Here is a 56516-nt window from a genome sequence, read left to right as displayed (position 1 = left end):
TACCAGTAGTCAGAACCGTACGGAACAGATGGGATTCTTTAGTGGGACTACTTCTGGAACGAAAAATGCTGCCCCCTGCGCATCGACGCGGATATTGACCGGGACTGTCCCAGAACCAAGGAACTGGGACGACCACTTTGGGCTCAGCCAATCGTCAGTTAAGGGGCCCACGATGTTCCATCCCCACGGCACGAGGCCCGGGATGGTGTTCAGAACTATGAATGCTGGCCCGGTTGTGTTCGGGCGTTGTCACGATGTGGCACACTTCATCGTCGCCGCAATTGGTCGGGTCGAGGTGCTGGCTTGCCAGAACGGTCTGCTCGAGATCAGCGGCCAGCATCTCGAGTTCAACCTGTCGGGCTCGAACATCGGCGAGCTTCTCCTCGACGAGACCCGCGACGTGTGCGCAAGGGATCTGACCGGTCTCGCGAAGTTGAATCGTGCCCAGAATCTCCTGCAGGGTCAGGCCCGCGGCCTGGGCGGCGCGGATGAACCGCAGTCGAGTGACGGCCTGATCGTCATAGCGACGGTAGCCGCCGCCCGTTCGTTCCGGGTTCGACAGCAGGCCCTGGCGTTCATAGAAGCGAATCGCCTGACGGCCAATGCCGGTGACAACGCTGAGTTCTCCGATAAGCACCCTCCCATCCTATGACTTGACCTTGTATCCGGCTATAAGGTTTATGGTCAGGCTATGGAGATCGTGCTGCAGTACTTCGAGGGATGCCCCAATTGGAAGATCGCCCATGAGCGGCTTGTCAGGCTGTGCGCTGAGAGGCCCGACATCAGTCTGAGCACACAGCTGGTAGAGAGTGACGCTCAGGCTCAGCGGCTGGGTTTTCACGGTTCCCCCAGCGTCCTGATCGATGGTTTCGACAGGTTCTCGGAGGCCTCTTCGGCGGTGGGCTTGTCGTGTCGCAGGTATATGACTCCTGAGGGAATCGCCGGCGCCCCCACCATGGAGCAGCTGCGCTCCGCAGCAGCAGCCGCTGAGTCCACGCCGAGATAAATCCTGAGTGTCGAGGATCCATTCACCCCGCTGCGTGACGGTCGCGGCGCTTCAGAGAAGGTGTAGATATGACGAAGAAGTACGAGGAGCATGAGAAGTACGACCTGATAGTCATTGGGGCCGGCATGGCTGGGATCGCGGCAGCGACCAAGTGCGCATCCCAGGGTTGGCGTGTGGCCATCGTGGACTCGCTTCCCTATGGTGGCACCTGCGCCTTGCGGGGGTGTGACCCGAAGAAAATTCTGCGCCGGGGAGCTGAGATCCTGGATGCGGCACATCTCATGGGGGATAAGGGCATCGATGAAGGTGGCTTGTCGGTGAACTGGGCGCAGCTGATGAAGCACAAGCACGGCTTCACCGATGGGGTGCCCACCAGTATGGAAGACGATCTCAAAGCGCACGGGGTGCAGACACTCCACGGCACCGCGGTGTTCACCGGCCCGACAGAGGTTGAGGTCTCCGGTGTGGGCTATCACGCACCAAAGATCCTGATCGCGACCGGCGCCACACCTGCCCCGCTTGATTTCCCTGGCCACGAGCACCTGATCGACAGCACCGCGTTCTTGAACCTCGAGAGCCTTCCTCCGCGGGTCCTCTTTGTCGGGGGCGGGTTCGTGTCCTTCGAGTTCGCTCACATCGCGGCACGAGCCGGGTCCCGCCCGATCATCATCGACCGTGGTCCGCGGCCGCTGAAGAGTTTCGACCCCGATCTGGTGGACCTGCTGATCCGACGCGGCACCCAGGCTGGCGTGGATGTCCAATCGGGCACCAGCATCACCGGCGTGGAGAAAGTGCCCGCCGGGTATCAGGTGCATCTTGAACAGCAGGGCGTCGCAGCGATGATCGAAGTGGACCTTGTCGTTCATGGAGCAGGACGTCTCCCCGATCTGTCCCGGCTTGATCTTGAGGCCGGCGGCGTGGCGTATGGCCCACGAGGCATCGACGTGACAGCTGATCTGCAGTCGGTTACGAACTCAGCCGTGTATGCCGCCGGTGATGCTGCTGACACCCAGGGGATGCCGCTTACCCCGGTAGCTGTGGTGGAGGCGAAAGTCGCAGCATCAAACATCTTGAAGTCAGGGAATGCTGTACCTGACTACGCGGCGACTCCGACGGCGGTCTTCACGATCCCGGAGCTTGTCAGGGTAGGGGCGTTGGAGAATGAAGCCCGGTCGCGCGGTATGGATATCGACGTCAGGTATACCGACACTAGTCGGTGGTTTTCCCAGTATCGGGTCGGCGAAACAGCCGGGGCAGCCAAGATTCTCGTCGACCGATCGACTGATCTCATCGTGGGGGCGCATCTGTTCGGACATGGTTATGCAGAGTTGGTGAACACGATCAGCCTGGCCATGAAGTACGGGCTGACGGCGCGGGAGCTAAGATCCTCGCCGGCGGTATATCCTTCCATCGCGTCTGACCTGGGATCGATGCTCTGACCAAAGATCAAGACAAACCCCACGATGCGGGCCGGCACGGTGGGAGCCCCTGGAGGTTGAACACAGCGAGGCCCGAGGGAGGCCCCCACAACGCTCAGGTCACCTGCGCGAGGCCCGGCTACGGCTTGAAAGAACCTCAGGGCTCAGCAGCCCCAAGCCCAGCAGCAGTGAGAGAGCAGGCCGAACATGTACCGACAGTTTTCAGATGGCCATCGGATAGGTTGCCAGGCGCATGAGAGCTCTGGGGATCATTGGACCGTGAGCAGGTCCCGCTCCAATGGCCAGCATCGTGGTCGATGGCCAGACTGCCGGCGACGGGCTCGCGGTAAGGATTGAGTCGAGGTCCATGGAGCTGAGGATGTGGGGTCTAGCCGGAGGGACCGAAACTCGTCTTGACCTTCTAGCTGACTTGAAGGTTTACCGTGGGGATGCAGGCCCCCCTGCCGCTGAACCCAGCTGCCGGAATGGTCCTGTCACAGCTGCCGATGGAGAGGACCAACAGATGACTTGGGCTGAGCGTCTTCAAAGCGTGTTCGTCGCCGTGGCGGCACTGGCTGGATTAGGCGTCGGTCTCGCCAGCCCATTAGGCGCCAACGGCGAGCATCTCGTGATCCCAGCCCTACTGGTGATGCTCATCGCTGTCTTTATGCAGCTCGATGCCTCGCACCTCAAAGACGTGGGCAAGGCTAAGGGACTTGTCGGGGTCAGTCTGGTGCTGAACTACGCCTTCACCCCGCTTCTCGCCTGGGCCTTGGGTCTTGGACTACTCGGTGCGCAGCCTGACCTGCGAATCGGACTGTTGCTGTTACTGGTCACCCCGTGCACCGATTGGTACCTGATCTTCACCGCAATGGCTCGTGGGCACGCGGGGATCGCTGCCGCCCTGTTGCCGATCAACCTGGTGCTCCAGCTGTTGCTGTTGCCGGTCTACGTGATGCTGCTCGGCGGTGAAGCTGCGATGGTCGATACAGCCACCCTGTTGGAGGCCGTGCTGTTGATGCTTCTGACCCCGCTGGTGGTCGCGTTCACGCTGCGCTGGGTCAGCACCCGGCTCAAGGGCGAGCATTGGAGGGAGGAGCACGTCAACCGGTGGGCGAATCGTGTGGTGATGCCGCTGCTGTGTGTGGCGGTCTTCGCGATGTTCGCCTGGCAGGCGCCGGTGGTTGCTGAGAGCGGCGCCGAGATGCTGCTGTTGCTGCCTCCGCTGCTGGCGTTCTTCATCATCCTTCCGCTGGTCGCCACCGGGGTTTCTCGGCTGTTGCGCCTGACGGGACCCCAACGAGTGGCTCTGACGATGGTGACCACAGCCAGGAACTCGCCCATTGCGCTGGGCATCGCAGTCGCCGCGTTCCCCGACCGGCCACTGATCGGCGTGGCCCTGGTGGTAGGGCCTTTGATCGAGCTCCCGATCTTGGCGGCACTGAGTCAGATCATTCGCCACCGGGACAAGCCAGACCCGGCCGAACAGGTTCCCGCGACGAGCAGCGACCGATGACACTCCGCCTCCGTGGAAGGGTGTAGATATGCGTATCTCTGAGGTCACCGCGCATAGTGGGGTTCCAGCGACGGCCCTGCGGTACTACGAACAGCTCGGCTTGATCAGTTCGACCCGGTCCATCAATGGATACCGCGAATACGGCCCCGAGGCGCTGGAGCGTCTGCGCTTCATCAGGGTGGCCAAGAAGATGGATATGGACCTTGAGCAGATCAAGTGGCTTCTCGAGGTCACCGAAACGGGCACCTGCACCAATACTCGAGATGCCCTGCACCCAGTGCTCACTGAGCGGCTGCGGGAGGTGGAAGACAGTATCCGCAACTTGGAAGAGCTTCGTGCCGTGCTGGTGAGTTCGATCGACCACGTGGCGACCTGCCCAGACAGTTCAGCACCCTGTCAGTCTGAGTGCGCCTTCACGTCCCTCACATAACCCCAGTGCTGTCGATCGAGACAAGCGACAGATAGCGGTGCGAGAAGACCGCCATTTACCGCGGCGATCCACAGACGATGCGCCGGTGGCGCGATGTCTTGTAGCGAAAACGACCGTTATCTTGAGTTGAGCAACTGTGGCACGTCTTGACCTGTGGTTTTCTGTTGTGGACAGTGTCCACAAGGCTGTGGTCACTAGGGATGGAGAGCGCCGTGTAGTTATCGTCCATCATGTGTGGTTCCTTCCAAGGTAGGGAACTCGCCGTCTAGTTGAGGCCGCGGGTGAGGATGAAGTCGTTGAGGCGCTGGGTCACTGCTGTCTGGGTTGCCGTCGCCGATGTTAGAGCGATTGTGCGGGTGTGGTCTTCGCCAATGAGGGGGACCTCGGAGATTCCGTCAACACGCCGATCACTGTGTGGCAGGAGGGCGACGCCGAGTCCACGACTGATCAGTTCGCGAATGGTGGCGAACTCGGTGATCTCGATCCCAATGTTCGGTTCGTAACCGGCGCGATGGCACCAGCGTTCGGTGAGTTGGCGCAGGTTGTAGCTGGTGGGATTGGCGATAAAGCGTGCGCCCTCAAGGTCCTCCAGCTCGATGCATGCCCGGCTGGCAAGGGGATGGTCTTCGGGTAGTACGGCGTTGATCTGCTGAGTCGCGAGAATGGTGTGTTCGAGCTCTGCTGGTGGCGGGATCGTGATCGCCAGGTCGAGCCCTCCAGTCCGGAGGTCCTCGATTAGGGCAGAGCCATGTGCTTGCTTGAGCTGAAGGCGGATGCCGGGATGCTTCAGGTTGAACTCGGCCAGCATGTCGGGCACGGCACCTGACCCCATTGTCAGGGGGAACCCGAAACGGACCGTGCCGTGGTCCGGATCGGCAGTCTCGGTGACCTGCGCAATAGACATCTCGATGTCGTGGAGCGGGGCTCGGACTAGCTGCGCAAGGCTCACAGCAGACGGAGTAAGACGCACCGTCCTGCCGTCACGAATCAGCAGTGGCAGTCGCAGCGCCTCTTCGAGTGCGTGGATGCGTCGGCTCATCGATGACTGCGGGATCCCGAGCGCCGAAGCAGCTGAAGTCATGTGACCGCCTTGAGCCGCGACCTCCGTGAGTGCGCGAAGCTGTGGAGCCAGACTTTTCACCCATTCATCCATATACGGATTATATTGCCTCGAAAGTTCATTGGACGGAACGTTCTGTTCTGCGCGACGGTGGGATCACCAGATAGCGGCTTCAGGAAAGGGCAACACCATGACCCAGCGGTGGCGAAGAGCGGGAAATGTCGAGGAGGCCGACATCGTTCTCATCGGCGGCGGGATCATGTCGGCGACGTTGGGAGCGATGATCACCCTTCTTCAGCCTGATTGGCGCATCGTCTTGGTGGAGAAATCGAACTCACTGGCGAGCGAGAGCAGCGACCCGTGGAACAACGCCGGCACCGGTCACTCTGGGTTTAGCGAGCTGAACTACATGCCTGACCCAACTGATGGCAGCAAACCCGCCGAGATCGCCCGACAATTCCTCATCACCAGACAGTGGTGGGCCTACTTGGCGGAGTCTGGCCTGCTCGATCCACGCGAGTACCTCCACACCAGCCCGCATATGGACGTGGTGTTCGACCGGCGAGGCGTGGACTATCTGCGGCAGCGCTATCAGACTCTCATCACTGATCCGTTCTTCGCCGGACTCGAATACTCCGAAGATCCGGCCAGGATAGCCACCTGGGCACCTCTGATCATGGAGGGCAGGAGCGAGGATGGGCCGATCGCCGCGACCCGCCACCGCCACGGCACTGACGTTGATTTCGGCGCGCTGACCCGTGCGCTCACCAGCATCATCACCGACCGAGGCGGGACGGTTCTGCTCGGTCACGAGGTGAGTTCCCTTCGTCAGCAACCGGATGGCCGCTGGCTCGTATTGGGCCGGAATGGTTCCCGTGGTGGGCGGTTCGCGATCCGGGGACGGCACGTCTTCGTCGGTGCCGGTGGATTCGCCCTGCACCTGCTCCAGCGCGCACGTCTGCCCCAGGTCCGCGGATATGCCGTCCTGCCTGTCGGTGCCGCGTTCTACCGGTGTTCAGACCCGGAGGTCGCGGCCCGTCACGACGCGAAGGTCTACGGCCAAGCAGCAATAGGTGCCCCACCGATGTCAGTCCCGCATCTCGACAAGCGAATCGTTGACGGCCAGGAACACCTTTTATTCGGCCCATACGCGACATTCAGCACCAAACTCCTCAAACATGGCAAGCTCACTGACTTCTTCACGACTCTCCGATGGCACAATCTCCACGTCATCGCCGCCGCAGGTCTGCAGAACCTGCCACTGGTGCGCTACCTGATCACAGAGCTTGCCGCCGGCCCGAGAAAGAAATTCGCCCAGCTGCAACGGTTCTACCCGTCAGCTGCGTTCGAACAGTGGGAGCTCATCCTCGCCGGCCAACGCGCGCAACTGGTCACACCCGACAAGAACAACATGGGCGTCCTCCGCCAAGGCACCGAAGTGGTCACCAGCGCGGACCATTCCATCTCAGGGCTGCTTGGTGCCTCACCAGGGGCCTCAACCGCCGTTCCGATCATGCTCAATCTCCTCAGAGAGTGCTTTCCCGATCGATGGCAGAGCAGCTGGAAAAACACTATCGCCACCGCGGTCCCAGGATTCGAGAGGACCACCTGGGAGGCCGACGACGTGAGCGACAGCCTCGAACGGACTGCCAGTGCTCTCGATCTCACAAACACACCCGACAGGCACCCATGAGCCTTGACACCCCGCGAATGAGGACTGGTCACCCCCACTACCGCTCGGTAATAGATGGCCTAGCCGCCCCGCAGCATGTTGCCGGTGTGCCAGAGGCCGTAGCTGGTGTCGGCACAATACGCTGCCGGGAGGGCTGATGATCGTCCAACGCGTCGTTTCTCCGGTCAATGAGGTGGAGTCGTGGACGGTGTTGGATGCTGATGGTGCCCCGGTTGCTCCGATCGAGCGGTATCTGGCCTATTTGACCCGAATTGAGCGCTCACCGAACACGGTCAAGGCCTATGCCCATGACTTGAAGGACTGGTTCGAGTTCCTCAGTGCTGAGGGTCTGGATTGGCGTGAGGTGCGGTTGGAGAACGTGGGTGAGTTCGTCGCTTGGTTGCGCCGTCCGTTACACCTACGCGACGGTAAGATTCCGGTCCTGCCGTCGGTGGAGCATCACTGCACCGAGTCCACAGTCAACCGCAAACTCTCTGCATTGAGTGCGTTCTACCAGCACGCTGTCCGCCATGGCATCGACCTGGGAGAACTGCTCAGGACATGGCAGCTAGCCGGAGGCCGCAGCTCGGGATGGAAACCGTTTTTGCACCACATCAGCAAGAAGACACCGCAGTCTCGACGTGCCATCTCGCTGAACGCGATGCGTAAGCTTCCACGGGTAGTGACCGTCGCTGAAGTACAGGCAATTCTCGATGCCTGTGACCATTTGCGGGATCGGTTCCTCTTCGCGGTGTTGTTCGATACCGGGATACGCATCGGTGAGGCGCTGGGCCTCCGGCATGAGGATATCGCCGCCGCTGGATCGCAGATCACCGTCCAACCTCGGACCAACGACAATGGTGCCCGCTCCAAGTCACGTGCTTCACGGACCATTCCGGTCAGCGCGGAACTTGTACGGCTCTATGCTGACTACCTTCACTTGGAGTACGGCGACCTGGACTCTGACTACGTTTTCGTTACCCTGTGGGGCCGACCTTATGGTCGCCCATTGACCTATGCGGCTGTCTACGACCTGGTGAAACGTCTACGTCGGCGGACAGGGGTGGACTTCGACCCGCACTGGTACCGCCATACCGCGGCCACCCGGATGCTGCGCGATGGAGTGCCGATTGAAGTGGTCTCAAAACTCCTGGGCCACGCCGACATCACGACCACCACCGCCGTATACGGGCACCTGAGTGTCCAAGATGCCCGTAAGTCACTGGAGGAAGCAGGATGGTTCACCGACCGGGAGGTCCAACTGTGAGCACGGTTAGTCCGTTGATGCCAGAGCAGTCAAACAATTCAGGGAACCAGTACCGATTGCCGGCACGCATAGCCAGGGTGTGGGAAACTGAGTACGGCAAAGACATCTGGCAGCTCCGCGCGCTCGGTATCAAGGACCGGCAGCTGGCGAACATAAATTTTGAAAGCATCCCGCAGTACTGGCTGAAGGCTCTTGCGAAACGCTGGGGAAGATGGCGGTTCTCCACCGGCCTCGGAGCTGGAAGTGTCGCCATTGGTACTCGGGCAGTCACCGTTTTCGGACAGTTCCTCGCCGACGCCGCGCCAGCTGTTCAGAGGTTGGCGGACCTGGACCGGCAGCTGCTGGAGCGTTATCTCGCTGACCTTCATGCCCGGTTCTCAGGCACCGTGACTCACCGCATGCTCGTGGGGCAATTGAATCTGTTCTTCACCATCATCAGGCAACACGGATGGGACGACTCGCTGCCCTCGACGGTGACATTCTTCAGCGAAGACATCCCCAAAGAGAACCCACGATTGCCTCGCGCCCTCAGCGAGACTGTGATGGCCCAACTGGAGCACCCCGACAACCTGGCCCAGTGGAACGACCCCACCTATGAGCTGATCACCCTGATCCTGATGCGCTGCGGACTGCGCATCACAGACACTGTGCAGTTATCAACTGATTGTGTCGTTTATGACAGGGACGGTGCCCCCTATCTGCGCTATCTCAACCACAAAATGAAACGCGAAGCCTTGGTTCCCATTGACGAGGACCTCGCCGAGGCCATCACCACGCAGGGCCACCGGGTGCGCCAGCGGTGGCCCAACAGTAAACCGGTGCTGTTGCCGCGCGCCACCAATAATGACAACGGCGAGCTGCCGGTCCGTGATGGAACCTACCGCACAGTGCTGCGCCGATGGCTACAACGCTGCGATATCCGTGACGAATATGGTGACCCTGTGCACCTGGTTCCCCACAGCTTTCGGCACACCCTGGGCACCAGATTGATCAACCGAGACGTCCCCCAAGAAGTGGTCCGACGGATCCTCGACCACGACTCCCATGCGATGACCGCCCACTACGCCCGGCTCAGCGACACCACGATCAGGCGGCACTGGGAAGCCGCACAGAAGGTCAATTTCAAAGGCGAAACTGTAACCCTCGACCCGGACGGACCTTTAGCTGAGGCAGCCTGGGCCAAACAGCGCGTCGGACGAGCCACTCAGGCCCTGCCCAACGGCTACTGCGGGCTGCCGGTCCAGCAATCCTGCCCGCACGCGAACGCCTGCCTGAGCTGCCCGATGTTCATCACCACCGCCGAGTTTCTGCCCGAACACCGTCAACATCGTAAACAGACCGTGGAGATCATCACCGCCGCCGAAGCCCGTGGCCAGCAACGACTGATCGAGATGAACCAGCAGGTTCTGGGAAACCTCGACCGGATCATTACCACCCTCGAAAACGATCAAGACGGTGAGGGCTTTGATGCATGCTGATAACAGCCACCATCTGGTCGCCGCCGCGAAACGACGCCACGATGAGACCCGCGCCAGAGCCATCCAGGCACTTCGAGACCTCGACCGCGATGGAAGTCCGGTCACCTTCCTGATTGTTGCGCGGAAGGCAGCGGTCTCGCGATCCTGGCTCTACACCCAGGACGACATATGTGCCGAAATTCGTCGACTACGCGACCTCCAACGAGGTGCAGTCCCGCCGTTGCCCACATCCCAACTTTCCACCGACGCATCTTTACTGCGACGGCTCGAAGTAGCCAATGCACGCGTCCGAGACCTCACCGCCGAGAATCAGCGACTCCGTAAACAACTAGAACACGCCCTTGGGCAACTACGGGCACGAAACCTTGACACCGTGACGGAGCCGAACTGCTTGATGGACGACTCAAGATAACCATGTCCAGGACGGAACTGCGCGAACCAACGGCCCTCGTGCTGGGCATCAAAGACACCCTCATTTGAACTCAAGATAACGGTCGTTACTGCTACAGCCGCAGCCTGACCGCGTTGTCGGTGAGATAAGCAGGCCGGAGGAAGCCCCCACCTGCTGAGGGTGACGATCATGGATCGAACCGCGATCAGAGATGGATACAGCCGCAACTGTGCCGAGTTAGAGGCTGCCTGCCCTGCACCGCGCGAGCGGCTCCGAGGCGCGACGGGGCAGCAACGGCACCCGATGGACGTGTACGCCTACCCGATCCGGCATTTCGACTTTCATGCATCCCAGCTCAGCCTGCCCGGAACCCGGACGGCTTCTGCTTGAGACGAGCAGGATCGCCCTGGGTGCGGCCGACCACAATATGGTCACTCGTGGCGAAGAGCGTCATGCATCGCGCGCAGTGCCATGGTCGCCCGCGACGGCCAGATCCTGACAGCAGCAATCCGGATACTGCTCACAGGCGCGCACGATCACGCCCCGCCTGACCGCGCATCCGCAGTCCGCGCACATCATCTCCATGCGCTGATGGTACTCACCGTGCTCGTGCAGAGATGGCCGCAGCAGTCGTGGCGGACTCAAGATCGCCGGCGATGGCGCCGACCGTGGCTTTCGCGGTGGATCCGACACCGACGAGGGTGGCCGATCCCGGACCGGTCCAGTCTCCGTAGCCTGCGAAATAGAGCCCCGGGATCCGGGGTGACGCCGTTCCGTCGAGCCTGATCGTCCCGTCTGACTCCCGGAGGTCGTGTGCCCGCAGATGGCGCAGCGCCGGTCTGAAGCCGGTGGCCCAGATCACCGCGTCGACTCGGCGTGTGCTGCCGTCGTTCCAGATCACGCCGTCGCGGGTGAAGCGTTCGAACATCGGGTGAGGGATCAGCAGCCCTGCATCCCGTGCCTTCTTCACGGGTGGGACGGCAACGATGTCGCCCAAGTTCGCGACGCCGCCGGAGTCCGGTTCCCCGGCGGCCAGTGCGCGCACCCGCTGGCTGGCCACCCGGAAGAGCTCGCGCCCGTCGACGTCGTCGGGCAGATAGCGCGGCGCACCGCGCAGGCACCAGGTCACCGTCGCGGCGCGGGCGAGATCGGCTGCGATCTGTGCGGCTGAGTTCGCTCCGCCGACGACGAGGACGGATTGGCCCTTGAACTTGCCTGGTCCGCGGTAGTCGGCACTGTGCATCTGACTCCCGCGGAAGCTCCTCTGCCCCGGCACGGTTGGCCAGAAGGGCTGCGACCATGTGCCCGTCGTGTTGACGACGGCACGCGCCCGCCACTGCCCGGCATCGGTGAGCAGCTGGAATCCCTCGCTGGTTGGGATGACCTGGGCGACTCGCACCGGCCGCACGACTGGGAGTGAATACCGCTCCTCGTAGTCGGCCAGATACCGGATCACGTGATCGGCGTCGGGGTTACCGCCGGAGGTTCTCGGCATCAGCCGGCCGGGCAGGGATGAGTATTCTGCCGGCGAGAACAGCCGCAGCGAGGGCCACACGTGCCTCCAGGCCCCACCAGGGGCGTCCTGGTCATCGAGAATCACGAAGGACAATCCGGCACGGCGCAGGTAGTAGCCGACCGCCAGGCCGGCCTGTCCGCCACCGATCACGGCAACATCGGCTCGATCTCTCACCTCCACCGCGCGACTGACTGCCCCGAGTGCGGTCATCAGTCCAGGGCGAGGAACTGGCGCAGCTCGGCGAACGCTTCGCGCACCACGGTGTAGTGCGCCCACTTGCCGCGCTGCTCACGCGTCAGGAGGCCCGCCTCGACAAGCTTCTTGAGGTGGTGGCTGATCGTCGGCTGGCTGATGTCGAGCGTCTCGGTCAGGTCGCAGGCGCACACCGCGTCGCATCCCTGCGCGGCTACATGCGACAGCACCCGCAGCCGGGTCGGGTCGGACAGCGCTTTGAGCTTTCTGGCCATCTGTTCGGCCTGGTCCGCGCCCAGCGGTGCGACCGCCAGCGGACAGCAGTCGTTGGCATGGGGGGTGAGCAGTTTCACGGTTTCGAATGCGGTTGCCATCACCCCATCATACATTGACGCCCATCGATGCATGCGCTTAGTGTGTTCCATAGACATCCATCGATACAAGGAGCTTAGTGCCGATGAACACCACTGCAACGACGGCTGCGCAGAACGCGGTGCCGGTGACGAAGGAGATGTCCTTCCTGGACCGCTGGCTGGCGGTCTGGATCCTGGCGGCAATGGCCGTGGGTCTGCTGCTGGGGCGTTTCGTGCCCGGGCTCGACACGGCCTTGGACTCTGTGAAGGTCGGCGGGATCTCCGTGCCGATCGCGATCGGTCTGCTGGTCATGATGTATCCGGTGCTGGCGAAGGTTCGCTACGACGAGATGCACCGGGTGACCGGTGATCGTAAGCTGCTGGCTCTGTCGCTGTTCCTCAACTGGGTCATAGGTCCGGCCTTCATGTTCACGCTGGCCTGGGTGTTCCTGCCCGATCTGCCGGAGTTCCGGACCGGGCTGATCATCGTGGGCCTGGCCCGCTGCATCGCGATGGTGTTCATCTGGAACGATCTCGCCTGCGGAGACCGTGAAGCCGCCGCCGTGCTGGTGGCGATCAACTCCGTCTTCCAGGTCGTGGCCTTCGGTGCGCTGGGCTGGTTCTATCTGCAGGTGCTGCCCTCGTGGTTGGGACTGGAGACGACTTCGGCGCAGTTCTCCGTGTGGGCGATCGTGGCATCGGTGCTCGTCTTCCTCGGCATTCCGCTGCTGGCGGGCTTCCTCACCCGCGTGCTTGGTGAGAGAGCCAAGGGCCGGCAGTGGTACGAGGAGACGTTCCTGCCGAGGATCGGTCCCTGGGCGCTCTACGGACTGCTGTTCACCATCGTGCTGCTGTTCGCCATGCAGGGTGAGGCGATCACCTCGCAGCCCTTGGATGTGGCCCGGATGGCGGTGCCGCTGCTGCTGTACTTCGTGCTCATGTTCATCATCAGCCTGCTCGCCTCCAGAGCCGTCGGACTGAACTACGCGAAGTCGACCAGCGTGGCCTTCACCGCGTCGGGCAACAACTTCGAGCTCGCGATTGCGGTGTCGATCGGCGCATTCGGGATCACCTCGGGGCAGGCGCTGGCCGGTGTCGTCGGCCCGCTCATCGAAGTCCCCGTCCTCGTCGGTCTCGTCTACGTCGCTCTCTGGGCCGGTCCCAAGCTGTTCCCCAACGACCCGACTGTCCCCGCACGCAGAACCTCTGGAGTCCGAGCATGACCAGCACCTCTGAACCGAAAAGGCCCAGCGTCCTCTTCGTCTGCGTCAAGAACGGCGGCAAGTCCCAGATGGCCGCCGCGCTGATGCGCTACCATGCCGGCGACGCGGTTGAGGTGCACTCGGCCGGCACCAAGCCCGGTACCTCCCTCAACGCCCTGTCCGCCGACGTGGTCGCCGAGGTGGGCGCAGACATGTCCGGAGAATCGCCCAAGCCGATCGACCCGGACCTGCTGCGCCGGGTCGACCGGGTCATCGTCCTCGGCGAGGAAGCACACGTCGAACCCGTCGACGGTATGACCGCCACGATCGAGACCTGGAACACCGATGAGCCCTCGGAGCGCGGCATCGAGGGCATCGAACGGATGCGCCTGGTCCGCGACGACATCGACACCCGCGTCCAGGCTCTGCACTCCGCACTTCTCAACGACTGAATACCCACTCCCGGATTGGATGGTCCTATGACCGCTGCCCCCAACACCACCACGACCAAGCCCAGCGTGCTGTTCGTGTGCGTCCACAACGCCGGCCGCTCCCAGATGGCCGCCGGCTACCTCACCGAACTGTCGGGCGGCCGGATCGAGGTCCGCTCGGCAGGCTCGGAACCCGCCGACCAGATCAACCCGGTCGCCGTCGAGGCGATGGCAGAAGACGGCATCGACATCACCTCTGCCTCCCCGAAGATCCTCACCACCGACGCCGTCAAGGCCTCCGACGTCGTCATCACCATGGGCTGCGGGGACGCGTGCCCGATCTTCCCGGGCAAGCGCTACGAGGACTGGGACCTCGCAGACCCCGCAGGCCAGGGCATCGAGGCGGTCCGCCCGATCCGCGATGACATCAAGGCCCGCATCGAGCAGCTCGTCTCCGAGCTGCTGCCAGCATCGACCGGCGCGAAGTGAGGCGCTGACACCATGACGACCACCAGCACCCAAACGGATGAGCTGATCATCATCGGGTCCGGCCCCGCAGGTTATACCGCCGCGATCTACGCGGCACGCGCCGGGCTGTCCCCGCGCGTGATCGCCGGATCCGTCACCCACGGCGGCGCCTTGATGAACACCACCGACGTCGAGAACTTCCCCGGATTCCCCGGCGGCATCCAGGGCCCGGAACTCATGATGGGACTCAGCGAGCAGGCCGCAAACTTCGGGGCCCGCATCGAGTACGACGACGCTTCCGCCGTCGACCTGACCGGGCCCCTGAAAGAGGTCACGACCCTGTCCGGTGCCACCTACCGAGCACCGGCCGTCATCGTCGCCACGGGTTCGGCGTACAAGGAGCTGGGACTGGCCGATGAGAAGCGGCTCACCGGGCACGGCGTGTCCTGGTGCGCCACCTGCGACGGGTTCTTCTTCCGCGACCAGCACATCATCGTCGTCGGCGGTGGGGACTCGGCCATGGAGGAGGCACTGTTCCTGACCCGGTTCGCCGCGACCGTGACCGTGGTGGTCCGGCGCGACACCCTGCGCGCATCGAAGATTATGGCCCAGCGGGCACAACAGAACGAGAAGATCCGCTTCCTGTACAACAGCCAGATCACCGCCATCCACGGAGACGAAAAGGTCACCGGCGTGAGCGTGACCGACTCACTCACCGGCAACACCAGCCAGCTGGATGCCACCGGGATCTTCGTCGCCATCGGGCACCTGCCCCGCACCGAACTCGTCAAGGGCCAGCTGGAACTCGACCCGGACGGCTACATCGTCGTCGACGCCCCGACCACCGCCACCAACCTGCCCGGCGTCTTCGCCTGCGGCGACGCGGTCGACCACCGCTACCGGCAGGCCATCACCGCCGCCGGCACCGGGTGCGCCGCCGCCCTAGACGCCGAACGCTTCCTCGCCGCCACCGAACCGGCAACCGCCCCCGTCCTTCAGGAGACCAGCCATGGCTGACACCACCAACCACACCGAGAGTCTGCCGGTCGTCGTCATCGGCGCCGGCCCCGTCGGGCTGGCCACCGCCGCCCACCTGCGCGAACGCGGCCTGACCCCGCTGGTGCTGGAGGCCGGCAGCACCAGCGGCGCCGCGATCCGCGACTGGGGCCACACCCGCCTGTTCTCACCGTGGCGCTACAACATCGACGAAGCCGCCCGCCGCCTCCTCGAGGCAGATGGCTGGCAGGCCCCGAACCCGGAAGTCCTGCCCACCGGTCACGAGCTGATCACCGACTACCTGACCCCGCTGGCAGCGGCACTGGGCGACGTCGTCCGCACCGACGCCCGCGTCATCGCGGTCTCCCGGGAAGGGATCGACAAGACCCGCAGCACCGGCAGGGAGACCACCCCGTTCCTCGTCCGCATCGCCTCCTCCGACGGATCGTCCGAGGACGTGTTGGCGCGCAGCGTCATCGACGCCTCGGGCACCTGGCACCAGCCCAACCCACTCGGCCGGTCCGGCCTGCCCGCCCCCGGAGAAGCCGAGGCGACAGCCCGCGGCCTCATCACCCAGCCCCTGCCCGCCGTCACCGGTGTCGACCGTGACCGGTTCGCCGGGCGCCACGTCCTCGTCGTCGGCGCCGGCCACTCCGCGGCCAACACGCTGCTCGACCTCGCCGAGCTCGCCGACGACAACCCCGCGACCCGGATCAGCTGGGCCGTCCGGTCAGCGGACGCCTCCCGCGCCTACGGCGGCGAAGACCGCGACGAACTCGCCGCCCGCGGCGCCCTGGGCACCCGCCTCCGGGACCTGGTCGAATCCGGCCGAATCGATGTCCACACCTCGTTCGTGATCACCGGCTTCGAAACTCACGGCGAGCAGCTGCACGTCCAGGCCGCAGGACCCAGCGGCGCCGAGAAGCTCACCGTGGACGTCCTCGTCCCGGCCACCGGCTTCCGCCCCGACCTGTCGATGCTGACCGAGCTGCGCCTCGACCTCGACCCGACCGTCGATGCACCCCAGAAGCTCGGCCCGCTCATCGACCCGGAGTTCCACTCCTGCGGCAGCGTCGAACCACACGGCGAACGCGTGCTGGCCCACCCCGAGCCCGGGTTCTACATCGTCGGCATGAAGAGCTACGGCCGCGCACCGACGTTCCTCATGGCCACCGGCTACGAACAGGTCCGCTCCATCGCCGCAGCACTGGCAGGTGACCGGGTCGCCGCCGACACCGTCCACCTCGAACTGCCCGAGACCGGCGTCTGCACCACAGACCTCGGCGGATACTGCGACGTGCCAGCCGGGCCACTCCCGGTGACCATCGGCGGCGCACCCACCTCCTCCTGCTGCTCCTGAAAGGACCAGGCCATGGCCGCCGACACCCCGCCGCTCGACACCCAAGTCCTCCAACACACAGCCGATGACCTCGCCCGCAAGTACGAGGGAATCTTCTCCCCGGAGACCATCGAGCGCTACGTCTTCGAGTCCTACACCACCCTGTCGCGGACCGCGAGAATCCGCGACCACCTGGCGATCCTCGCCGAACGGTTCGCCGCCGACCGCCTCCGCGCTCTCGCCCTGGCACAGGGCACAATCGAGACAACCGTCCCGCAGGTGCTGTTCGTCTGCGTGCACAACGTCGGACGCTCCCAGATCGCCAGCGCCCTGCTGGCCCACTACGCCGGCGACCGGGTCGAGGTCCGCTCGGCCGGCTCGCTGCCCGGATCCGAGGTCCACCCCCTGGTGATCGACGCGCTGGCCGAACGCCACATCGACCTGTCCGGAGCCTTCCCCAAACCACTGACCGACGACGTCGTCCGCGCAGCCGACTACGTCATCACCATGGGCTGCGGCGACGCCTGCCCCATCTACCCCGGCAAACGCTACCTGGACTGGGAACTGGCCGACCCCGCCGAGGAGACACCGGAACGAATCCGCGAAATCGTCGACCAGATCGACGACCGCGTCCGCGCCCTGTGGACCGAGATCCAGAACTGACGACGGCCCACCGGGCAAGAACAGAAGCACCCGGAGCCGCCAAGCGAAACTGCGATTCCCCGCCATCTCCCGCTAACAGTCACACTGTCGACACGCCCACTACGGTGTGAGTCGCAGCAATAAGTGGCCGCCTTTCCTAAACGGAAATTGGCGGCCCTGGTATCCGAAAGGGGTTGGGCAACTGGCACAGGACTCGGCCCACCTGGCTGCCGTTTCGTGAAGGGGGCCCCTGAACATGACATTCAGGTTGGTCAGGTTGGGCGCGTGTCCACCACGTCAGGTTTTGTGTCTTCGCGGGAGCGTCCGACACTGCCGATGGCTTCGAAGAGTAGCCGTGGTCTGCCGCCGAGGGAGTTGATGAAGATGGTGGTCACGGACAGGGCCATGGCGATCATTGCCCAGACTGGGTAGACCAACCCGGTGGTGGCCACGAGGATCCCGGTGCCGTTGAAGAGAAACGCCAGGGCGACGTTCTGCTTGGTGCGGCGGTAGCTGGAGAGGCTGGTTTGGCGTGCGGTGAGGATCGCGCGGAGGTCGTCGCGGACGATGACGACATCGGCGGATTCCACTGCGATGTCGGTGCCGCTGCCCATGGCGATGCCCACGTCGGATTGCATCAGGGCAGGGGCGTCGTTGATGCCGTCACCGACCATCGCGACCCGGGCCCCCTCGGTCTGGAGCTCGCGTACGAGGTCGGCTTTGTCCTCAGGCAGCAGCCCGGCTCGGATGTCTTCGATGCCGACCTGCGCGGCGACGTGCTTCGCCGCTGGGAGGTTGTCGCCAGTTGCTAACACGGGGGTGATGCCCGCTGCCTGTAGCTGCTGCACGGCCTCGACCGTCTCGGGGCGGATCTCATCGCCCAGGGCGATGATTCCCAGTAAGTCGCGGTCGGCGGCGACGGCCACCACCGTGCGTCCGATGGCCTCTAAGCGTTGGATGGCGGGGCCGAGGGGGGTCAGGTCGATGCCGCGATCGACCAGAAAGCCTGGCCGGCCGACCAACACGGCGCGACCGTCGACGGTGGCGGTGACGCCGAAGCCGGTGACCGAGTGGAAGTCCTGGACCGCTGGCAGGGTCAGACCTCGGATAGTGGCAGCAGTGACGATAGCTCGGGCTAGTGGGTGTTCGGAGGGCTCTTCGGCCGCGGCGGCGGTGGTGAGCAGGTCTGCCTCGTCGGTGTGGGATTGGATCTCGCGGACAGCAGGTTTGCCTTCAGTGAGGGTGCCGGTCTTATCCAGCACGATGGTGCGGATCTGGCCGAAGGTTTGGAATGCTTCTCCGGTGCGCATGATGATTCCCTGGTCGGCGGCCTCCCCGGCCGCCCGGACGATGGCCAGCGGGGCGGCGATCCCCATCGCGCAGGGATAACCCATGATGAGCACACCGATGCCGGCGAACACTGCCCGTCGCACATCCGGTTCCTCCGCCCATGCCCAGGAACCTAGCAGCCAACCGAGCAGCGCGAGAGTAGCTAGGATCAGCACGGTGGGAGTGTAGATGCGCAGCACCCGGTCGACCAGGTGCAGGATCCCGGGCTTCAGCGCTCTCGAGTCTTCAACGTGCCGGGCCACTTGAGCCAGGAAGCTCTCGGACCCGATCCGGGTCGCCTCCACCAACAGAGTGCCGGCCCCATTGATGGACCCACCGATCACCTCTCCACCAGCTGAGCGTTCGGCCGGGACGGGTTCACCAGTGACCAGGGACAAATCCAGGGTCGAGTAACCCTCGATGACCCGGCCATCGACCGGGACCCGGTCTCCGGGGCGGATGCGCACCAGGTCCCCGGCTGTGATCTGGGTGACAGGCACCTCTTTCTCAGTGCCGTCCTGGACCAGACTGGCGGTATCGGGTTGTAACTCCAGCAGCTTGCGCACCGCTTGGCTGGAGCGGGTCTTGACCAGCAGGGAGAGCCATTCAGAGAAGATGTGATAGTTCGCCACCAACACGGTCACAGCAAAGAACGCCGCAGTGGGGTAATCAGGGAAGACTTCTGTCAACCCGATCACACCGCCGACGATGCCACCAAGCGCACCGATCTCCAGCAGTACGTGTTGGTTGAGGATCCCCCGCCTGGCGGCCTGGTAGGCCATGCGCAGGATATGGGGGGCGATGGCCAACACCACCGTCAGCGCTAGGGCGCCGGTGAGCCACGCCGCCGCTGTCTCGCTAACCCACCCTGACTGGCGGCCCGTATACGCCAATGCGGCCGGAGCGATCATCGTCACCGCACCCAAGGTGGCGAGGGCTCGGCCGGCGGGCCGCATGATTGCGTAGGAGACCGGCACCATTAGGATCACGACCGAGGCTGGCACCAGCACCGACCAGAGACCAGAGACCTCCAGGATCAGGGCGATGGTGGCCAGACTCGCCGCGATCGCGGCCAGCAGACGCTTGCCCTCGTGAACGAGGTCGGCTTCCTCCTCCTCGAAGGGCCGCAACTTGCGCGGGTCATAGAGGTCATAGCCGATATCGCGCAGCGTCTTCAGGATCTTCTCAGGACCGGTGAGTTTCGGATCGTAGTCAACCAGGGCCTGTTCATGGGTCAGACTGACCGCCACCGTGTCCACCCCGGACTGACGACACAGCGCCTTCTCGATCGTTCCGGTGCACAACGAACAATGCAGACCCGCGATCCGAGCTCGAATGCGGGCGTGTCCCGCCAGGTGACTGGGCTCCTCCGCCCACAGCTGCTCTGCCTGTTCCGTTTTCGTCACAGTGCTCGTTCCCGTCTCCTCGGTAGTCTCACGCGCCAGCTCAGCTGACGGCCGGATAGCCAGCGGTGGCAAGGCGCTCACCGATCTCTTCGATACTGGTCTGGGACTGGTGGTAACTCACCGTCACCTGATTGGTGTCAGAATCCGCAGTGACGTCTCGCACCCCGTTCACACGGGTCAACGCATTGCGGATCGCTTTCTCGCAGCCACCACAGTGGATCTCTTCAACACGGAATGTATAAGTGCTCACGACACACCTCCTTGTAGGTGCCATCAACCATAAACCTTCCACTCCACTAGAAGGTCAAATTGGATGATGAGACGGTTCGTAGGCCCGGGAGCTTGACGTTCCAGCCGGGGGAAGGTCCACGATAAGAAGACTGCTAACTATTGGGAAGGAAAATCGTCATGACAATGATCGAAGACCACACCAAACAGCTCATCGATATCCTCAGCGACTGCTTGGCCAAGTGCACCGCGTGCGCCAAGGAGTGTGTCGAGCAGGGGGATAAGGATCTGGCTCGGTGCATCACACTGTGTGTCGACTGCGCCGATCTATGCCGGGCCTGTATCCCGTTGATCGCCCGTGGCAGCGACTTCAGCGCCGAACTCTGTCGGGTATGCGCAGACGCATGCGAGCGTTGCGCGCAGGAATGTGAGCGGACCGGCATGACCGAGTGTGCCGAGGCCTGCCGCAAGGCCGCCGATGCATGCCGGCAGATGGTCTCGGCTTAGTCCGTACCACTAGGGGCGATACTGGCTTTCTGCCGCGCGTGCTCGATCAACTGGCAGGTGCAGTTATCAGCGGCGGCAGGGAGTGGGTCCGCCTCTGAAACAATCTCGGTCAGCTGCTCCCGCAGAAACTCAAGCTCACGCATCCGCCGATCAATCCCTTCCAGTTGGGTATCCAGCACGCTGCGCACATACGCGCATGGGGCCTCACCCCGCTCCCGGAACAGAAGCATCTCCTTAACCTCATGCAAGGTAATTCCCAAGCGCTGGGAGGTGCGGATGAAAGTCAACCGATCGACATAAGACTCATCAAAGTCCCGATAACCCGACGGGGTGCGCACCGGATCCGGCAAAAGCCCAATGGACTCGTAATAACGGATCGTCTTGGTGGTGACGCCGGACAGCCGGGCGAGTTCGCCAATCTTCATAAGTCCTCCTGCAAAGAATGTTACAGCCCGCGGGAAGGTTAATCTCGCCTCTCCTCAGGCGCTGATTGGGGGCTGGTCGAACTACCTATGTCGCTGGGTCCAGTGGCAGACGGTGTCACCGGTTCATGGTGAAACGCCTCGTCGGAGGGGCCGGAGAAGGCGCGTGCTCGTTGGTGTGATGCCCACGCATCGACGTCGCACACGCCACCCCAGCGACCGCCCCTTCAGCGATGGCCACCGAGACCAGCTGCATTCCGGGAGTAATGTCCCCGGCGGCGTAGACGCCATCGACGCTGGTCAGCTGGTATCCGTCCACGGCGATCTGCCCGTGATCATCGAGTTCACACTCCAGCTGGAGGGCGAGGTCATTGGTGGGGTGATGGGAGTAGGAGAAGAACACTTTCTGTGCCTCCACGACAGTCCCGTCTTTCAAGCGCAACCCCTCCAGGGCTCCCGGAAGCCCGATCAGCGCCTGGGCCACCCCCTCCACGACGCTGATGCCGTGCTCGGCCAATGTGGCCCTCTGGGCTTCGTCGAAGGCCCTATCGGTGGGGTTGGTGACGATGCGCACGGTCTCGGCCCAATCCAGCAGCTCGGCAGCGTAGGCGGGCACGTGTTCGCCAGCACCTAGGACGACAACGGTGCCCCCGCGTGCCTTGTACCCGTCGCAGGCTGGACAGTGATGCACATCGACGCCGCAGTGCGCATCGACGCCCGCGATTGGCGGCCACTGGTCGCGGACCCCGGTGGCTAGCACCACCCGATCGGCGATAACCTTGGCGCCGTCGATCGTGGCCTGGAACCGGCCCTGGCCGGTAGGCTCCAGGGCGCTTACCGTTGCCTCGTAGACGCTCACCTGGTGGTATTGGGCCAGGTCGGCGCGGGCCTGGTTCAGCAACTCCCTGGGGCTGATCGGGTCCCGGCCCAGCAACCCGTGAACCTGATCTGCGAACCGGTTGCGGTGCTGGCCGGCGTCGGCCACCAAGGTGCGGCGCTGGTAACGACCCAACCAGGTAGCAGCCGAGAGGCCAGCGGCGCCCCCGCCAATGACCAGAGCATCGACGTAAGCGGGAAGGGATGTGCTTGTACTCATCGGTCCTCGACGGTTCGGGGCGGGCAACTCGTCAATTCTCCACGTTCCAGCTGAGGGAAGGTCAACCCGCTTGTGGCTCTCGCACAATCTGTGGGTCTCGTTTTCCCAGAGCGCCTCGGTGGGAGTTTCGTGCCGAGCCGTGGAAAGAACCGGGCATACTTGAGTGCTTCAGTTGAGGAAGCCCCTATGAGACGCCCTGCCTGAGGACCTCAAGATAGGTCTTGGATTTAACGGATGCAGAGCGAGCCTGTTCCCTTAGGCCGTAGTAGTCCCACAACCAAGGAACTGGGACGACCGGAAAATCGGGGTTCTGTCCAATAGTTCAGCGTTTACTGTATAGTTCACTGGATGCTGACTATTGCTTCTCGTATCGATGTGATGAACCGGTTGGGCCGGGCTATGGCCGACCCCACTCGATCACGGCTACTGCTGAGATTGATGGAACGCCCCTCCTACCCGGCGGAGCTGGCTCGGGAGTTGGAACTGACCCGCTCGAATGTTTCTAATCATTTGGCGTGCTTGCGTGACTGCGGGATCGTGGTCGCTGTGCCACAGGGTCGCCAGACTCGGTATGAGATCGCTGATGCGCACCTGGCACAGGCGCTGACTGCGTTGGTCGAGGTCACCCTTGCTGTCGATGAGGACGCGCCGTGCCTGGACTCTGGCTGTTCAGTACCGGGGTGCTGCTCCTCGGGGCTGGTCTCGTGATTTTTTCCTCTGTTGTGCAGGCGATCGGTCTGTTCATCGCAACCAATATTGATGACATCATCGTGGTCTCGCTGTTCTTCGCCCGCGGAGCCGGCCAACGCGGGACCACCGCGCGTATCGCCGCCGGGCAGTATCTGGGATTCGCAGGCATCCTTGGTGCGGCGGTGCTGGTGAGTCTGGGCGCCGGAGCCATCCTGCCCTCGGCAGCTATACCGTACTTTGGGCTGATCCCCCTGGCTCTGGGCCTGTGGGCTGGGTGGCAGGCCTGGCGTGAAGACCAGGACGATGATGACGATGCCAAAATCGCGGACAAGAGGGTTAGCGTGTGGACCGTCGCAGCAGTCACCTTCGCCAACGGCGGGGATAACATTGGGGTTTACGTGCCGGTCTTCCTCAACGTCGAGCCAGCCACGGTGGTGACCTACTGCATCGTCTTCCTCGTACTCGTCGCCGTCCTGGTCATGCTGGCCAAGTTATTCGCCACCCGCCCGCCGATCGCCGAAATCTTAGAACGCTGGGAACACGTGCTGTTCCCTATCGTGCTAATCGGCCTCGGTATCTTCATCCTCATCAGTGGCGGAGCATTCGGGCTCTAAACTCCTACATCACCTGCCGGCGGCCACCTGGCTTGCTAAAAATGCCACTTACCGGTGCGAAAACCACGCCACTTACCGCTGCGACTCACAGGCATGATGACAATCCTTCCAGGCCCGGGGTAACCGAGCCAGATCAGTTGTCACCTATCCTGCATCAGCCCCGGGTTCGACGATGCAGCGTTCAGGGACAACAGCGGCAGGATCAGCGAAGCCACGATCTGGAACCTCGCATTCTGGGACGGCGAATCTGTCATCTGGCCCCAAGCCAACATCCTGCCCGGGGTCACGATGCAGATCCTCTCCCGGCAACTTGAAGCACTACAGATCCCCCAACGCACGGTGCCTATCACTGAGGACATGCTCACTGATGAGCTCTCCGCAGTGGTAATGAACTCCTGGACCCCAGGGATCGATGTCGCGCGTATTGGTGAACACGGACTTGCGAGTAGTTCCCGGTTGGTGGAGGTATTGCACCGGGCCTACGCCAACGAAGTAGGGACCGCTCTACTGCGCTGACGGGTTCCTCCTCTAGCCTCACAGAGTTTCCTTCAGCCAAGCACTCACCTCAGGGTGAGGGCGCCGTCGGTCGATCCTCGCTGAAAAGGCCCCTGAGCACGAGCATCATGAGGATGCGAGGGTTCCAGGGCACGCATGTCTTCTCCGGTGACAGGCATGACACCTGTGACGTTGTGTCAGAGAACTCTCTGTTGACTAACCACCCCGGGCAGCTGGAAGGCAGATCCTTTAACCCCTCTTATTCACTACTTTTGAGAAAAAGTGTCACAAGTGTCATGAAGAGGTGGTGAGTAGGTGGCCTTCCCCGTGATGACGGGGATTCAGTGTGATGACATGTTCTGTGACATGTCTGCAGATGGAGCGTCATGCGGCCGGTGCTGTGTCACACCAGTACCGCATTTCCCCCAAAGCTGCTCTCCTCGGGATGCTTCATCCTCCTGCCGGGCGTCTTTTGGGAGTGGGCAGGAGGCAACCCATGACACTTCATGGGAGACCAGCGGCGGGGCACCCTCCAGATCTGTCAGTTGACGTCTATCCCGTCACTCCGGCCGCTGCAGCGGCTTCACACATCAGTGGCGGCGGTACAAAAGAGATTGAGGAGCATTTCGGGGCCCTCGATGAGAGTGCACACTCCAGGTGTTCTTGAGTAACACGACGGGTAGGGTTTACTCCGCGCTCGATCGCTCCTACAGGGCGCCCGGGAGCTTCAACGCAGTGAGCAACCCCTGACCTTTAGCAGAGCGCTACTTGGGGAGCCCCGGTATTCCGGCGCCCATGGGGTCAGGCATTATACGCCGGGATGCAGCTCAGCTGCGGCGTGGAGGGGTTCGACGAGGTGGGCGACGATGTGGGTTGCGCGGTTTCGGCGAGTCGTATTTCCGTTGCTGCTCGGCCGTCTTCTTGGATTTGGACTGCCGGGGTGTGGTGAGCGGGTCCTCGTCGTAACCCAGTTCCTGGTTGTGCTGTGCGGCCTGGGCTTTGCGTTCCTCATAGGAGAGTAGTTTCACGCCGCCATAGAGTCTTCCCTGAGCGGTCCTGGGTGCTTTGCTCCCGACTTTGACACCGTGGCGCTCCAATGCGTCTGCCACCCGCTTATCGCCCAGAGGCCGCAGTTGGCGCTGTTGGCACCAGATCTCGTATGCGTCCCGGAATTCGGAGACGAGGACTGTTTCACCGTCAGCGAGCTTGCAACGCTCCTCGAGGAACTGGCCCACCGGGTTGGATTCTTCGGCGTAGTCGGAGGTTGTGGCCCTGACAAGGTCCGGTATTTCTCCGAGCCCTTCCTTGTGATATTCCACTGCTCCCTCAGCTGCCCATGCGAGGACAGCCGGCAGATTGCCGAAGATCTTCTCCTTAAGGTTGGGGATCTTCTGCTCATCAGGGATGTCCTCGTCGAAAGGGATTGTCCTCAACCTTCGAAGCATCGCGTCGTCGCTGCCGTCGAAGCCGGGGCGATGGTTGCCGACAAGGAAGTGTGTGTGACTCGGGGTGAAGTTGTGATGCTCTTGATACAGGTGCCGTGCTGAGAGGGTGTTTCCGCCCGAGAACTTCTTTACACGTTTTTCGTTGAGGCGGTCGGTGGCCTTGACCTCATCAATCAGGGCTAAACGTGTGCCCTTGAGTACCACCGCCTTGGTTTCCTCATCGTCTGAGCCCTTGGTCTCCAGGAGGATGCCGTCGGGGACAACTGCTGCATAGTCACCCATGGCCGTCATGATGGATTCCACGAAGGTGGATTTTCCACGTCCGGACCGTCCTGTGATGAAGACGATGAGGTGCTCTCGGACTTCGCCAATAAGGGTCAAGCCGACCAGCCGCTTGAGGTACCTGCGCACCTCTGGGTCTGGGACTGAGGTGTGCAGGAAGTTCTCCCAGAGAGTGCGGTCTGCCTCGAAGTCAGGAGCGACGCCTGCAATTTTTACGTGCAGCTTGGTGGGATCATGAGGCAGCAGCTGTCCTGTCCGTAGATCCAGTATTCCACCGGGGGTGTTGAGCTCCCAGGGGTGGTTGTCGAACCTGTCGTCATCGACTCGAAGCTGCGGCAAACTGTTGGCCATGGAGAGCATGTTGTTGATCCCTTGGCGCGACAGTGAATACTTTTTGTGCGCGGCGAGAGCGTTGGAGGCGCTCTGGTCAGGTTTGCCTTGGTTGTCGAACTCCTCTGTGGGCAGTGCTCGGGCAGTCTGTTTGGCAAGCTCGCGCTCGATCCCGCCTTTGCCAGGCTGAGGAACCCATCGCACGCCGTTCCAGTGCACCCATACCCCGTGGGCGGAGGAGAAACGGATGACCTCACAATGATCGGAAGCGAAACGGTTGGCATTTGCATCGTCAGTCCGCTCCAGAGTTGCCCCGTTGGTTTGCTGCCCCGGCACGGAGTCCTTCTCTGCTCGTTTGGCAGCCAGGTCAATGACGACTCCGTCAGTACCTGTCGCCGCGCCCTGCGGGGAGGCCGCAGGGTACTCCGCACGGGATGTGGAAGCAGCCTTCTTGCGTTCGCCGTACCCGAGCTCACTGAGTGCTTTTGCCGCAGCGGAGAAGTCCCCGCTGTGGCGAGAAAACGCATAGTATTCAAACTTTGTATAGGTTGTCTTTTCTTGCCCCTTCCCGTCCTCGGTAGGCAGGCCGAACTGGGACAGCGCCCCTGCTGAGGGCACATACAGAAGTGAGAAGGTTTTCTCTTCGTCGTATTTGTCCGGGTGGGTGTAGACCGCAGCGTCGACACCATTGGTGGAAGCTCCAGGGCGTCGCCAGTGATCCTCGTTGCCGGTGGAACGCACATATTCCCACCCATCGGCATCCAAGATCTCCTGCCAGTCAGCACGCTGGTTATAGTCATCGCCAGGCAGCTCTGGGTCACCGACGTTTCTCTCACGAGCTACTTGAAACCCCACCTCACGCTTGGGTTTGGCCGGGCGGCGATCGAGTTTCTGGAAGAGGGCGCGAAGAAGGTGCCGCTCATCCATCGTTATTTCGGCGATGGTATCCGGTCCGCCTGTCAGCGTCTTATAAGGTTTGCCCGTCGAGTGGGTGTGCCCATAGCTAGGAGCCATGGTGGAGTTTGCCTTGGCGGCTTTGACCTCAGCGATTTGAACTTTCTTATGCTCTGGGTCCTCCGCCAGGCTTTCGCTGCGCGGCATCTCCTCGCAATCGGTGATCCTGACCATCCAGTGATATCCGCCCGAAGGACTCTGTTCCATCCAGCCGGACCGGATGCGTCGCCAGACATCTTCCGTTCGTTCGCCGTGCTCCTGGGCAAGCCTGTTGAGCTCTGAGACTTTGTCCCGGTGTGGGCCTTCCAGCTCCCACATCTCAACGAACCCTGAGGGTTCCCCCGTGACGATCGCGATGCCCTGCGCCGGCCCTGACGATTCCGGGTGACGCCCAGAGAGCCAATCATCATCCTGCTGGTCCTCACCGAACCACAACTCAATGGTCTCGTCGCCCTCAAACTTGTACTTGGCGTCTGACCATGGCGTCAGGGGCATTTTGTCCTTACCGAGAGGAAGGATCCGAAACCCGGCGGCGACCAGTTCATATGCTGTGTCTCGGAGAGCTTGTTGCTGCTCGTCCATGCGGGGCCTTTCTGTACTTCTCATTTTCACAGGGGACGTTGACGCTGGGATTGGCACTCGCGGCGAACGTCATTGCATCGCACTGCGGGTGTCTTCGGCGATCCCGCGACCGAAGGAAGCCTGGCGGCTTTCAAGAGCTTCACGGGACAGATCCCAGCACTCGTTCGACTTCCTTGCGGCTGGCCCCTGTGATACTCGCGATCTCCTCAATTTCCACTGCGGAGTCACGAAGGTTCTGTATCTCGGCGACAAGAGCATCCTCGAGCGCTCCCGTGGACGGGCCTTCCGGAGCTCCCTGATCCTCCGGCTCGTCCTCGTCCTCCCAGTCGTAGCGGTAGTTAAACCTGCCGGCCCCGATCCTGCGCTTTGTTTCCATCAGGGCATACATCTTGTGGAAGAGCGCCAGCTCTAGGCCTTGTCGCCACTCCTTCATGGAGCGCGTATCAGCGTCGCCTGCGATTGGGTTTTCCGCGGCATACCGGACGGCTGTCCGGGTCAGCAATCGAAAACCTTCGTCCTGAGACGGATAGGTCATTCCTGTGTATTCGATCTCCAGGCATTCACCGATCACCCTGAGGTGGACCGCTGCTTCCGGACCATCGTGGCTATGGGTATCAGTGATGGCCGCCAGAACATCGAAGACCGTATCCCGGATGCGCTCATTCCTTATACCGGCGTCGAGGAGAGCGTCATCCAACTGCAGGTACGCAGCATCACTGATGGGACGAACGATGTTGACAGCCTTCTGGACAAAAGGCCTCCCGTCGGCTTCCTCAGTCATCGTGCGCCCCACCTTCGAGGCGACGAGAGTCAATAAAGCGCTGCAGGTCGGATGGGCGCACGCGCATGACGGGCCGAGAGCCTCGGCCCAGGTAGATGACTGGGAGGTCGCCGTCTCGGATGACGGCGTAGACGTAGTCTTTCTTCACACCGAGGGCAGTGGCCGCTTCGGTCACGGTGAAGAGTGTTTGCGGAGACGCTTGACTCTGCATCCCACGAACCTTTCGTTCTGATCTTCTCTTTGCGGCAAAACCGCAAAGAACGGTCGCGGGGTATGAAGATCAGTTCGTGGGGTCGAGTCGAGAAGTCGGTTCGTGGGGGTCACCCCGCAGTCGATTGTCGATAGTAGTCGGCTCGCGACGCCCTTCGACGATCAACGTGCCGTCCACTATATGGACATCTGTCGGCAAGGTCAAGAGTCTTGTGGGGCGGCGTGTCGCATGCTCATCAGCGCAAGGTTGCTCTGGTTCCGGACACTCACTGGTCATGGATAACGACAGAAGACTCCATCTCAACCGACATGTACAGGCACAGTTGCTCAGTGTGACCACCGCCGGACTGCTGGATGTCGAGGAGGATGTCGCCCACATGTACCTTGACACGGCGAACGGCTTGCTTTTGGACACTTTGGCCGATGCCGACCCATGGCACGCACTCCATGGGCCCGAGGACCGCACTCTGGACGGTGACAGGTTCGGTCACCCAGAAGCTTTTGCCGACGTTCTCCGCCCCGGTCCGGTCATGAAAGCCGCACGGGATTTCGGGGAAGTCAAACGCGACGCCATCACCCTGGACGAAAAGAACCGCTTGTTCTCATGGCTCGCACTGCGTCATCGGATTATCGCCACCTGGTGCGGACGCTTCGATGAGGTCTATGCCATCGCTGACCAGGCTTCTCGGATCGCTTCCGGGTTGAACTCGGATTTCACCCGTCGGCAGATGATCGCCCTACACCGGATCGAGGACGATGAGTATATCTATGCCCGGAATCTGATCCACCATCAGTAAAACGGCTTCGACCTATCGCGCAGTTGAACGGTATATCTGAGTGCCGGCCGATGAGGGCTGGTATGGCAAATGACCTCATACAACTAGAGCCCGTGGCTGAGGCTCCTCTAGGAACGCCAACCGGTGGAGAACGTCAGAGCGGCGTTGGGCCAGTATGGAGGGGCAGCCTGCTGGAAGAAAAGCCGCGAATGAGTCCTAAGCAGATTGCTGTCCTGCTGGATACTCCCGGGCGACGGTGAGTTGGAATATCGTCGCTGGAGTGATTTCCCGTTGGCCCACCCCGGGGTCCTCGAAGGCTACACCGGCATCATGCCGGCACCTTCATCCCGGACCCACCGCTGTAAGAACCCGGAAGGCGAATATCAGGGCAATGCCCGGCTGCGAATCACAGGGGCCGCACGGCCCCTGCGCCGGCAGGCGCGCCCACCCCGCGACAGCGGAGATACACCGGAAACCCCCACGGGGAGTGTGAGGGGACGAAGCCCCTCACAAAAAATAGAGACAACTACTCTCGCCCCCGATCCGAAGACCAGCCAGTGGCCGTGATCTCTCAGCTGCGTTGCACACTCCGGCCCCCTTCACGCAACCAGAGGATGCTGATGACACAGTGCCCCAGGAGTGCGGCAACGGTGAGACCGGTCAGCAGCAGCACTCCGAAGGTGCTGGCCGGGGTGTAGTCGCTGCCGTAAAGGTCGCCCAGCACAGTGAACAGCGCCCCGTTCAGGAACCCGCCGGCAAAGATCATCAGCACGAACCCCACCAGCGCCCCAGCGGTGCCCAGACTCACTCCCCATCGACGGCGCATCTTCAGCCCGATGGCCACCACACCGTAGGCCAAGGCTGCGGCTGCACCGAGGATCACTCCGTAGACCGTCACGATCGCTGCAGCCAGACCTGCACCTTCACCATGATGAGTGATCTGCGGATCTGCGTGATACATCTCATCCAGAGCACCGATACCGGCATGCATCCCGATAAGACCCAACACGATCGCCCCCAGAAAGCACAGCAGACTGAGCCCCAGCAACTTTCGGTACTGGCCGTAGTCGGTCGCCCCGTCGGTCATGACCCCACTGTAGCGACGCTACACTATGACCAAACGCAGGCCGGTTTCTACGCGCGCGATTCCGATTCAACTCCCAGCCGACGCGCACCCTCAGGCCCTCACCCAATCTGCTCGCCCGCCTACCTGGTGAGCGACAAGAAAAACAACCCCCGCACACCTCGCCACGTACCCGAGGTAAGCGATCAGACCAGCCCGCAATGTAGGGCAGTTGCCTTCTTGGAGAGAAAGCATGTGGAGGTGGCACCGCGAGGGCGAATCGCCCCGCAAAGATGTCAGCCTGAAGCACACTCTCTGGAAGACCGCAGGGGGCCTCGTAGCGGAGACCGGAGTGCCTCAATATTTGGTTCTCGAGCGGAGCTGGGAGAAGTAGTGGTCTGGAGGTTTTATGTCATGGAGGCCCTGCGGGGTACTTCTGCCGGGATTGGGGGTCTATACGGGTATGTGGAAATGCCGGCAGATGAACCGAAGCTGACACACAGTCGGCGGGGGCTCCTCTCAACGTATGACGATCCCGGCTCGCGGTCGCGTCGAGGGGGTCTCGGCTGAGACTGTGATCGCAAGTGGCCAGCTGTGGAAGTAGGGGGTTCGGAGGCTATAGGAGATGGGGGTCTGGCAGGGTACTTCTGCGGGGAAATAGGGGGCAGGTACGGCACTCGAGCCGCCCGGGGGTCAGCCGTCCAACGTAGAGAGCACACAACCGGCCGTGACCCACCCTGTGAGCGACTGTAAACGCAGGCTCGTGGGCACATAGGTGAGGCCGAATAATCCGGGTCTCAGACCACCGAGTGGCTCAGTCGAGCAGTAGTTTCTGCAGCTGAATCCTGCCCTGTTCGCAGCGCCCGGAGCGGTCCGCTCACCGGTCTTCGATCTGGTCGAATCGCCGGTGAAGTCGCGTGCGAATCCTGCGCCGCTCTTGGCGGTTCTGCCGCTTCTTGTACTGGCGTCTCTTGCCCGGGCGCTCCATGCCCGCAATCCATTGACGTTCGGAGGTGAACGCGACGTCGTCACCGAGAGCTTTACGTCGATAGAACCCTGCGAAAGATGGAAGGTTCTCTGGTTCGTTCTGAGCCATCGGGTGAAGCCTCCTCCTCATCGAATGTGGTCGGTGTTCGGTCCGCCTCAACATCAGTGCTGAGGCGGACCGAATACCCGGATCAGACGAAGACGACGTCTGAGTCAGTGACGTTGTTCAGCGTCTGTCCGCTGGCGAATCGGACCGTGTAATAGTCGGTGCCCAAGCCCTCGTCGAAGCCGACCACAGTGCCCAATGTGCCGGCCTTGATCTCTTGTGGTGACAGCGGATGCAGCTCGCGGCGAGCAGCGACCCGCTGGCCCAGCTTGGTGGAACCCGGGCCGGGCTCTGCACCGGCACCGGCGGTGGGGGAGGGTTCGTGGGTGACGATGTCGAAGAACCCTGCTTTGGTGAGCATCTTGTCGAAGAGGTTATAGCCCTTGAATATCAGCAGCAGAAGTCCGACGAATATCAGCAGTGCCACCACGACGATGACCAGAGCTGCCGCGGCGAGGAAGGGGCTGAGGATGAGCTCGAAGATGTACTCCGGCCACCCTCCCATGGACCGGTTCTCCATCCTGTCGGGAGTCAGGCCGAAGAGCAGCATCAGCACCCATCCGGCCGCGTAGACGACTGCGATGAATATGAGCAGGAAGCGGAAGAACTTCCGGGCGTTGAAGCGACGAGTCCGGGCCATCATCAACCCCTGACTGTGATGCTGCTGATAGGGACGAATACCGGTGCGGTGTGGTGATCAGGCATCCTCGAACTCCTGCTCCACTTCGTCGCGGGTTTCCTCCCATTCGTCGAGGTCGACCCAGATCTCGCCCCAGCCTCCGACGAAGCGAATACTGTGAGCGCCCTCCTCGTCTTCGTAGCTGGCATCCAACGAGACTCCGTTATCGACAGTGCATGAGGTGGTTTCGCCCTCCTGGTGACTGAGACCGTCTTCACAGTTGACGTCGTCGGTGTGGAGACCCTCTTCCCAGGCGAGCATCATCTCCAGGTCTTCCTGGGAGACGTCGTCGCCTCCGCAGGCGGTCAGCAGCAGTGCTGCCGCAGGGATAACGATTAGGGCTTTCGCGCGCTGGCTCATGGTCGGTTCCTCTCTGTACGTAGTGGCCGGCGGGATACAGGTTGGTGGGTGTCTTTACCAGCCGGTGTTCTCGTCCTCATCGAGCGGGCCGTCTTCGTCGACCTCGCCTTCGCCTTCGTTCTCGGAATCGTGGGTTTCGTCGAAGGGCAGTTCGGTGCCTTCGTGCTCGACGGTGACTGGCTGCTCGCCCCAATGGCTGGTGATCTCTGCATCCAGTGAGATGGTCTTGAAGTCAGCCGGGATAGCGATCACGCTGACCTCTCCAAAGCTGTTGCCACCGTTGCGTCCGGCGTCAGTAGATTCGTAGCGCTCCTCGATGGTGGTGTCATCGACGGTGATGCTCCAGTCCACAACACTGGGCTGGTCATCGCTGGCCCGGTAATAGCCGGCACGGGCATCACCATCACGGCTAACCGAAGCTTCCCAGTTCAGCTCCAGCCAGGCCTCGCCCTCGCTAGCCCATCCCATCATCGGGTTCCACGCGGTGATCGTGTAGGACTCAACGACTGCTTCGGTGGAGATGGTCAGGTCTCCGGCCTGGCTGGGAGAGCCGACTTCTTCTTCAGTGATGGTGTCTTCGAAGTCCGGGAAATCCAGAGTAATGTCGACCTCGGGCTGGTGGCGGTTCTCGACATAGAACCCGTCAGTGACGGGGTCGCTGGCGCGCTGGCCGGTGAGGATGTCATAGCGCTGCTCGGTGTCCTCACCGGTGGTCACCACCAGCTCAGCACCACTATCGGGCACCGAGACCAAAGCGCCGCCATCGAGAGAGCTCAGCTCGATCTGCTCATCACCCAGGTCCAGATAGGCGTCGTTCTCCGGGGCCTCGGGGAGCTCGTTGGCTGCAAACGACGCCCAGACGTAGCGGAAGGTCTCTCCTTCAGCCGAGGCATGGGGGACTGCGGACTGATCATCCTCGACACCGCGCTGGCCAGGGACGCCTTCGACGGTGACCGTCTCTGCCGCCCCGAGCTCCTCGATTGTGGCGACCCCAGCCGGGGTGACGATTTCAGAATCCTGTGGGTCTGTCTCCTCGCTGACGGTGTAGGCGCCATCGGAGACCTCCTCCCCTTCAACGAGACTGCCACCGGAGGTATCGACAGCGTCATCCTCCTGGTCCTGTGGGCTGGGGGCCACAATCAGACCCGAGTCAGCTTCAGGGCGAGACGGGGCCTCGATCTCATCCAATGCCTCCGGGGCATCGTCACCGTCAGCATCGACGATGTTGCCTTCAGGGCGAGAGACTTCCATCTCCGCTTCGGCGAGGATGGACTCGTCGAACTCAGCAACCATCTCGCCGTCGGAGTCCTCGGAGTAATCAAAAGTGGTGAGGTCCCAAACCTCGCCGTCCTCGGCGAACAGGGTCCGGGCGCCGCCGCAGGCCAGCTCACCGGTGACCTCGCCCTCGCCGTCGACCACAAAGAAGCACCCGGCCTCGTCATGGACCGCGACATTGTCGCTGGGCAGCGAATCTAGCCACGCGCTGGTGGCGTCCTCGAGGAACTCTTCGGCGTTGTCGAGACCGACGTCGCTGCCTCCGCAGCTGGTTAGTACCAAGGCGGCACCACCCATCAGAGCTACCCCGTAAAACCGTCGTTGTCGCTGGTTGTCCATGTTTCTCCCGTCGTTGAGGTCTGAGCCCCGATCATTCTTGCAGAGTTATAACACTGTCGACTTTCTGTGACACTCCACGCAGTCTGAGAAGTTGTGGCTATAGGCGAACTTCATCGGCGCGTGGGCGCGAATCTGCGGCGGATTCGCCAAGAACGTGGTCTCTCCCAGGCCCGGTTCGCCGAGGAGGCACTCGATGGCCTTCACCGGGTGTACTACGGGCACGTCGAGCGCGGAGACCAGAACCTGAGTCTCTCTGCGATCGAGGACTACGCGAGCCGGCTCGGCATCGACCCCCTGGAGCTATTCCGTAATTCCGAGGACGCCGAACAAGCGCCGCCTGCCGCGGATTGAAACCTTAGGCGCCTTTGCGCCGGGTGATGCTCAGCAGGTCTCCCAGTGCCTGGTGTACTCGTTGGGCGCTTTCCAGGGATAGGTCCATGCCCCGGCCATCGACTCCGAGGCCGACCCATACATCTGGCTCACCCAGTTGCTGGTGGACCACCAAAAAGACTTCTGTTGAGTCCGGTCGTCTATGCACCGCGCCGTTGCCAGCTGGCGCGGATGTCCGCGCGTTTTCCGCCACCGGCACCACCACGATCTCGCTTTCGTGGCGGCGGTCATCAGGATGAATCTCGTCACCGTGCTGGGCACGGCACCATCCGGGACACTGCAGGTCAAAATCTGATGCACTGTGGTCACTCATAAAAAGGGTCCTCTCGAGGGGGCGCTTCGTTGGTGACCAGTGAGTGTCCGGAAGCAACACCTGCCTGCGCAGCACCGTACAGCCCTCTCTGAGGAAACGTGAGCTGTGTGTTCTTAGCTTCTACTCCAACCGGGCTGTAGCGAGACTGTTCACTCATGAACCGCGATGGGCCCCGCCCTTCTCGGCGCGCAATCTTCCCTAAGGCGGTTCGACGGGCAGGCGAACGCACTTCGGCAGCTCTATCGATTCTCTGACTTGGTCGAGCGTTGTGCTCCTTGACCCCCTGGGCACCACGTATCGTGCATCGGGACGAAGTGTGGGCTTGGGGCTGCTTGCAGCAACAGGTGCCAGTTCTCGAGCCTCTCACTGACTTATGAGCTGACTGAAGGGGCTTAGCTACCCATGGAATTGCTTGAACTGATACTTGGGTTCTTCGAGCGGCCGAGAGCGGTTTTATCGAATGCCAGTGGCTCGGATGGAAACCTCGCAACGTTCATCTCGAGCATTCTCGTCTACACCCCGTTGGTACTCGCCGGCGGGCTACTCCTCCACGGCTTAATGCGCGCGGCCGCCGAAGCCACTCGAGGATGCGCGAGACGTCTGGCTTCCAACGCGTCACTGGCAACTGTCATCCGGCTGGAGTCGAGTAGTGCCAGGGTCGAATCGGCGCTCCGATGGATTGGATCCCGAATCGTGCGTACCGGCATCGCACAGCCCAAACGTCGGATGTTTCTTCCCGCCCTAACTCCGAGAGAGCATCTCACACTTCGTATAGGACGATGGTGTCTGCGCAAGGTTTGGCTGATTGCCTGGGGGATTGTCGCAGCTGTCGCATCCGTGCCGAGACTTGCTAGGACAGGGGCCGGAATCGCAGTGTTACTCGCCTCCGTGCTCACTGCGTTTCCGGAAGAGGTCCAGAGCGTTACCGGTGCCGTGCAAGAGGTACTGCAGATTATGTCACTCCCGGAAGCCACGCTGACTACGATTCTTGTTGCAGTCATCCCGCTGATGCTTGTCGTTCTGAGGTTCCTAATTCGGGAACGCACCGTCACCCGCCGAACGTTCCGACGGGAACGTCACGTCGCAGCCCTGCACAGGCTTTACCAAGCTACACCCGCCATCGAGAACCTCTCGCACGTGTTTGAAGATCAAATGCACGAGACGATCCGCGCATTCACAGTCGAGAAGCACCATGCGCAAGAGTGGCACGCATGGGCACACCGTACAGATCCACCGTCGCGGTCGTCGCGCTATGACCAGAACGATCACATCGAGTGCGATCGCAGTTGTCTCGAAAACCGGGCAGCCAAAAGCCCAGATCGCGTCTCTACGGAAGAAGTCAGGACAGCAATCTGCGAAGTAGAACTCCACTGGCAATACCTGCGTGACTACTACCGGAACTTCGCTGACCTCCTACCACAGCGCGGATGGTCAGGACTCGTAGGCCTGCGGTTCTGCTTCTCCGGGTCAGGAGAATTCCGAGCCCATAAAGTCCCAGCGCACGATGAATGGCGACGTCGCAGAATCTCCTGGCAGCACGGCCAACTCACATGGGCTGACATCACAGCAGAAGACGAGGCAGCTGGGAGGAGCGTATCGGTCGAGCTCACGCAATCGCCGAAGGAGGCATGGCTGGAGGAAGAACTCCAGGACCTTGTCTGGGACCTCGCCGAACTATCGCGAGAGCTTAGAGATCTAGCTCATGCCGCCCACGATCTTCTACGACCGCGCCGAATCGAACGACTGGCACAACTCGCCGAGAGCTGAGGACCCACGTGGGGGAAGTTCGCGAACTCCGAGTCCCCTCAGAACTCGCCCCTGACTGCTGGTCCGGCAGAGACAACTGGGCCATTTCAATCTTCCTCTCCAGCGATGAATGCCGCCAGTCACGCACTGAAGCAACGCTATAGATGTAGTGCCCGCCCTGTTGTCTGATCCACTGCGTGCTCCATGCAGTGGAGCCCCGCACCCACTGACGCAATTGGGCACTTTTGGCGTCACGCCAGGATGCCCGGACGTGACATGAGTACCTTGTTTCACTAGTAAGTGTCCGGTTGAGGACAAATATTGCCTTGCACTTTCTGCTGCCAAATGGCTGCAGAGCCCATTACAGTGGAATCCATGAAGTCGAGACCATCGTTGCCCCCAGGGCCGCTGTCGAAGGCCGTGTCGAAGCTTGTCCGCTCAGAAATCAACGACCGGAAGATCACCCAAGGCGAGCTCGCAGAGCGTCTAGGCAAGTCACGCAGTTATGTCTCTGAACGCTTAAATGACGCCGTCACTTGGAACGTGAACGATCTCGAGGAAGTGGGAGATGTTCTCAGCCTGGGAGCACACGGGCTTTTCCTTCGTGCACTGCAGATTTACGAGACAGAGAAGCACCTCGAGCGCTTCGCTTCAGACTTCGTCGTCCAGTTCCTTCGTGACATGACTCCTCCGTCCGAAGAATCTCCCGATGAAGCAGAAATCCGAGAGATCTACCGCCAGTGGGTTCAGCAGCGAGGTGAGTGATGGGACGTCGAGCAAACGGGGAGGGCTCTAAGCCTTACCAAGTCAGCAAAGGACGCTGGAGGGCTGATGTCACCGTCGGGACTGACCCGATTACCGGAAAGCGCATCCGCAAGCCGGTCTATGGCCGATCCCAGGCTCTCTGTGCGGCTGCCCGTCGCGACCTCATCCGTCAAGTCGAAGACGGCGCCGTCACCATCGGTTCCGCCCCCACTCTCCAAGAATGGCTGGACCATTGGCTCTACGTCATCAAGAAGGAGACGTTGAGGGACAGCACCCTGGAGGGCTACGAGGCGAAGATCGCCTGGCTGAAAAACACAAAACTGGCCCGAACCAAGCTGGACAAGCTCAACCCTGAGCATATTGAGACTTTCTACGCACGTAAGCGGGCTGAGGGAAGGGCCGTTGCTTCAGTGCTCCAGCTTCACCGCATCCTCAACGGCGCTTTCAAAGCAGCAGTGAAGCGGGGAAGGCTCGGCTCCAATCCCCTGCTGAAGGTTGATGCACCTTCGGGCCGCTCCGACGAGGCCTTTGTGCCGCCAACCTTCACCCCAGAAGATGCTCGGAAGATCATCGCTCATGCAGAGACATTGCCGCCATCTGAGGCCGCACGCTGGATGATGGCGCTCACCTATGGGCCCCGGCAAGGTGAAATTCTGGGGTTGGGCTGGGATGCAGTGGACCTTGACAGCGGTCAAATTGACCTTCGTCGGACTCTCTACCCCAAGAAATGGCGGCACGGATGTGATGACCGTAGCCGCTGCCCCGCGAAGGGACCGCACCTCTGCCCATCCAGGCATGGTGGCGGCCTCTTCTTTGGAACTCCTAAGTCGCAGGCTGGGCGACGGAGTGTCCCCGTCCCCAAGCAGGTGCTGAAGCACCTGAAGAATCTTCATGCAGAGCATCTGGCCCTGAATGCAGCTGAGGGTGAACGACGTCAGCAATATACAGATCCGAACGGCGTCACCGTTGACCTTGTCTTCTGCCAGCTCAACGGTCGTCCGCACCGCCCTGAAAGTGATTGGAGGCGGTGGGAAGCACTCCTGGAGGAGTGCGGAGTTGGCCACCGCCGGCTTCATGACGCACGGCACGTCTCGGCCACAATGATGCTGACGCTCGGCATCGATGCCCGTGTCGTGATGGACCTCATGGGCTGGAGCCAGCGGGCCATGTTGGACCGGTACCAGCACGTGCTCGACGACATGAAGCGTGACGTCGCAGCGCAGGTCGGAAATGCCCTCTGGGCTCATCCGAAATCCCCAGAAGACCCCAACCCGGAGCCAGGCGACGACATCAAAGAAGGGCCTTCCAGTGACACGACCGTCATTAACTTCGACGAGTGGAAACAGCGTCGCACGGGCTAACTGAACCCAGGTTGGTTCAGGGCCTCATCGCCGTTCTACACCAATCGTGATAGTGGGAGAATCAGCACATGGACCTCGACAATGCAAAGTGCATCCGATGCAGCAGAGTGGTGAGCGTCGAAAGCGATGAGTTTGACGAGGGTGAGGCTACGATAGACGGCTCATATATCTGTAGGCACTGCACCACGCGAGCTGAAGAACAAGCTGCTGTCGAAGATGCATGGCGTCTCAATAATGCCCTTGCTGACGCAGGACTACTAGGTGCTGAGGTGGACACTGAGACCATGGGTGAGCAGGAGTACGAGATGCGTGAGGATCTCACGCAGTTGTTCTACGAGGCTGACACTGACGCTCAATAGGCGCCTCACCTCGTCGTCAGCTGATGGCCGCCGATTTGATGGCGCGGGCACCGCACACCTGAGGCGCTAGGAAAACAGTAGGGCCCGGTCAGCCTGAAGATCTGAGCTAGAAGTAGCTACGAAACAGTTGCTGCTGGCTACAGGATCACCTGCTCAGCCGGGACTCGGCGATGTCCAGGCGGCGATGGAGGAGGCTGGCCAGCGCGAGCGTCTCCAGCGCCTCATTCGGGTCGTCGCCGTGGGCAAGCTCGTGTGCCTTCGGATTTCGGATCCCTACCATAGCGCCCCGGAACAGGTGGAAGAAACCATCGCGCTCGTCCTCGCCACTGCGCCCTTCCTCGACTCCCACATCGAGTTTGAACCCCTGGGGCTTGAACGCCTCCTGCATGAGTGGCGCTCCCGACAGCTCCAAACCGGTTAGTCGTCGCACCCGGACTTCGACCGACTTCATAGCCTCAGTGATAGCTGAGTCATACTGACCGTCCGCGAATAGCGTGCTTGCTGAGGAGATGACCTCCGAATGCAGTAGTTCAAGATTTAGTCGCCGCACCGGAGCCTGGCGCACAGGCTGGGCCTGGCCCCATTTTACCTTTGCGTAACCGTTGGAGCGGCCGAATGATGCTTTCATGCTGGCGGGCATCGGGTTCTGCTCGATTTCAGCCGCGACCTTGAGTATCGTCCCGCCCCTGGGGTCTGGCATCTCGACGTGGTCACCTTCATAGAGAGGGTCCTCGAGAGCGAAGTAGGCCTCATTCGAGTTCAGCAGTTGGGCCTCAGTCTCCACTCGCTCTTCGTCAGCGGTTCCATAGTTCTTAACGATCGTCACAAGAGTCATGCCTTGACGGCGTATCAGGGGCGGAAGAGGTGTCATAGATCAAGCCTATAGGGCGTCGCGGGACACGGCTTGGGCCGAACTGCGCATCCGGCAGAGAGCGGTGAGCTTGCCAACCTTGCGCAAAGCCTAGCTGATTACTGCTGTGGGCGATTAGCGCTCGGAAAAATGGCCACCAAAATGGCCACCAGACGGCCATTGGGCACTCACTAAGCAAGCTGTCGATGGCCTGGGATCGCTGATATGGCGGGGATCTAGTGACTCACTGCCAGGCTGGCCTATCGCCTTCGCAAGCGGATTAAAAGTCCGATGCTCTACCTCTGAGCTAAAGGCCCTAGCGGATGGCCCAAAAAGGCCAGGGACTATGGTATCGCACCCACCTCCAGTTGCGAGAACCGTGCCCGGAATCCCGCAACTGCACCAGACACACCGGGGCCATCACCGCTATCATTGCGCCCGATGAGCAGTGCTCCGCGATACCGCCGACCCGTCTACTCCGACCCCGCAGCCTTTGACCGCCGCGAGGGTGGGGCCGACCCTGCCGATATCTCCCAAGCCGCCCATGACACTGCCCACGCCCTGGTCAACCAAGGCCGCGACGCCGCCGACCCCGAAGTCACCGCACGGTTCGTCCGGCTCGCCGAAACCGAGGGCATCGAGGCCATCGCCGAACTCTGGGCCCACTCCCCCGCCCACTCCTTAGCCGGGGCCCTCTGGCGGATCTACGCCCTACGCGCCGCAGTCCAGAAATCCCCGGAACGGATGAGCGAGTACTACCGCCTCGGCCGCAGCCATTCCGCCCCTTCAGCCATCGCCGGTGTCGCCGAACCGCCCACCGCCGAGGAGATGACCAAACTCGCTGACCTCATCCTGGCCGGCATGTACGCTGGGGATATCGACGTCGCCTTCGACCGCGCCGGGGCCTTCTGCCGCGTCATCGCCCGTGGCCAGGCACTCTGGGCCGACCGCCACCATGTTGATCACTACACAGCCGAGAAACTGACCACCAAAGCCAAACAATTGGTCCGCACTGCAGAAGAACTCGAATCCTGCGCCCGCGCCCACCGTGCCGGAACTTTAGATTAGCCCTCAGACCCTAGGGTTGGGTCTCACATGTTGCACCCGTAATATATGGTCCACTGCGCTTATGCAAGTTCATCCAGCGCAACACTACGCACCCCGTGAAACAGGAGCACCCATCATGAGTGACAGCCCATTTTCCCTCCGGGCGGTAATCGGCCTCACGGCAGCCGGCGTCATTGCCCTCACCGCCTGCGGCGAGGCCCCGGAAGATGACGACGAGGGCGGCAACGGTGAAGCAGAAGCCACCGACTTCACCGCCTGCCTCGTCTCTGATGAGGGCGGCTGGGATGACCAGTCCTTCAACCAGTCGGCCTACCAGGGCATCCAGGACGCCGAGGAGGGCCTGGGCGTCGACTACCAGACCGCCGAGTCCCACCAGGAGTCGGACTTCGGCCCCAATGTGGACTCCATGGTCCAGCAGGGCTGTGACCTCACCTTCGGTGTCGGCTACATGCTTGAGGACGCCATCAACGACGCCGCTCTTGAGAACGAGGACCTCAACTTCGGGCTCATCGACTCCACCCTCCCCGATGACCCGGAGAACGGTAAGGCCATGGTGTTCAACACCGCCGAGGCCTCCTACCTCGCCGGTTATCTCGCAGCAGCCATGTCCGAAACCGAAACCGTTGCCACCTTCGGCGGCGGCGCCATCCCCTCGGTGACTGTCTTCATGGACGGCTTCGCCGACGGCGTGGACCGCTACAACGACGACAACGACGCCGATGTCCAGCTGCTGGGCTGGGACAAGGACGCCCAGGACGGCGTCTTCACCGGCGATTTCTCGGACCAGAGCGCAGGCCGCGCCCAGACCGAGCAGTTCCTCTCCCAGGGTGCTGACATCGTCATGCCGGTGGCCGGCCCCGTCGGCCTGGGTGCCGCAGCAGCCGTCGAAGAGGACGGCGAAGCCAAGCTGATCTGGGTCGACACCGACGGCTACGAGTCCACCGCTTACGGCGACATCATTCTGACCTCCGTGGTCAAGCAGATCCCGCAGGCTGTCTACGACACCATCGAAGAGGGCGTCAACGGCGAGTTCACCTCCGAGCCCTATGTGGGTGACCTCGAGAACGAAGGCGTCGGCCTGGCTCCCTTCCACGACTTCGAGGACGAGGTCTCCGATGAGCTCAAGGAAGAGATTGACCAGCTGACCGAGGAGATCATCAGCGGCGAGACCGTGGTGGAATCCGAGAACGCCCCCTGATCAGCCGCTGAACCACTGGACAGGTCCGTATGAAGCTTGAGCTGCAAGGTGTCACCAAACGGTTCGGCACCTTCACCGCAAATGACCGCATTGATCTGAGCGTCGAGCCCGGGGAGATCCACGCCCTGCTCGGTGAGAACGGGGCCGGAAAATCGACCCTGATGAACACCATCTATGGGCTCTACTCCCCCGATGAGGGGCAGATCCTGCTCGATGACCAACCGGTTGACTTCACCGGACCTGGCGACGCCGTCCGGGCCGGGATCGGCATGGTGCACCAGCACTTCATGCTGATCCCGGTCTTCAGCGTCACCGAATCCGTCATGCTCGGCTACGAGCCGACCAAGGGCCCCGGCATGATCGACTTCGCCGAGGCCCGGCAGCGGGTCAGGGACATCTCCGCCCAATTCGGCTTCGACGTCGACCTCGATGCCAAGATCGAAGACCTCCCCGTCGGCGCCCAGCAGCGGGTCGAGATCATCAAAGCCCTCTCCCGCAACGCCAAGATCCTGATCCTCGATGAGCCCACTGCGGTGCTCACCCCGCAGGAGACCGATGAGCTGATCGCCATTATGCGGCAGCTCAAGGAGGCCGGGACCTCCATCCTGTTCATCACCCATAAGCTCCGTGAAGTCCGCGCCATCGCGGACAAGATCACCGTCATCCGACGGGGTGCGGTTGTCGGCGAAGCCACCCCGGAATCCACCGAGACCGAACTGGCCAGCCTCATGGTCGGCCGCGAGGTCAGCCTCACCACCGAGAAGGAACCGGCCACCCCGGAGGACACCAGTTTCGAGGTCGAAGACCTCACCGTCCTCTCCCCCACCGGCAAAGTCATGCTCGATGAGGTCAGCCTCTCCATGCGCCGCGGGGAGATCCTCTGTGTGGCTGGTGTCGACGGCAACGGCCAGACCGAACTCACCGAGGCCATCCTCGGGGTCCAGGAGGCGGCCTCCGGCAGCATCCGCCTCGACGGCCAAGACCTCAAGGGACTCAGCGTCAAACAGCGCATCAACGCCGGAATCGGCTTTGTCCCTGAGGACCGCTCCACCGACGGGGTGATCGCCGGGTTCTCCATCACCGAGAACTTCGTCCTCGACCAATACGACCAGCGCCCCTACTCCAACGGCGTCGCGATGCGGCACGATGTCATGCGCGCCGATGCCCAGGAGCAGACCGCGCGCTTCGATGTCCGGATGGGCACTGTGGATGACCCCATCTCCACCCTCTCCGGCGGCAACCAGCAGAAAGTGGTGCTCGCCCGGGAGATGAGCCGCAATATCCGGCTCTTTGTCGCCAGTCAGCCCACCCGTGGCCTCGACGTCGGCTCCATCGAATTCGTCCACCGCAGCATCATCGAGGAGCGCGATAAGGGCACCCCCTGCCTGATCGTCTCCACAGAGCTGGATGAAGTCATCAACCTCGCCGACCGGATCGCGGTGATGTACCGCGGTCGGATCGTAGGAATCGTCGACGGCGACACCGACCGGGATGTGCTCGGCCTCATGCTGGCCGGGGTCCCCGCGGATGAGGCAAAGATCCAGGCAGCACAGCATCAGACCGCCCTCGGGGAGGCAGACGAGATCGCCGATGAGGAGGCCCCGGCATGAGCCAGCCGAGCCCTGAAAACTCCACCGCTGAGCCCGGCGGTGCACTGAAAGAGGCCGAGGGACGCCTCCACCTGGCCCTGCGGGAACTGGGCCGCACCTCCTGGGTGATCACCCTGCTCTCCATCTTTGTGGCCCTGGTGATCGGTGCAGTACTCATCCTGGCCACCAACTCCGATGTGCGCGAGACCCTGGGTTATTTCTTCGCCCGGCCCAGCGACTTCTTCGTCACCAGTTTCGAGGTCCTGCGAGACGCCTACTCCGCACTGTTCCGCGGTGCGGTCTACGACTGGAACGCAGCCAGCCCCGAACGCTCCATCCGCCCGATCACCGAGACGATGGTCAACGCCGTTCCGCTGATCCTGGCCGGACTCGGCATCGCCATCGCCTTCCGCTCCGGAATGCTGAACATCGGTGGTCAGGGCCAAATCATCCTCGGCGCCACCTTCGGCGGCTTCATCGGCTACAGCCTGCAGCTGCCCATGGGCGCACATGTCACCCTCGCGGTACTGGGCGGCCTGCTCGGCGGCGCCATCTGGGGCGGTATCGCCGGTGTGCTCAAAGCCAAGACCGGGGCCAACGAGGTGATCGTGACGATCATGCTCAATAACATCGCCCTGCTGCTGATCGCCTGGCTGCTGCGCCAGCAGTGGTTCGTCCAGACCGGCTCCACCCAGCCGATCTCAGCACCGGTGCATGAAAGCGCCCAGCTCTTCGGCCTGCTGCCCGGCAGCTTCCGCCTGCACGCCGGAATCCTGATCGCCGTGGCAGCCACCTTCTTGGTCTGGTGGCTGATGGAGCGCAGCACCCTGGGCTTCGAGTTCCGCGCCATCGGAGAGAACCCCGATGCCGCCCGCACCGCCGGAATCAACGTGGCCAAAGCCACCGCCCTGGTGCTGATCATCGGCGGCGGACTCTGTGGTCTGGCCGGTGCGGCTCATCTCCTGGGCACCGAGTACCGGCTCACCGGCGGTGTAGCCGGCAGCCTGGGCTTCGATGCCATCACCGTGGCCCTCCTTGGCCGTTCCAAACCCTTGGGCACTTTCCTAGCCGGCCTGCTCTTCGGCGGCCTGCAGTCCGGGGGCGTGCTCATGCAGGCCCAGACCGGCGCTTCAGTGGATATCGTGCTGGTCCTGCAGTCGGTGATCGTGCTGCTGATCGCCGCTCCGCCCCTGGTGCGCACTATCTTCTTCCTGCCCAGTACGGACGGAACAGAGAAAAAGAAAAATCCACGACGACGCCGGCTCCGAGACTCCGAGGCGGAGCAGGCCGCTTCCGAAGATAAGGCTGAGACCACCCAGGGGGCAGGACGATGAGCGAACAGAGCACTGCACCCGAGACCACTGCCGTCCAGGCTGAGCCCTTGGAGCAGGCCGAGACCCAGCTGCAGCCGATCAAGTGGAAGTTCCCGATCACCTATCTGGTGCTGGCCCTGATGGGCTTGGGCTTCGCCCTGCTGACACCAGCAGGAGCCGAAACGGAGTTCCGCAGCTCCACCGGCAATGAATTCATCTCCATTCCGGCGGTTATTGTCCCCTCCCAGGCCAGCACCCTGATGCTCAGCATCGCCCTGCTACTGCTGGCCGGACTCTCGCTGTTCTGCGCCGGCCGGAGGATCCGACTGGGCATCTGGCATCCGCTGCTCTTCGGTCTGCTGTTCGTGCTGACCTTCCTGATCTACGCCGGTGCAGGCCGGGGAGCTGTCATCCCCATGATCACCCTGCTCTCGGGCACCCTGATGCTTTCTGTGCCGCTGATCTTCGGTGCCATGTGTGGTCTGGTGGGTGAACGCTCCGGCATCATCAATATCGCCATCGAGGGCCAGCTGCTGGCCGGTGCCTTTCTGGCGGCGGTGGCGGCGTCGTTCTTTACCTCCGCCTATGTGGGCCTGCTGGCCGCTCCCTTCGCCGGTGCGGCCGTCGGTGGTCTGCTGGTCTGGTTCGCAGTGAAGTACCACGTCAACCAGATCATCGTCGGTGTGGTGCTCAATGTGCTGGTGATCGGTCTGACCAGCTTCCTGTACTCCACTGTGCTCAGTGAGAACCCCGAGGTCTGGAACGCCCGACAGCAGCTGCCGCGGATCGAGATCCCGGTGCTGAGCCAGATCCCGATCATCGGACCGGTGATGTTCAACCAGACCATCCTGGTCTACCTCATGTATGTCATCGTCATCGCCCTGCAGATCCTGCTCTTCCGCTCCCGCTGGGGACTGCGGATCCGGGCGGTGGGTGAGCATCCCAAGGCCGCTGACACGGTCGGCATCAACGTTCCGCGCACCCGGGTGATCAACACCATCCTGGCCGGCAGCATCGCCGGGCTGGGCGGGGCGTACTTTACCGTGGGCCAGGGACTGGCCTTCGGGCAGGAGATGTCGGCAGGTCAGGGCTTTATCGCCCTGGCGGCGATGATCCTGGGCCGCTGGAACCCCAAGGGCGCACTCTTCGCCGCCCTGCTGTTCGGCTTCTCCACCTCAGTGGGACAGACCCTGTCGACTATCGGCACCCCGGTGCCCAGCGAGATCCTGCTGATGCTGCCCTATGTGATCACAATCTTCGCGGTGGCTGGGTTCGTCGGCCGGGTCCGCCCGCCGGCAGCCGAGGGTGTTCCCTACGTGAAGTAAAACCCTGCAGCTGCCGCTCAGAGCAGCAGGGGGCTTGCTGCCAGGGTCAGGATGGCCGCAGCCACACCGACCAGGATCGGGGTAACCGCCCAGTAGAGCACAATACGGCGGAACTGACGCCAGTTCACCGTGGCGAAACGTTGATTGGAACCAGCACCCATGATTGTGCTGGCTGCGGTCAGTGAAGTCGACAGCGGCAGGGCAATCGCCAGGGAACCGATGAACAGCAGCCCGGAGGTCGCCGTCGTCAAGACCATCCCGCGCAGGGGGTCGATGGCCACCAGCCGGTGGGCCAGCACATGTCCGATCCGCCAGCCGCCGTGCCAAGCACCAACACCGATGAGGATCGCGAAGATGATGAAGGCATAGCCCATCCATCCGGCCGGATCGGCCACGTCAGCGGCAGTCAGTGCGATAAAGAGGACGAAGGCGAAGCGCTGCCCCTGCTGCAGCCCGGTACCCACGGAGGTCACACCCACTGAGACTGACTGCAGGCCGCGGGAGACCCGATTGACCGCATCGGGGTCCTCACCGCGGGAGATCCGCACCGCGATGAACACCATGAGATAGGCCACAGCGAAGGCCACCAGGGGTGAGACCAGCAGGATCAGCAGCGGGGTGAACCAGGGCATGGCCAGAACGGCCTCCGCGCTGATGTCATCCAGCAGCACCGCCGCCAGCACGGCACCCAGGAAACCGGCCAGCAGGCCGTGGGTGGTGGAAGTGGGCATTCCCCGGAAGTAGGTGAACAGATTCCAGGCCAGCACTGAGATCAGTGAGGATAGGACCACAGTCAGGGTCAGGGCGGGGTCCATATCCGGGAAGTCGAACCAGGAGTAGAGGTAGACGCCCAGGGGCAGGGCCAGCAGAACCCCGACCGCGTTGAAGGCCGCCGCGACCCGGACTGCGATTTTGGGGGTCAGTGCGCGGGTGCGCACCGGGACAGCGATCGAGTTGGGCACATCGTGGAGGCCCGCCACATACAGCATCGGCAGCATGACTGCGCCGACGAGCACCAGCAGAACTACCTCCACGTCAGGATTCCCGCACGATGATCGACCCGCAGGTCACCGCGACGTTGCGTTGGGCGTGTACTGCGGCCAGAACCTGGTCGGCCAGCTGAGCCTGCTGCTGGGCGATATTGGGCTGGAATGCGGAATCTGTGGAGGTCACCCATTCACGGTGAGTGCGGTTGGCCTGTTTGGCCAGCCGCTGCACCTGGGCCCAGTACTCCTCGAGGTGGTCGAAGTCGTCCAGCCGTCCCATGGCGGCATCGGTGAGTTCGGTGATCCGGGAGAGGGTTTCGATCATCTCTGCGGCCTCCCCGGGCAGTTCCAGGGACTTGCGGCGCAGAATGAGGTCTCCGGCAGCAACGACATGTTCCACAGTGCGGTTCAGCTGCTGGGAGATGCTGTATATGTCCTCCCGGGGCAGCGGGGTCAGGAAGACGCTGCGGATATGGGTCATGAGGTTGAAGTGCAGATCCATGGCGCGGCCCTCCAGCCCCAGGAGTTCCTCCCGGTGGTGGGCGCGCTCTCCGGCGGGTGTGCCCAGAAGCTGGGCCAGCAGACTGACACCGGAGCGAACCTCGCGGGCGATTTCTGTGAGCAGTACTGCAGATTGATGCCGGCGTTGACGGTTCAGAGCAATCATGAAATGCGGATCCCTGGTGCGTGTGGCGTTACCTGCCGGCAAAGGTGAACGGCAGGTGTCCTATACGTGCTGAGTGTATAGCCATCCGGTGAATGGCAGCCGGATACGCTACCGCAGAGTAGCCGGGATCCCCGCATCAACCGTTCCAGTTCGTAACACTGAGGAACACAAAACCAACCAGCGACGATGCGGCTCCAGGGTGCGGTGGGTACCCCTCCGCCCCGACACCTCCTCCTTCGCGAGTTTTCGGCTTCGCCGAAAGCCTCGCCACAGGGGTCCCTGACGTCTGGGACCCGCGCGGATCTGTCATCCGGGTGGGCCACGTCAGGGAGGATCCTCCGGTGTCGGAGGCTACGACCCACCGCGATGAGGAGCGCAGCGACGACTTTAGGTGTGAAGTCCGGCGTAAGCCGGACGAGAGCGGCGGCGACATGCGCGCCGCCAGCGGGATTAAAAGGGTGTCGGGCTGGGAACGCCTCACGGCGCGTGGCCGCTCGTAGCGGCTAAAGGTTGGAGCCCGGGGGTTACCTGCAGCCCGACACCTGTATCTAGTGTCCTCCTCCGCTTGGGGACACGTCAAACCACTTTCGAGGCTTATCCGAACTTGCCGGAGACGTACCGCTCAGTCTGCTCGTTGGAGGGGTTGTTGAAGATGACGGAGGTGTCGTCGTACTCGATCATCTTGCCGGGTTTGCCGGTGCCGGCGATGTTGAAGAACGCAGTCTTCTCGCTGACCCGGGCAGCCTGCTGCATATTGTGGGTCACGATCACGATCGTGTACTCCTGCTTCAGCTCGGCGATGAGGTCCTCAATGGCCAGAGTGGAGATGGGGTCCAGTGCCGAGCAGGGCTCGTCCATCAGGATCACATCGGGTTTCACAGCCACAGTGCGGGCGATGCACAGGCGCTGCTGCTGACCACCGGAGAGACCGGAGCCGGGCTTATCCAGGCGGTCCTTGACCTCGTTCCAGAGGTTTGCACCACGCAGGGCACCTTCGACGACGTCGTCGGCCTGGGACCGGGACAGCCGTGCGCCGTTGAGCTTATAGCCGGCCAGCACGTTCTCCCGGATGCTCATCGTCGGGAAGGGGTTGGGCCGCTGAAAGACCATTCCGACCATGGCGCGCACGGTCACCGGGTCCACCCCGGGGCCGTAGATATCGTCGTCGTCGAGGAACAGCTGACCCTCAACTCGGGCGCCGGGCAGCACCTCGTGCATCCGGTTGAGGGTGCGCAGGAAGGTTGTCTTACCGCAGCCGGAGGGGCCGATGAAGGCAGTGACCGACTTCTTCGCGATCTCCACGTTGATGCCTTCGACTGCCAGGAAGTCCCCGTAGTAGACGTTGAGGTTCTTGGCGGTGATGTTCTTGGACATGTCTGTTATCTCACTCTTTCTAGTGCAGTGCTCTCGAGGTGAGGGCCTTGGAGGGTCAGCGCCCGGTCTTCTTGGGGGCGAAGAAGTGGGCAACCAGGCGGGCGATGAGGTTCAGGGTCATCACGATCATGATGAGCACCAGTGCCGCACCCCAGGCTCGCTGGTGCGAGGGATCGGAGAAGTTGGGGTCGGTGGGCCTGGTGAACTGTTCGTAGATGAACACCGGAAGGGTGGCCATCCAGCCGGAGACCATATTCCAGTTGATGAACTCCGTCATACCCGCGGTGATGAGGATCGGGGCGGTTTCGCCGATCACACGGGCCACCGCCAGGGTCACACCGGCAGCGATACCGGAGATCGCAGTGGGGATGACCACCTTGAGAATGGTCCGCCATTTGCGCACGCCCAGGGCGTAGGAGGCCTCGCGCAGCTCATTGGGCACCACGCGCAGCATTTCCTCGGTGGTTCGTACGACGACGGGGATCATCAGCACACAGAGCGCCACCGCGGCCGTCAGCCCCATTCGGGACTGGGAGGGCATGGGCAGTCCCAGGCTGTTGCCGATCCCTAGGAAGAAGACCATGGCCGCGGCACCGAAGAGACCGGCGACGATGGAGGGGATACCGGTCATCACATCGACGAAGAAGGTGATACCGCGGGAGAGTGGACCGCCGCGGGCGTATTCCACCAGGTAGATGGAGGTCAGCAGACCGATCGGCACCGAGATGATGGTCGCGGTCAGGGTGATGGCCAGTGAACCCACCAGGGCGTGGGCAATACCGCCCATAACCCCGTGCTCACCGGCTTCGGTTCCCTGGTCCACACTCGAGCGCATCCGGCGTCCGTCGGCGTCGACGAATTCGGAGGTGAGGAACCCGGGGTTGGTCAACCCCTGGAATCCAACTACGGAGACGGAGTAGATGACCGAGACCAGCGGAATCAGCGCGAGCACGAAGGCGATGTAGACCAGATTGCGCCAGAGCATATCGGTGGCCTTGCGGGGGCCGACTTTGATCCGGGTGATGGTGTAGACGCCGATCACGTAGAGGATCGCGGTGAGGATCAGCCACAGTGTGATGGTGAACCCGATGGCCGAGGAGATGGCCGCACCGAGCACCGCGGCACCGGCCAGCACTGCCGGCATGAACCATTTGGGCAGGCGGTTGCCGGCGGTCAGCGACTTCGGCCGGATGATCTGGGCGGGGTCCACCTCGGTGGAGGGCCCTGCGGGTCCCTGCACGGAGGAGGCGGTGGGGGTTTTGTCTTTGGTGCTCTGAGTCATCAGTTCGCTCCAGAGAATTCCTTGTTGCGGGACACGATCCAGCGGGCGACCATGTTGACGATGAGGGTGATGATGAACAGCACCAGGCCGATGGCGATCAATTGATGCCAGCGTTCGGTGCCGTCACCGGTCTCCCCGAAATTTCGGGCGATCTCCGCGGGGATGGTGTTGTTGCCGCTGGAGATGATCGACCAGGTGAAGGAGCCCGCTGAGAGCACCATGACCACGGCCATCGTCTCACCCAGGGCGCGGCCGAGGCCGAGCATGATGCCGGAGATAATGCCTGCCCGGGCGAAGGGGAAGACTGCCATCTTGATCATTTCCCACCGGGTCGCACCCAGGGCCAGGGCTGCTTCCTCATGGAGCTTGGGGGTCTGGATGAAGATCTCGCGGGCAACCGAGGTGATGATCGGCAGGATCATCACCGACAGCACCACGGAGGCGGTGAAGACCGTACGACCAGTTGCCGAAGGAGTCCCGGCGAACAGCGGGATCCAGCTGAACCACTCGTGGACCCAGACATAGAAATTGGCGAGGTATCCGGAGAGGAAAACCATGCCCCAGGCTCCGTAGACCACCGAGGGGATGGCGGCCAGGAGGTCGATGACATAACCGATCGACTTCGACAGTCGCGGCGGGGCGTAGTGCGAGATGTAGAGCGCGACGCCGACTGCCACCGGTGCTGAGATGCACAGGGCGATGATCGAGACCGTCAGAGTTCCCACGATCAGCGGCCAGGCATAAGAGAGGAAACGCCCGATGACGAGCCCTTCGTCCTCGCGGTAGATGGCCTCGAAGGAGTTATAGGTCAGGAAGATCGCAACGAAGGCGAGGATGATGAGGATGAAGATACCGGCGAATTTGGCCAGTAATGCGAATCCCCGGTCAACTCCGGCCCCGGCTTTGTCTTTGCTGACCAGGTTGTTCTGGTCCGATGACGCCTTTTTAGCGGCCTTTCGGCCGGCCCGGGTGTCTTGTGAAGTCTTGACGGAGGTCTGTGACTCGTCCGGTGTCACGTGTTCTCCCTATGAGTGGCGGCTAGATGGTGCATGAGTGAAAAGTGCGTTGAAGACAAGTGATGGTGCGGTGGGCGGCGGACGCCGGGTGGAGGACCCGGCGCCCGCCTATTCACTCGCACCATGAGAATGATCTGATGAATCAGACCACGTTTAGAGGTGGAGATCAGCCGCCGCTGATCTCGCTGATGGCCTCGAGGGCCTCATCGCGCAGGTCGTCAGTGATCGGAGCACTGCCGGCCTGGTCGTGTGCCAGTTCCTGGGCGTCTTCGGAGACGATGTAGGCGGCGAAGGCGGCGACGAGGTCAGCCTCCTCTTCGCTCTCGTACTCGTTGCACCAGATGGTGTAGGCGATCTGAACGATCGGGTAAGCGCCGACCTCTTCAGTGTCGCGGGTGATCTCGAAGGCCATGTTGTTCTCGGACTGGCCCTCAACACGCTCGGATGCCAGCACTGCCTCGGCAGCTGCCTCGGGGGTGGGCTCGGTGTACTCGCCACCGACCTCAACGTTGACCAGTGCGAACTCGTCACCGATCTGGCCGAGGTCTGCATAGGTGATGGCGCCGTCGGTGCTGCCGGCGAGGTCCAGCACGCCGGAAGTCTGGCCTGCGGACTCAGCGGAGATGTCGGTGGGCCATTCGCCGTCGGGCTCCCAGTCCCAGTTGCTGGCAGTTGCCTCGAGGTACTCGAGGAAGTTCTCGGTGGTACCGGAGGAGTCTGCGCGGTGCACCACGGTGATGGGGGTGCTGGGGAGGTCTGCGTCCTCGTTCTGCTCGGCGATTGCCGGGTCATCCCAGGAGGTGATCTCGCCGGCGAAGATCTCGCCTAGGGTGTCGGAGTCCAGGTTGATGGAGTCCACACCTTCGAGGTTCACGGCCAGCCCGATCGGGGCGATGTAAGTCGGCAGGTGGAATGCGCCGTTGTCGCCGCAGCGCTGCAGGGACTCTTCGTATTCCTCATCGCTCATCACAGCGTCGGAGCCGGCGAACTGGAACTCACCATCCAGGAAGGAGGCGCGGCCTGCACCGGAGCCTTCACCGGCGTATTCGACCTGGGCCTGGTTGTCTGTCAGGTGCTCGAACTCGGCGATCCACTCGTCCATAGCGGTCTCGTGGGAGGAGGCGCCGCCGGAGTAGATAGTGCCGGAGACGTCCTCGAACTCGACGCCTGCGGCCTCGGCGGCCTCGTCAGCGTCGCCGCCGCCGTTGCCGTTGTCCTCGCCATTGCAGGCCACGAGGGCCAGGGAGGCGACGGACAGGATGGCCGCACCGCGGCCGAAGTGTGAAACCTTCACGTTGTCCCTCTCTCAGGTCTGACCGGCGCGGGGATTGGCGCCCGGTCCTTAGGTGCTTGAATTTCCCAGTTTCCGCAGGCCGAAATTGGGCACTCGCGGCGAACCGAGGATCACGCTAAGGATGAGAAGTGACCAGAAGTTGCTCTGTCGGTGAACGAGAGGTGAACAACTGAGGGCTAAACGGTTTAGTGAAAGTGAGTTAGATCACCTAGAGCGAGAGGATCATCCGAGTATTTCCCAGGGTGTTGGGTTTAACCCTTGCGAGATCCAGGAATTCGGCCACGCCCTCATCCGGCGAGCGCAGCAGCTCCACGTAGACCTCCGCATCAACCGGGGTCTGATCTGCCATGACCTCGAATCCGTGGCGGGTGAAGAACTCCACCTCGAAGGTCAGGCAGAACACCCGGTCCACGCCGAGGTCCCGTGCCCGGTCCAGCAGCTTCGCCAGCAGGGCCGATCCCACGCCGTGGCCCCGCCAGGAGTCCAGAGTGGCCAGGGTCCGCACCTCGGCGAGGTCCTCCCACATCACATGCAGGGCACCGAAGCCGATGAGATTGCCCTCGGTGTCCTCGGCGATGAGGAACTCCTGGATGGACTCATAGTAGGTGACCCGCTCCTTAGGCACCAGCACCCGCTTCTCCACCAGAGGTTCGGTCATCTCGACAATCCGCGGGACATCCGAGGTCCGTGCTGCTCGGATACTGAAACTGGCTTTGGCACTCATTCGGCTGCTCCGTCCAGGTGGAAGGTATGCGGTTCAGAACTGATCCCGGAGACCGAGACGGTCAACTCGTATTCACCGGAGGGCAGATCGGCGGCTTCAGTACAGTCGACACTGGAGTCAGACCGCGGCCAGACCATCTGGGCCCGTTCAGTCTGCCCCGGTTCGAACTCCATCTCCAGGGATTCCCCGTTGAGCTCGCACTGGTTTGTGGTGAAGACTTCCCGGCCGCCCTGGGAGACGCTGAAGACCTGCTCGGCGGTGCCCACATCGAGTGTGCAGTCGCTGCTGCCGGTGTTCTCGACCTCCATAATCAGCATTGCCGCAGTATCGGCCGGATAGGACTCGCTGCTGGTACCGGCCCGGACAATGACATCAGAGGCCGGGCAGTACCCCTCGTCCTCTTCCTCATCTTCCTCTGCGGTGGCCTCGGGATCCGGCTCCGGAGATGAGCCCTCCTCATCCTCTTCCGGTGGCGCTGGCTCCTCGGCTTCCTCGGCTTCCTCGGTGTCCTCAGGCTCGGACTCAGTGCTCGGCTCGGATGCCTCGTCTGCGCCGTCGTCGTCGAATACTGCGCCGAAGAGAGCCTGGGCACCCCAGACCAGCAGGGCCAGCAGGAAGACCGCCAAAAGTGCTGCCACAAGCCGCCGACGGCGGTACACGGCGGGGGAAGGTTTGCGGCGCTGGTTCATGATGTTCCAGGGTAGAACGCCGCGGGGGTCATCGGGCGGGTGCAACTCCGCAATCAGTTGTGATTAGCGGTCCCAGCGGGGGCGGAACTGGGCTGTGATGGGGCAGTCCATGGGATCGGAATATCCCAGGCCCACCCGATTGAGATAGCGGATCACGATGCCATAGGACTCGAAGAGCCCCGTCTCGGTATAGGGGATCCCGCGTTCGGCGCAGAACTCCTCGACGATCGGTTTGACCTTATGCAGTTTGGGGCTGGCCATTCGGGGGAAGAGATGGTGTTCGACCTGGTAGTTCAGTCCGCCCATGGCCCAGCCCATGGGGCGCCCGCCGCGAATATTGCGGGAGGTCAGCACCTGGCGCTGCAGAAAGTCGACCTTGGAGTCCTTGGGGATCAGGGGCATGCCCTTGTGGTTAGGGGCGAAGCTGGCACCCATATAGACACCGAAGACTGCCACCTGCACAGCGATGAATGCGATGCCCAGCACCGGCCCCAGCAGCCAGATGATCAGGGCGGGGTAACCGATGAGCCGGATTGCCAGGAAGCTGGCCTCCACTCCCCTGCGCTTGACCTTCGTCTTTCCGGAGAGCACCGCGCGCACGGCCTGACCGTGCAGCACGAAACCGAAGAACATCAGGATCGGGAAGAAGAACCAGCCCTGTCGCTTGGCGAACCAGGCGGCGGTGCCGGTGCGGGAGGCCGCATCCTCGGGCACAAAGGCCAGCGTCCCCGGTGCGATATCCCCGTCTTTGCCGATCACATTGGGGTGAGCGTGGTGTTTGCCGTGTTTTTTCACCCACCAGCTGTAGGACATACCCACTACGAGGTCACCGGCGAAATAGGAGAGCCATTCGTTCTTCCGACCGTTGTTGAACACCTGCTGGTGGGCGGCGTCGTGAGAGACAAAGGCCACCTGGGTGAACAGCACTCCGAAGACCACAGCCAGCCCCAGCTGCCACCAGGACTGACCCAGGACCACCAGCAGGGTCCAGGCCCCGGCGAAGGAGAGGGTCAGGAAGATGGCGCGGCCGATGTAGCTCTGCGCTCCGCGTTCCATGAGACCGGCGGCTTTGACCCGTTCAGCGAGATCAAAGAACTCATTGGTCTGCTGGTTGCGAGCGCGCGCGGGCGTGGCCGGGGCAGCGGTCCCGGACTGTTCTGTGATCGTCATGGTCTCACCGTAGGGAGGAGGTCGAGACCACCGCGTCCCTCCCCGGAGCCAACTGCACCCCCTACTGGGGTATGGGGTGGCGCGGAATTCCGGCTATTCGGCCCGCGGCAGTTCTGCCTGAACCTCGAAACCGCCCTCAGCTGTGGCCCCGGCGCGGACTGTCCCGCGCAGGGATGCCACCCGGTCTCGGATACCTTCCAGCCCCAGTCCTGAGCCCGGGGATGGGGCCGCTTGGCTGCGCGGGGCGGTGTTGTGGACCTCGACCTTCAGAAGCTCGTCCTGAAGGGTCGTGCGCACCGAGATGGCCGCACCGGGTGCGTGCCGCAGCGCATTGCTCAGCGCCTCCTGGACCAGCCGGTAGGTGGTCAGACCGACCGTGGCTGAGACCTCGGCGTCGTCGCCGGTATTGTGGTGGTATTCGATCTGCGCACCGGAGGCCCGGGTGCTCTCCACCAGATCCTCGATATCGGTCAGGGTCGGCACCGGGGCGGTGGGGGCGGCGTCGTCGCCACGCAGAATGCCCAGCAGGGCCCGCATCTCGCTCAGCGCCTGACGGGAGGAGGCGGCGATCTCCTCAAACTCCTGCTGCGCCTTCTCCCCCAGTTCAGGCAGCCGGTACTGGGCGGTGGAGGCCTGCACGCTGATCACCGACATACTGTGGGCGACCACATCGTGGAGTTCGCGGGCGATCCGGTTGCGGTCCT

The 56516-nt window shown here is 62.4% G+C and carries 57 protein-coding genes (1 of these 57 only partly in view); 29 read left to right on the top strand and 28 right to left on the bottom strand.

What is annotated here, in order from left to right:
• Nucleotides 1-154: 154 nt before the first annotated feature.
• On the bottom strand, nt 155-637 hold the full coding sequence (locus HGQ17_RS15510; RefSeq protein ID WP_168887309.1) for a heavy metal-responsive transcriptional regulator: 483 nt from the start codon (nt 635-637) through the stop codon (nt 155-157).
• 54 nt (nt 638-691) lie between these two features.
• Between HGQ17_RS15510 and HGQ17_RS07375 the strand changes: the two genes are divergently transcribed.
• The 4 genes from HGQ17_RS07375 (at nt 692) to HGQ17_RS07360 (ending at nt 4370) form a co-directional block, all read left to right on the top strand.
• Nucleotides 692-1006 carry a thioredoxin family protein gene (locus HGQ17_RS07375; protein ID WP_168887308.1) on the top strand — a complete coding sequence of 105 codons (315 nt, stop codon included), beginning with the start codon at nt 692-694 and terminating at the stop codon, nt 1004-1006.
• Nucleotides 1007-1074: 68 nt separating this feature from the next.
• Nucleotides 1075-2445: a dihydrolipoyl dehydrogenase family protein gene (locus HGQ17_RS07370; RefSeq protein WP_168887307.1), complete on the top strand. Its 1371-nt coding sequence runs from the start codon at nt 1075-1077 to the stop codon at nt 2443-2445.
• 502 nt (nt 2446-2947) lie between these two features.
• Nucleotides 2948-3940 carry an arsenic resistance protein gene (locus HGQ17_RS07365; protein ID WP_168887306.1) on the top strand — a complete coding sequence of 331 codons (993 nt, stop codon included), beginning with the start codon at nt 2948-2950 and terminating at the stop codon, nt 3938-3940.
• Between the two features lie 28 nt (nt 3941-3968).
• The gene (locus tag HGQ17_RS07360; RefSeq protein WP_168887305.1) at nt 3969-4370 is read left to right on the top strand and encodes a MerR family transcriptional regulator; all 402 of its coding nucleotides are present in this window, start codon (nt 3969-3971) and stop codon (nt 4368-4370) included.
• A 265-nt stretch (nt 4371-4635) separates the two neighbouring features.
• Here HGQ17_RS07360 and HGQ17_RS07355 read toward each other — a convergent pair whose 3' ends face one another.
• The gene (locus HGQ17_RS07355) at nt 4636-5523 is read right to left on the bottom strand and encodes a LysR family transcriptional regulator (RefSeq protein WP_168887304.1); all 888 of its coding nucleotides are present in this window, start codon (nt 5521-5523) and stop codon (nt 4636-4638) included.
• A gap of 97 nt (nt 5524-5620) precedes the next feature.
• Between HGQ17_RS07355 and HGQ17_RS07350 the strand changes: the two genes are divergently transcribed.
• The 4 genes from HGQ17_RS07350 (at nt 5621) to HGQ17_RS15255 (ending at nt 10259) form a co-directional block, all read left to right on the top strand.
• On the top strand, nt 5621-7123 hold the full coding sequence (locus HGQ17_RS07350; protein ID WP_168887303.1) for a malate:quinone oxidoreductase: 1503 nt from the start codon (nt 5621-5623) through the stop codon (nt 7121-7123).
• 136 nt (nt 7124-7259) lie between these two features.
• Complete coding sequence (locus HGQ17_RS07345; RefSeq protein ID WP_168887302.1) at nt 7260-8369, top strand: site-specific integrase; 1110 nt, start codon at nt 7260-7262, stop codon at nt 8367-8369.
• Nucleotides 8370-8386: 17 nt separating this feature from the next.
• Nucleotides 8387-9847, top strand: coding sequence for a tyrosine-type recombinase/integrase (locus HGQ17_RS07340; protein WP_211090521.1), 1461 nt, complete (start codon nt 8387-8389; stop codon nt 9845-9847).
• Entirely contained in the window at nt 9837-10259 is a 423-nt protein-coding gene (locus HGQ17_RS15255; RefSeq protein WP_168887301.1) for a DUF6262 family protein, read from the top strand. Before HGQ17_RS07340 ends, HGQ17_RS15255 begins: the two co-directional genes overlap by 11 nt.
• Nucleotides 10260-10836: 577 nt before the next feature.
• On the opposite strand, the gene HGQ17_RS07330 is transcribed toward HGQ17_RS15255, so the two are convergent.
• Nucleotides 10837-11928, bottom strand: coding sequence for an ArsO family NAD(P)H-dependent flavin-containing monooxygenase (locus HGQ17_RS07330; RefSeq protein WP_270107197.1), 1092 nt, complete (start codon nt 11926-11928; stop codon nt 10837-10839).
• A 35-nt stretch (nt 11929-11963) separates the two neighbouring features.
• Nucleotides 11964-12320, bottom strand: a complete 357-nt coding sequence (locus HGQ17_RS07325; RefSeq protein ID WP_229503377.1) for an ArsR/SmtB family transcription factor — start codon at nt 12318-12320, stop codon at nt 11964-11966.
• Between the two features lie 83 nt (nt 12321-12403).
• On the opposite strand from HGQ17_RS07325, the gene arsB reads away from it, so the two are divergent.
• The 6 genes from arsB to HGQ17_RS07300 are packed head-to-tail and all read left to right on the top strand — an operon-like array spanning nt 12404 to nt 17398.
• Entirely contained in the window at nt 12404-13522 is a 1119-nt protein-coding gene (arsB, locus tag HGQ17_RS07320) for an ACR3 family arsenite efflux transporter (protein WP_168887300.1), read from the top strand.
• A complete protein-coding gene (locus HGQ17_RS15040; protein ID WP_211090505.1) occupies nt 13519-13953 on the top strand; it encodes an arsenate-mycothiol transferase ArsC in 435 nt (144 codons plus the stop codon). Before arsB ends, HGQ17_RS15040 begins: the two co-directional genes overlap by 4 nt.
• Before the next feature lie 27 nt (nt 13954-13980).
• The gene (locus HGQ17_RS15035) at nt 13981-14421 is read left to right on the top strand and encodes an arsenate reductase ArsC (RefSeq protein WP_211090504.1); all 441 of its coding nucleotides are present in this window, start codon (nt 13981-13983) and stop codon (nt 14419-14421) included.
• Nucleotides 14422-14433: 12 nt separating this feature from the next.
• Nucleotides 14434-15417, top strand: coding sequence for a thioredoxin-disulfide reductase (gene trxB, locus HGQ17_RS07310; protein WP_168887299.1), 984 nt, complete (start codon nt 14434-14436; stop codon nt 15415-15417).
• Nucleotides 15410-16756 carry an FAD-dependent oxidoreductase gene (locus HGQ17_RS07305; RefSeq protein WP_168887298.1) on the top strand — a complete coding sequence of 449 codons (1347 nt, stop codon included), beginning with the start codon at nt 15410-15412 and terminating at the stop codon, nt 16754-16756. The genes trxB and HGQ17_RS07305 overlap by 8 nt, the downstream gene beginning before the upstream one ends.
• A gap of 12 nt (nt 16757-16768) precedes the next feature.
• On the top strand, nt 16769-17398 hold the full coding sequence (locus HGQ17_RS07300) for an arsenate reductase ArsC (protein WP_168887297.1): 630 nt from the start codon (nt 16769-16771) through the stop codon (nt 17396-17398).
• Nucleotides 17399-17649: 251 nt separating this feature from the next.
• Here HGQ17_RS07300 and HGQ17_RS07295 read toward each other — a convergent pair whose 3' ends face one another.
• Together HGQ17_RS07295 and HGQ17_RS07290 are read right to left on the bottom strand one after the other, a co-directional pair.
• Nucleotides 17650-20112, bottom strand: a complete 2463-nt coding sequence (locus HGQ17_RS07295; RefSeq protein ID WP_168887296.1) for a heavy metal translocating P-type ATPase — start codon at nt 20110-20112, stop codon at nt 17650-17652.
• 40 nt (nt 20113-20152) lie between these two features.
• A complete protein-coding gene (locus HGQ17_RS07290; RefSeq protein ID WP_211090503.1) occupies nt 20153-20362 on the bottom strand; it encodes a heavy-metal-associated domain-containing protein in 210 nt (69 codons plus the stop codon).
• A 158-nt stretch (nt 20363-20520) separates the two neighbouring features.
• Between HGQ17_RS07290 and HGQ17_RS07285 the strand changes: the two genes are divergently transcribed.
• On the top strand, nt 20521-20847 hold the full coding sequence (locus HGQ17_RS07285) for a four-helix bundle copper-binding protein (protein ID WP_211090502.1): 327 nt from the start codon (nt 20521-20523) through the stop codon (nt 20845-20847).
• On the opposite strand, the gene HGQ17_RS07280 is transcribed toward HGQ17_RS07285, so the two are convergent.
• Together HGQ17_RS07280 and HGQ17_RS07275 are read right to left on the bottom strand one after the other, a co-directional pair.
• Nucleotides 20844-21272, bottom strand: a complete 429-nt coding sequence (locus tag HGQ17_RS07280) for a heavy metal-responsive transcriptional regulator (protein WP_168887294.1) — start codon at nt 21270-21272, stop codon at nt 20844-20846. The genes HGQ17_RS07285 and HGQ17_RS07280 overlap by 4 nt on opposite strands.
• 115 nt (nt 21273-21387) lie before the next feature.
• Nucleotides 21388-22365, bottom strand: a complete 978-nt coding sequence (locus HGQ17_RS07275) for an NAD(P)/FAD-dependent oxidoreductase (protein ID WP_168887293.1) — start codon at nt 22363-22365, stop codon at nt 21388-21390.
• Between the two features lie 348 nt (nt 22366-22713).
• Here HGQ17_RS07275 and cmtR point away from each other — a divergent pair, with 348 nt between their 5' ends.
• The 3 genes from cmtR (at nt 22714) to HGQ17_RS07260 (ending at nt 24185) form a co-directional block, all read left to right on the top strand.
• Entirely contained in the window at nt 22714-23073 is a 360-nt protein-coding gene (gene cmtR, locus HGQ17_RS07270) for a Cd(II)/Pb(II)-sensing metalloregulatory transcriptional regulator CmtR (protein ID WP_168887292.1), read from the top strand.
• On the top strand, nt 23070-23669 hold the full coding sequence (locus tag HGQ17_RS07265) for a cadmium resistance transporter (protein WP_168887291.1): 600 nt from the start codon (nt 23070-23072) through the stop codon (nt 23667-23669). Before cmtR ends, HGQ17_RS07265 begins: the two co-directional genes overlap by 4 nt.
• Nucleotides 23670-23801: 132 nt before the next feature.
• Complete coding sequence (locus tag HGQ17_RS07260; RefSeq protein ID WP_168887350.1) at nt 23802-24185, top strand: aminotransferase class IV; 384 nt, start codon at nt 23802-23804, stop codon at nt 24183-24185.
• Between the two features lie 806 nt (nt 24186-24991).
• Here the strand turns inward: HGQ17_RS07260 and HGQ17_RS07255 are convergent.
• The 3 genes from HGQ17_RS07255 to HGQ17_RS07245 form a co-directional block, all read right to left on the bottom strand.
• Entirely contained in the window at nt 24992-27670 is a 2679-nt protein-coding gene (locus tag HGQ17_RS07255) for a DNA primase family protein (protein WP_168887290.1), read from the bottom strand.
• Between the two features lie 226 nt (nt 27671-27896).
• Entirely contained in the window at nt 27897-28538 is a 642-nt protein-coding gene (locus HGQ17_RS07250) for a hypothetical protein (RefSeq protein ID WP_138170489.1), read from the bottom strand.
• Nucleotides 28531-28749 (bottom strand): helix-turn-helix domain-containing protein, encoded by a 219-nt coding sequence (locus tag HGQ17_RS07245; protein WP_138170490.1) that lies wholly within the window; start codon nt 28747-28749, stop codon nt 28531-28533. Before HGQ17_RS07245 ends, HGQ17_RS07250 begins: the two co-directional genes overlap by 8 nt.
• 331 nt (nt 28750-29080) lie before the next feature.
• Here HGQ17_RS07245 and HGQ17_RS07240 point away from each other — a divergent pair, with 331 nt between their 5' ends.
• Nucleotides 29081-29545, top strand: a complete 465-nt coding sequence (locus tag HGQ17_RS07240; RefSeq protein WP_138170491.1) for a hypothetical protein — start codon at nt 29081-29083, stop codon at nt 29543-29545.
• A 550-nt stretch (nt 29546-30095) separates the two neighbouring features.
• On the opposite strand, the gene HGQ17_RS07235 is transcribed toward HGQ17_RS07240, so the two are convergent.
• From HGQ17_RS07235 to HGQ17_RS07215, 5 genes are all read right to left on the bottom strand, one after another.
• Nucleotides 30096-30611, bottom strand: a complete 516-nt coding sequence (locus tag HGQ17_RS07235; RefSeq protein ID WP_138170492.1) for a hypothetical protein — start codon at nt 30609-30611, stop codon at nt 30096-30098.
• Nucleotides 30612-31464: 853 nt separating this feature from the next.
• Nucleotides 31465-31683 (bottom strand): hypothetical protein, encoded by a 219-nt coding sequence (locus tag HGQ17_RS07230; RefSeq protein WP_168887289.1) that lies wholly within the window; start codon nt 31681-31683, stop codon nt 31465-31467.
• 82 nt (nt 31684-31765) lie between these two features.
• Complete coding sequence (locus tag HGQ17_RS07225; RefSeq protein WP_168887288.1) at nt 31766-32320, bottom strand: hypothetical protein; 555 nt, start codon at nt 32318-32320, stop codon at nt 31766-31768.
• Nucleotides 32321-32377: 57 nt separating this feature from the next.
• On the bottom strand, nt 32378-32719 hold the full coding sequence (locus HGQ17_RS07220; RefSeq protein WP_168887287.1) for a hypothetical protein: 342 nt from the start codon (nt 32717-32719) through the stop codon (nt 32378-32380).
• A 54-nt stretch (nt 32720-32773) separates the two neighbouring features.
• Nucleotides 32774-34333, bottom strand: a complete 1560-nt coding sequence (locus tag HGQ17_RS07215) for a hypothetical protein (RefSeq protein WP_168887286.1) — start codon at nt 34331-34333, stop codon at nt 32774-32776.
• Between the two features lie 93 nt (nt 34334-34426).
• On the opposite strand from HGQ17_RS07215, the gene HGQ17_RS07210 reads away from it, so the two are divergent.
• Nucleotides 34427-34684, top strand: a complete 258-nt coding sequence (locus HGQ17_RS07210; RefSeq protein ID WP_138170497.1) for a helix-turn-helix domain-containing protein — start codon at nt 34427-34429, stop codon at nt 34682-34684.
• 4 nt (nt 34685-34688) lie between these two features.
• On the opposite strand, the gene HGQ17_RS07205 is transcribed toward HGQ17_RS07210, so the two are convergent.
• On the bottom strand, nt 34689-35036 hold the full coding sequence (locus HGQ17_RS07205; RefSeq protein ID WP_138170498.1) for a DUF6907 domain-containing protein: 348 nt from the start codon (nt 35034-35036) through the stop codon (nt 34689-34691).
• Between the two features lie 402 nt (nt 35037-35438).
• Between HGQ17_RS07205 and HGQ17_RS07200 the strand changes: the two genes are divergently transcribed.
• The 4 genes from HGQ17_RS07200 to HGQ17_RS07185 all read left to right on the top strand — a co-directional run bounded on the left by HGQ17_RS07200 (nt 35439) and on the right by HGQ17_RS07185 (nt 39267).
• Nucleotides 35439-36803: a hypothetical protein gene (locus tag HGQ17_RS07200; protein WP_138170499.1), complete on the top strand. Its 1365-nt coding sequence runs from the start codon at nt 35439-35441 to the stop codon at nt 36801-36803.
• 354 nt (nt 36804-37157) lie between these two features.
• On the top strand, nt 37158-37547 hold the full coding sequence (locus tag HGQ17_RS07195; RefSeq protein WP_166429980.1) for a helix-turn-helix domain-containing protein: 390 nt from the start codon (nt 37158-37160) through the stop codon (nt 37545-37547).
• Nucleotides 37547-38908 (top strand): tyrosine-type recombinase/integrase, encoded by a 1362-nt coding sequence (locus HGQ17_RS07190; RefSeq protein WP_168887285.1) that lies wholly within the window; start codon nt 37547-37549, stop codon nt 38906-38908. Before HGQ17_RS07195 ends, HGQ17_RS07190 begins: the two co-directional genes overlap by 1 nt.
• Nucleotides 38909-38976: 68 nt before the next feature.
• Nucleotides 38977-39267, top strand: coding sequence for a hypothetical protein (locus HGQ17_RS07185; protein WP_138170502.1), 291 nt, complete (start codon nt 38977-38979; stop codon nt 39265-39267).
• Nucleotides 39268-39412: 145 nt separating this feature from the next.
• On the opposite strand, the gene HGQ17_RS07180 is transcribed toward HGQ17_RS07185, so the two are convergent.
• Nucleotides 39413-40093 (bottom strand): TIGR02391 family protein, encoded by a 681-nt coding sequence (locus HGQ17_RS07180; RefSeq protein ID WP_211090501.1) that lies wholly within the window; start codon nt 40091-40093, stop codon nt 39413-39415.
• Nucleotides 40094-40558: 465 nt separating this feature from the next.
• On the opposite strand from HGQ17_RS07180, the gene HGQ17_RS07175 reads away from it, so the two are divergent.
• The 5 genes from HGQ17_RS07175 (at nt 40559) to HGQ17_RS07155 (ending at nt 46610) form a co-directional block, all read left to right on the top strand.
• Complete coding sequence (locus HGQ17_RS07175) at nt 40559-41185, top strand: hypothetical protein (RefSeq protein ID WP_168887284.1); 627 nt, start codon at nt 40559-40561, stop codon at nt 41183-41185.
• A gap of 115 nt (nt 41186-41300) precedes the next feature.
• On the top strand, nt 41301-42383 hold the full coding sequence (locus HGQ17_RS07170) for a BMP family lipoprotein (protein ID WP_168887283.1): 1083 nt from the start codon (nt 41301-41303) through the stop codon (nt 42381-42383).
• 29 nt (nt 42384-42412) lie between these two features.
• Complete coding sequence (locus tag HGQ17_RS07165; protein WP_168887282.1) at nt 42413-43993, top strand: ABC transporter ATP-binding protein; 1581 nt, start codon at nt 42413-42415, stop codon at nt 43991-43993.
• On the top strand, nt 43990-45306 hold the full coding sequence (locus HGQ17_RS07160) for an ABC transporter permease (RefSeq protein WP_168887281.1): 1317 nt from the start codon (nt 43990-43992) through the stop codon (nt 45304-45306). Before HGQ17_RS07165 ends, HGQ17_RS07160 begins: the two co-directional genes overlap by 4 nt.
• Complete coding sequence (locus HGQ17_RS07155; RefSeq protein WP_168887280.1) at nt 45303-46610, top strand: ABC transporter permease; 1308 nt, start codon at nt 45303-45305, stop codon at nt 46608-46610. The genes HGQ17_RS07160 and HGQ17_RS07155 overlap by 4 nt, the downstream gene beginning before the upstream one ends.
• Nucleotides 46611-46627: 17 nt before the next feature.
• Here HGQ17_RS07155 and HGQ17_RS07150 read toward each other — a convergent pair whose 3' ends face one another.
• The 10 genes from HGQ17_RS07150 to HGQ17_RS07105 all read right to left on the bottom strand — a co-directional run.
• Nucleotides 46628-47644, bottom strand: coding sequence for an inorganic phosphate transporter (locus HGQ17_RS07150; RefSeq protein WP_168887279.1), 1017 nt, complete (start codon nt 47642-47644; stop codon nt 46628-46630).
• 1 nt (nt 47645) lies between these two features.
• Entirely contained in the window at nt 47646-48263 is a 618-nt protein-coding gene (locus tag HGQ17_RS07145; protein ID WP_168887278.1) for a DUF47 domain-containing protein, read from the bottom strand.
• A gap of 594 nt (nt 48264-48857) precedes the next feature.
• Entirely contained in the window at nt 48858-49637 is a 780-nt protein-coding gene (gene pstB, locus HGQ17_RS07140) for a phosphate ABC transporter ATP-binding protein PstB (RefSeq protein WP_168887277.1), read from the bottom strand.
• A 55-nt stretch (nt 49638-49692) separates the two neighbouring features.
• Entirely contained in the window at nt 49693-50919 is a 1227-nt protein-coding gene (gene pstA, locus HGQ17_RS07135) for a phosphate ABC transporter permease PstA (RefSeq protein ID WP_168887276.1), read from the bottom strand.
• Nucleotides 50919-51839 (bottom strand): phosphate ABC transporter permease subunit PstC, encoded by a 921-nt coding sequence (pstC, locus tag HGQ17_RS07130; protein WP_211090519.1) that lies wholly within the window; start codon nt 51837-51839, stop codon nt 50919-50921. The genes pstA and pstC overlap by 1 nt, the downstream gene beginning before the upstream one ends.
• 262 nt (nt 51840-52101) lie before the next feature.
• Nucleotides 52102-53229, bottom strand: a complete 1128-nt coding sequence (gene pstS, locus HGQ17_RS07125) for a phosphate ABC transporter substrate-binding protein PstS (RefSeq protein ID WP_168887274.1) — start codon at nt 53227-53229, stop codon at nt 52102-52104.
• A gap of 208 nt (nt 53230-53437) precedes the next feature.
• The gene (locus HGQ17_RS07120; RefSeq protein WP_168887273.1) at nt 53438-53953 is read right to left on the bottom strand and encodes an amino-acid N-acetyltransferase; all 516 of its coding nucleotides are present in this window, start codon (nt 53951-53953) and stop codon (nt 53438-53440) included.
• Nucleotides 53950-54642 carry a hypothetical protein gene (locus tag HGQ17_RS07115; RefSeq protein ID WP_168887272.1) on the bottom strand — a complete coding sequence of 231 codons (693 nt, stop codon included), beginning with the start codon at nt 54640-54642 and terminating at the stop codon, nt 53950-53952. The genes HGQ17_RS07120 and HGQ17_RS07115 overlap by 4 nt, the downstream gene beginning before the upstream one ends.
• Before the next feature lie 63 nt (nt 54643-54705).
• Nucleotides 54706-55812: a fatty acid desaturase family protein gene (locus HGQ17_RS07110; RefSeq protein ID WP_168887271.1), complete on the bottom strand. Its 1107-nt coding sequence runs from the start codon at nt 55810-55812 to the stop codon at nt 54706-54708.
• 93 nt (nt 55813-55905) lie between these two features.
• A protein-coding gene (locus tag HGQ17_RS07105) for a sensor histidine kinase (protein ID WP_168887270.1) crosses the window boundary here: on the bottom strand, nt 55906-56516 show its end. 1216 nt of this gene lie beyond the right edge of the window; 611 of the gene's 1827 nt are visible here — the last part of the coding sequence; the start codon falls outside the window, past its right edge; it ends in the stop codon at nt 55906-55908.

It is taken from the genome of Nesterenkonia sedimenti (genome assembly GCF_012641515.1).
GTDB classification, from domain to species: Bacteria; Actinomycetota; Actinomycetes; order Actinomycetales; family Micrococcaceae; genus Nesterenkonia; species Nesterenkonia sedimenti.
Note: the sequence above shows the minus strand (reverse complement) of the source record. Positions and strands in the feature narration are given on the sequence as shown.

Excerpts from the sequence above, each read along its gene's own strand:
- HGQ17_RS07325 (WP_229503377.1), bottom strand. The coding sequence starts at position 12,320 with ATGGCAACCGCATTCGAAACCGTGAAACTGCTCACCCCCCATGCCAAC.
- HGQ17_RS07235 (WP_138170492.1), bottom strand. The coding sequence starts at position 30,611 with ATGACCGACGGGGCGACCGACTACGGCCAGTACCGAAAGTTGCTGGGG.
- HGQ17_RS07355 (WP_168887304.1), bottom strand. The coding sequence starts at position 5,523 with ATGGATGAATGGGTGAAAAGTCTGGCTCCACAGCTTCGCGCACTCACG.
- HGQ17_RS07185 (WP_138170502.1), top strand. The coding sequence starts at position 38,977 with ATGGACCTCGACAATGCAAAGTGCATCCGATGCAGCAGAGTGGTGAGC.
- HGQ17_RS07165 (WP_168887282.1), top strand. The coding sequence starts at position 42,413 with ATGAAGCTTGAGCTGCAAGGTGTCACCAAACGGTTCGGCACCTTCACC.
- trxB (WP_168887299.1), top strand. The coding sequence starts at position 14,434 with ATGACGACCACCAGCACCCAAACGGATGAGCTGATCATCATCGGGTCC.
- HGQ17_RS07375 (WP_168887308.1), top strand. The coding sequence starts at position 692 with ATGGAGATCGTGCTGCAGTACTTCGAGGGATGCCCCAATTGGAAGATC.
- HGQ17_RS07120 (WP_168887273.1), bottom strand. The coding sequence starts at position 53,953 with ATGAGTGCCAAAGCCAGTTTCAGTATCCGAGCAGCACGGACCTCGGAT.
- arsB (WP_168887300.1), top strand. The coding sequence starts at position 12,404 with ATGAACACCACTGCAACGACGGCTGCGCAGAACGCGGTGCCGGTGACG.
- HGQ17_RS07195 (WP_166429980.1), top strand. The coding sequence starts at position 37,158 with ATGAAGTCGAGACCATCGTTGCCCCCAGGGCCGCTGTCGAAGGCCGTG.
- HGQ17_RS07285 (WP_211090502.1), top strand. The coding sequence starts at position 20,521 with ATGACAATGATCGAAGACCACACCAAACAGCTCATCGATATCCTCAGC.
- HGQ17_RS07340 (WP_211090521.1), top strand. The coding sequence starts at position 8,387 with ATGCCAGAGCAGTCAAACAATTCAGGGAACCAGTACCGATTGCCGGCA.
- HGQ17_RS07175 (WP_168887284.1), top strand. The coding sequence starts at position 40,559 with ATGAGCAGTGCTCCGCGATACCGCCGACCCGTCTACTCCGACCCCGCA.
- HGQ17_RS07230 (WP_168887289.1), bottom strand. The coding sequence starts at position 31,683 with ATGGCTCAGAACGAACCAGAGAACCTTCCATCTTTCGCAGGGTTCTAT.
- HGQ17_RS07370 (WP_168887307.1), top strand. The coding sequence starts at position 1,075 with ATGACGAAGAAGTACGAGGAGCATGAGAAGTACGACCTGATAGTCATT.
- pstB (WP_168887277.1), bottom strand. The coding sequence starts at position 49,637 with ATGTCCAAGAACATCACCGCCAAGAACCTCAACGTCTACTACGGGGAC.
- HGQ17_RS07220 (WP_168887287.1), bottom strand. The coding sequence starts at position 32,719 with ATGAGCCAGCGCGCGAAAGCCCTAATCGTTATCCCTGCGGCAGCACTG.
- HGQ17_RS15035 (WP_211090504.1), top strand. The coding sequence starts at position 13,981 with ATGACCGCTGCCCCCAACACCACCACGACCAAGCCCAGCGTGCTGTTC.
- HGQ17_RS07360 (WP_168887305.1), top strand. The coding sequence starts at position 3,969 with ATGCGTATCTCTGAGGTCACCGCGCATAGTGGGGTTCCAGCGACGGCC.
- HGQ17_RS07280 (WP_168887294.1), bottom strand. The coding sequence starts at position 21,272 with ATGAAGATTGGCGAACTCGCCCGGCTGTCCGGCGTCACCACCAAGACG.
- HGQ17_RS07215 (WP_168887286.1), bottom strand. The coding sequence starts at position 34,333 with ATGGACAACCAGCGACAACGACGGTTTTACGGGGTAGCTCTGATGGGT.
- HGQ17_RS07250 (WP_138170489.1), bottom strand. The coding sequence starts at position 28,538 with ATGACTGAGGAAGCCGACGGGAGGCCTTTTGTCCAGAAGGCTGTCAAC.
- HGQ17_RS07350 (WP_168887303.1), top strand. The coding sequence starts at position 5,621 with ATGACCCAGCGGTGGCGAAGAGCGGGAAATGTCGAGGAGGCCGACATC.
- HGQ17_RS07345 (WP_168887302.1), top strand. The coding sequence starts at position 7,260 with ATGATCGTCCAACGCGTCGTTTCTCCGGTCAATGAGGTGGAGTCGTGG.
- HGQ17_RS07200 (WP_138170499.1), top strand. The coding sequence starts at position 35,439 with ATGGAATTGCTTGAACTGATACTTGGGTTCTTCGAGCGGCCGAGAGCG.
- HGQ17_RS07155 (WP_168887280.1), top strand. The coding sequence starts at position 45,303 with ATGAGCGAACAGAGCACTGCACCCGAGACCACTGCCGTCCAGGCTGAG.
- cmtR (WP_168887292.1), top strand. The coding sequence starts at position 22,714 with ATGCTGACTATTGCTTCTCGTATCGATGTGATGAACCGGTTGGGCCGG.
- HGQ17_RS07190 (WP_168887285.1), top strand. The coding sequence starts at position 37,547 with ATGGGACGTCGAGCAAACGGGGAGGGCTCTAAGCCTTACCAAGTCAGC.
- HGQ17_RS07225 (WP_168887288.1), bottom strand. The coding sequence starts at position 32,320 with ATGGCCCGGACTCGTCGCTTCAACGCCCGGAAGTTCTTCCGCTTCCTG.
- pstA (WP_168887276.1), bottom strand. The coding sequence starts at position 50,919 with ATGACTCAGAGCACCAAAGACAAAACCCCCACCGCCTCCTCCGTGCAG.
- HGQ17_RS07245 (WP_138170490.1), bottom strand. The coding sequence starts at position 28,749 with ATGCAGAGTCAAGCGTCTCCGCAAACACTCTTCACCGTGACCGAAGCG.
- HGQ17_RS07365 (WP_168887306.1), top strand. The coding sequence starts at position 2,948 with ATGACTTGGGCTGAGCGTCTTCAAAGCGTGTTCGTCGCCGTGGCGGCA.
- HGQ17_RS07160 (WP_168887281.1), top strand. The coding sequence starts at position 43,990 with ATGAGCCAGCCGAGCCCTGAAAACTCCACCGCTGAGCCCGGCGGTGCA.
- HGQ17_RS15255 (WP_168887301.1), top strand. The coding sequence starts at position 9,837 with ATGCATGCTGATAACAGCCACCATCTGGTCGCCGCCGCGAAACGACGC.
- HGQ17_RS07170 (WP_168887283.1), top strand. The coding sequence starts at position 41,301 with ATGAGTGACAGCCCATTTTCCCTCCGGGCGGTAATCGGCCTCACGGCA.
- HGQ17_RS07300 (WP_168887297.1), top strand. The coding sequence starts at position 16,769 with ATGGCCGCCGACACCCCGCCGCTCGACACCCAAGTCCTCCAACACACA.
- HGQ17_RS07145 (WP_168887278.1), bottom strand. The coding sequence starts at position 48,263 with ATGATTGCTCTGAACCGTCAACGCCGGCATCAATCTGCAGTACTGCTC.
- HGQ17_RS15040 (WP_211090505.1), top strand. The coding sequence starts at position 13,519 with ATGACCAGCACCTCTGAACCGAAAAGGCCCAGCGTCCTCTTCGTCTGC.
- HGQ17_RS07115 (WP_168887272.1), bottom strand. The coding sequence starts at position 54,642 with ATGAACCAGCGCCGCAAACCTTCCCCCGCCGTGTACCGCCGTCGGCGG.
- HGQ17_RS07255 (WP_168887290.1), bottom strand. The coding sequence starts at position 27,670 with ATGCCCCTGACGCCATGGTCAGACGCCAAGTACAAGTTTGAGGGCGAC.
- HGQ17_RS07275 (WP_168887293.1), bottom strand. The coding sequence starts at position 22,365 with ATGAGTACAAGCACATCCCTTCCCGCTTACGTCGATGCTCTGGTCATT.
- HGQ17_RS07305 (WP_168887298.1), top strand. The coding sequence starts at position 15,410 with ATGGCTGACACCACCAACCACACCGAGAGTCTGCCGGTCGTCGTCATC.
- HGQ17_RS07205 (WP_138170498.1), bottom strand. The coding sequence starts at position 35,036 with ATGAGTGACCACAGTGCATCAGATTTTGACCTGCAGTGTCCCGGATGG.
- HGQ17_RS07110 (WP_168887271.1), bottom strand. The coding sequence starts at position 55,812 with ATGACGATCACAGAACAGTCCGGGACCGCTGCCCCGGCCACGCCCGCG.